The 57,671-nt window shown below is 55.8% G+C and carries 48 protein-coding genes and 1 riboswitch; of the genes, 40 read left to right on the top strand and 8 right to left on the bottom strand.

Going from position 1 to position 57,671, the window contains the following annotated elements:
- The first annotated feature begins 387 nt into the window (after positions 1–387).
- The 14 genes from E0E20_RS10125 to E0E20_RS10190 all read left to right on the top strand — a co-directional run bounded on the left by E0E20_RS10125 (position 388) and on the right by E0E20_RS10190 (position 19,663).
- Positions 388–1,770 (top strand): MATE family efflux transporter, encoded by a 1,383-nt coding sequence (locus E0E20_RS10125; RefSeq protein ID WP_130838091.1) that lies wholly within the window; start codon positions 388–390, stop codon positions 1,768–1,770.
- A 35-nt stretch (positions 1,771–1,805) separates the two neighbouring features.
- A complete protein-coding gene (locus E0E20_RS10130) occupies positions 1,806–3,431 on the top strand; it encodes an ABC transporter substrate-binding protein (protein ID WP_130838092.1) in 1,626 nt (541 codons plus the stop codon).
- Between the two features lie 88 nt (positions 3,432–3,519).
- The gene (locus tag E0E20_RS10135) at positions 3,520–5,145 is read left to right on the top strand and encodes an alpha-L-arabinofuranosidase C-terminal domain-containing protein (protein WP_130838093.1); all 1,626 of its coding nucleotides are present in this window, start codon (positions 3,520–3,522) and stop codon (positions 5,143–5,145) included.
- Positions 5,132–6,250: a LacI family DNA-binding transcriptional regulator gene (locus E0E20_RS10140; RefSeq protein WP_130838094.1), complete on the top strand. Its 1,119-nt coding sequence runs from the start codon at positions 5,132–5,134 to the stop codon at positions 6,248–6,250. Before E0E20_RS10135 ends, E0E20_RS10140 begins: the two co-directional genes overlap by 14 nt.
- Before the next feature lie 193 nt (positions 6,251–6,443).
- A complete protein-coding gene (locus tag E0E20_RS10145; RefSeq protein WP_130838178.1) occupies positions 6,444–7,310 on the top strand; it encodes an ABC transporter permease in 867 nt (288 codons plus the stop codon).
- A 10-nt stretch (positions 7,311–7,320) separates the two neighbouring features.
- The gene (locus E0E20_RS10150) at positions 7,321–8,217 is read left to right on the top strand and encodes a carbohydrate ABC transporter permease (protein ID WP_130838095.1); all 897 of its coding nucleotides are present in this window, start codon (positions 7,321–7,323) and stop codon (positions 8,215–8,217) included.
- A gap of 46 nt (positions 8,218–8,263) precedes the next feature.
- Positions 8,264–9,766 (top strand): carboxylesterase/lipase family protein, encoded by a 1,503-nt coding sequence (locus tag E0E20_RS10155; protein WP_130838096.1) that lies wholly within the window; start codon positions 8,264–8,266, stop codon positions 9,764–9,766.
- A gap of 110 nt (positions 9,767–9,876) precedes the next feature.
- A complete protein-coding gene (locus tag E0E20_RS10160) occupies positions 9,877–11,301 on the top strand; it encodes a hypothetical protein (protein ID WP_130838097.1) in 1,425 nt (474 codons plus the stop codon).
- Between the two features lie 45 nt (positions 11,302–11,346).
- Complete coding sequence (gene murD, locus E0E20_RS10165; protein WP_130838098.1) at positions 11,347–12,588, top strand: UDP-N-acetylmuramoyl-L-alanine--D-glutamate ligase; 1,242 nt, start codon at positions 11,347–11,349, stop codon at positions 12,586–12,588.
- A 19-nt stretch (positions 12,589–12,607) separates the two neighbouring features.
- Positions 12,608–14,563: a WecB/TagA/CpsF family glycosyltransferase gene (locus E0E20_RS14515; protein ID WP_130838099.1), complete on the top strand. Its 1,956-nt coding sequence runs from the start codon at positions 12,608–12,610 to the stop codon at positions 14,561–14,563.
- Entirely contained in the window at positions 14,560–15,876 is a 1,317-nt protein-coding gene (locus E0E20_RS10175; protein ID WP_130838100.1) for a glycosyltransferase family 4 protein, read from the top strand. Before E0E20_RS14515 ends, E0E20_RS10175 begins: the two co-directional genes overlap by 4 nt.
- Positions 15,877–15,940: 64 nt before the next feature.
- A complete protein-coding gene (locus E0E20_RS10180) occupies positions 15,941–16,960 on the top strand; it encodes a radical SAM protein (RefSeq protein ID WP_130838101.1) in 1,020 nt (339 codons plus the stop codon).
- Between the two features lie 337 nt (positions 16,961–17,297).
- Entirely contained in the window at positions 17,298–18,404 is a 1,107-nt protein-coding gene (trpS, locus tag E0E20_RS10185; protein ID WP_130838102.1) for a tryptophan--tRNA ligase, read from the top strand.
- A 32-nt stretch (positions 18,405–18,436) separates the two neighbouring features.
- Positions 18,437–19,663 carry a UTP--glucose-1-phosphate uridylyltransferase gene (locus E0E20_RS10190; protein WP_130838103.1) on the top strand — a complete coding sequence of 409 codons (1,227 nt, stop codon included), beginning with the start codon at positions 18,437–18,439 and terminating at the stop codon, positions 19,661–19,663.
- Between the two features lie 53 nt (positions 19,664–19,716).
- Here E0E20_RS10190 and E0E20_RS10195 read toward each other — a convergent pair whose 3' ends face one another.
- Complete coding sequence (locus E0E20_RS10195) at positions 19,717–20,655, bottom strand: AraC family transcriptional regulator (protein ID WP_130838104.1); 939 nt, start codon at positions 20,653–20,655, stop codon at positions 19,717–19,719.
- Between the two features lie 154 nt (positions 20,656–20,809).
- Here E0E20_RS10195 and E0E20_RS10200 point away from each other — a divergent pair, with 154 nt between their 5' ends.
- From E0E20_RS10200 to E0E20_RS10230, 7 genes are all read left to right on the top strand, one after another.
- Positions 20,810–22,366 carry a UDP-glucose--hexose-1-phosphate uridylyltransferase gene (locus E0E20_RS10200; protein WP_130838105.1) on the top strand — a complete coding sequence of 519 codons (1,557 nt, stop codon included), beginning with the start codon at positions 20,810–20,812 and terminating at the stop codon, positions 22,364–22,366.
- Between the two features lie 24 nt (positions 22,367–22,390).
- The gene (gene galE / locus E0E20_RS10205) at positions 22,391–23,413 is read left to right on the top strand and encodes a UDP-glucose 4-epimerase GalE (RefSeq protein WP_130838106.1); all 1,023 of its coding nucleotides are present in this window, start codon (positions 22,391–22,393) and stop codon (positions 23,411–23,413) included.
- Positions 23,410–23,673 carry a hypothetical protein gene (locus tag E0E20_RS10210; protein ID WP_130838107.1) on the top strand — a complete coding sequence of 88 codons (264 nt, stop codon included), beginning with the start codon at positions 23,410–23,412 and terminating at the stop codon, positions 23,671–23,673. Before galE ends, E0E20_RS10210 begins: the two co-directional genes overlap by 4 nt.
- 240 nt (positions 23,674–23,913) lie before the next feature.
- A riboswitch (THF riboswitch) is annotated at positions 23,914–24,008 on the top strand.
- 54 nt (positions 24,009–24,062) lie between these two features.
- A complete protein-coding gene (locus tag E0E20_RS10215) occupies positions 24,063–24,590 on the top strand; it encodes a folate family ECF transporter S component (protein WP_130838108.1) in 528 nt (175 codons plus the stop codon).
- A 65-nt stretch (positions 24,591–24,655) separates the two neighbouring features.
- Positions 24,656–25,966: a D-alanyl-D-alanine carboxypeptidase family protein gene (locus E0E20_RS10220; RefSeq protein ID WP_165444068.1), complete on the top strand. Its 1,311-nt coding sequence runs from the start codon at positions 24,656–24,658 to the stop codon at positions 25,964–25,966.
- A gap of 85 nt (positions 25,967–26,051) precedes the next feature.
- Complete coding sequence (locus tag E0E20_RS10225) at positions 26,052–27,932, top strand: ABC transporter ATP-binding protein (RefSeq protein ID WP_130838110.1); 1,881 nt, start codon at positions 26,052–26,054, stop codon at positions 27,930–27,932.
- A 31-nt stretch (positions 27,933–27,963) separates the two neighbouring features.
- The gene (locus tag E0E20_RS10230; protein ID WP_442911482.1) at positions 27,964–29,727 is read left to right on the top strand and encodes an ABC transporter ATP-binding protein; all 1,764 of its coding nucleotides are present in this window, start codon (positions 27,964–27,966) and stop codon (positions 29,725–29,727) included.
- Here the strand turns inward: E0E20_RS10230 and E0E20_RS10235 are convergent.
- The 4 genes from E0E20_RS10235 to E0E20_RS10250 form a co-directional block, all read right to left on the bottom strand.
- Positions 29,697–30,626, bottom strand: a complete 930-nt coding sequence (locus E0E20_RS10235; RefSeq protein WP_130838112.1) for a metal ABC transporter permease — start codon at positions 30,624–30,626, stop codon at positions 29,697–29,699. The genes E0E20_RS10230 and E0E20_RS10235 overlap by 31 nt on opposite strands.
- Before the next feature lie 113 nt (positions 30,627–30,739).
- Positions 30,740–31,636 (bottom strand): metal ABC transporter permease, encoded by an 897-nt coding sequence (locus E0E20_RS10240; protein WP_130838113.1) that lies wholly within the window; start codon positions 31,634–31,636, stop codon positions 30,740–30,742.
- A gap of 15 nt (positions 31,637–31,651) precedes the next feature.
- Positions 31,652–32,467: a metal ABC transporter ATP-binding protein gene (locus E0E20_RS10245; protein WP_130838114.1), complete on the bottom strand. Its 816-nt coding sequence runs from the start codon at positions 32,465–32,467 to the stop codon at positions 31,652–31,654.
- Entirely contained in the window at positions 32,457–33,473 is a 1,017-nt protein-coding gene (locus E0E20_RS10250) for a metal ABC transporter solute-binding protein, Zn/Mn family (RefSeq protein WP_242622755.1), read from the bottom strand. Before E0E20_RS10250 ends, E0E20_RS10245 begins: the two co-directional genes overlap by 11 nt.
- A gap of 248 nt (positions 33,474–33,721) precedes the next feature.
- Here E0E20_RS10250 and E0E20_RS10255 point away from each other — a divergent pair, with 248 nt between their 5' ends.
- Positions 33,722–35,032, top strand: a complete 1,311-nt coding sequence (locus tag E0E20_RS10255) for an HlyC/CorC family transporter (RefSeq protein ID WP_278045071.1) — start codon at positions 33,722–33,724, stop codon at positions 35,030–35,032.
- A gap of 9 nt (positions 35,033–35,041) precedes the next feature.
- Here the strand turns inward: E0E20_RS10255 and E0E20_RS10260 are convergent, their stop codons facing one another.
- Positions 35,042–35,584, bottom strand: a complete 543-nt coding sequence (locus E0E20_RS10260) for a gamma carbonic anhydrase family protein (RefSeq protein ID WP_130838115.1) — start codon at positions 35,582–35,584, stop codon at positions 35,042–35,044.
- A 151-nt stretch (positions 35,585–35,735) separates the two neighbouring features.
- On the opposite strand from E0E20_RS10260, the gene E0E20_RS10265 reads away from it, so the two are divergent.
- From E0E20_RS10265 to E0E20_RS10310, 10 genes are all read left to right on the top strand, one after another.
- Positions 35,736–36,143, top strand: coding sequence for a hypothetical protein (locus E0E20_RS10265; protein WP_130838116.1), 408 nt, complete (start codon positions 35,736–35,738; stop codon positions 36,141–36,143).
- The gene (locus E0E20_RS10270; protein ID WP_130838117.1) at positions 36,140–37,351 is read left to right on the top strand and encodes an acyltransferase family protein; all 1,212 of its coding nucleotides are present in this window, start codon (positions 36,140–36,142) and stop codon (positions 37,349–37,351) included. Before E0E20_RS10265 ends, E0E20_RS10270 begins: the two co-directional genes overlap by 4 nt.
- Before the next feature lie 90 nt (positions 37,352–37,441).
- Positions 37,442–38,089 (top strand): rubrerythrin, encoded by a 648-nt coding sequence (gene rbr, locus E0E20_RS10275; RefSeq protein WP_130838118.1) that lies wholly within the window; start codon positions 37,442–37,444, stop codon positions 38,087–38,089.
- Between the two features lie 86 nt (positions 38,090–38,175).
- The gene (locus tag E0E20_RS10280; RefSeq protein ID WP_278045072.1) at positions 38,176–38,484 is read left to right on the top strand and encodes a barstar family protein; all 309 of its coding nucleotides are present in this window, start codon (positions 38,176–38,178) and stop codon (positions 38,482–38,484) included.
- Positions 38,456–38,887: a PH domain-containing protein gene (locus tag E0E20_RS10285; protein ID WP_130838119.1), complete on the top strand. Its 432-nt coding sequence runs from the start codon at positions 38,456–38,458 to the stop codon at positions 38,885–38,887. Before E0E20_RS10280 ends, E0E20_RS10285 begins: the two co-directional genes overlap by 29 nt.
- A 116-nt stretch (positions 38,888–39,003) precedes the next feature.
- Positions 39,004–39,501, top strand: coding sequence for a QueT transporter family protein (locus E0E20_RS10290; RefSeq protein ID WP_130838120.1), 498 nt, complete (start codon positions 39,004–39,006; stop codon positions 39,499–39,501).
- A gap of 172 nt (positions 39,502–39,673) precedes the next feature.
- Entirely contained in the window at positions 39,674–40,228 is a 555-nt protein-coding gene (locus E0E20_RS10295; protein WP_165444069.1) for a MarR family winged helix-turn-helix transcriptional regulator, read from the top strand.
- Positions 40,225–41,973 carry an ABC transporter ATP-binding protein gene (locus E0E20_RS10300; RefSeq protein WP_130838122.1) on the top strand — a complete coding sequence of 583 codons (1,749 nt, stop codon included), beginning with the start codon at positions 40,225–40,227 and terminating at the stop codon, positions 41,971–41,973. The genes E0E20_RS10295 and E0E20_RS10300 overlap by 4 nt, the downstream gene beginning before the upstream one ends.
- 34 nt (positions 41,974–42,007) lie before the next feature.
- A complete protein-coding gene (locus E0E20_RS10305) occupies positions 42,008–43,954 on the top strand; it encodes an ABC transporter ATP-binding protein (protein ID WP_130838123.1) in 1,947 nt (648 codons plus the stop codon).
- Between the two features lie 250 nt (positions 43,955–44,204).
- Positions 44,205–44,468 carry a hypothetical protein gene (locus E0E20_RS10310; protein WP_130838124.1) on the top strand — a complete coding sequence of 88 codons (264 nt, stop codon included), beginning with the start codon at positions 44,205–44,207 and terminating at the stop codon, positions 44,466–44,468.
- A 161-nt stretch (positions 44,469–44,629) separates the two neighbouring features.
- Here the strand turns inward: E0E20_RS10310 and E0E20_RS10315 are convergent, their stop codons facing one another.
- Together E0E20_RS10315 and E0E20_RS10320 are read right to left on the bottom strand one after the other, a co-directional pair.
- Complete coding sequence (locus E0E20_RS10315) at positions 44,630–46,438, bottom strand: sensor histidine kinase (RefSeq protein ID WP_165444070.1); 1,809 nt, start codon at positions 46,436–46,438, stop codon at positions 44,630–44,632.
- The gene (locus tag E0E20_RS10320) at positions 46,413–47,219 is read right to left on the bottom strand and encodes a response regulator transcription factor (RefSeq protein ID WP_130838126.1); all 807 of its coding nucleotides are present in this window, start codon (positions 47,217–47,219) and stop codon (positions 46,413–46,415) included. The genes E0E20_RS10315 and E0E20_RS10320 overlap by 26 nt, the downstream gene beginning before the upstream one ends.
- Positions 47,220–47,514: 295 nt before the next feature.
- Between E0E20_RS10320 and E0E20_RS10325 the strand changes: the two genes are divergently transcribed.
- The 8 genes from E0E20_RS10325 to E0E20_RS10360 all read left to right on the top strand — a co-directional run bounded on the left by E0E20_RS10325 (position 47,515) and on the right by E0E20_RS10360 (position 57,670).
- Entirely contained in the window at positions 47,515–48,441 is a 927-nt protein-coding gene (locus E0E20_RS10325) for an ABC transporter permease (RefSeq protein ID WP_130838127.1), read from the top strand.
- Positions 48,442–48,459: 18 nt separating this feature from the next.
- Positions 48,460–49,356: a carbohydrate ABC transporter permease gene (locus tag E0E20_RS10330; RefSeq protein ID WP_130838128.1), complete on the top strand. Its 897-nt coding sequence runs from the start codon at positions 48,460–48,462 to the stop codon at positions 49,354–49,356.
- A 43-nt stretch (positions 49,357–49,399) separates the two neighbouring features.
- Positions 49,400–50,998 carry a DUF3502 domain-containing protein gene (locus tag E0E20_RS10335; RefSeq protein WP_130838129.1) on the top strand — a complete coding sequence of 533 codons (1,599 nt, stop codon included), beginning with the start codon at positions 49,400–49,402 and terminating at the stop codon, positions 50,996–50,998.
- A gap of 25 nt (positions 50,999–51,023) precedes the next feature.
- Positions 51,024–52,970, top strand: a complete 1,947-nt coding sequence (locus E0E20_RS10340; RefSeq protein ID WP_130838130.1) for a family 20 glycosylhydrolase — start codon at positions 51,024–51,026, stop codon at positions 52,968–52,970.
- A gap of 18 nt (positions 52,971–52,988) precedes the next feature.
- Positions 52,989–54,230: an apiosidase-like domain-containing protein gene (locus E0E20_RS10345; protein WP_130838131.1), complete on the top strand. Its 1,242-nt coding sequence runs from the start codon at positions 52,989–52,991 to the stop codon at positions 54,228–54,230.
- The gene (locus E0E20_RS10350) at positions 54,227–55,285 is read left to right on the top strand and encodes an NAD-dependent epimerase/dehydratase family protein (RefSeq protein WP_130838132.1); all 1,059 of its coding nucleotides are present in this window, start codon (positions 54,227–54,229) and stop codon (positions 55,283–55,285) included. The genes E0E20_RS10345 and E0E20_RS10350 overlap by 4 nt, the downstream gene beginning before the upstream one ends.
- Before the next feature lie 22 nt (positions 55,286–55,307).
- Positions 55,308–56,633: an aspartate aminotransferase family protein gene (locus E0E20_RS10355; RefSeq protein ID WP_130838133.1), complete on the top strand. Its 1,326-nt coding sequence runs from the start codon at positions 55,308–55,310 to the stop codon at positions 56,631–56,633.
- 107 nt (positions 56,634–56,740) lie between these two features.
- On the top strand, positions 56,741–57,670 hold the full coding sequence (locus tag E0E20_RS10360; RefSeq protein ID WP_130838134.1) for a zinc-dependent alcohol dehydrogenase: 930 nt from the start codon (positions 56,741–56,743) through the stop codon (positions 57,668–57,670).
- Position 57,671: the final 1 nt, after the last annotated feature.

Raw genomic sequence — 57,671 nt, forward strand, 5'->3', positions numbered from 1 at the left:
CACAAGAGAAAACAAAAGATTTTGTCAAGCTTTCACAAAATAAAAAAAGCCAGCAATTACGCTGGTTTGAGAGATATGGCCTCTGAATAAAGTCCTAAACTATTATAGTGCTAAATCCGAAAGACGGAGTTTCGGTAACGGGCATTCCTTTGTTTTTATCTATTTTTTGAAATGCGACAGCAATAATATCAGCAATATTAGCAAAGGCAAAAAGATAAACATAAATAGTAACAATGACTATTAAAATAAATTATGCAATTATGACAAAATTAAATAATAATAAAGAGATATAGTATAATTATTTGACAGCAAAAGAGAGGAGAAGTATTATATAATTACAAAATGTTAAAGCTGTTAAAAGCTAATATTTAGCAAAAAGGATCTTGTATGACGCGTTTTGGATTCGCAAAGAGATATATAGGAGACGCAGAGTTTTATAGCCGGGCAGGGCGTGTTGCGTTTCCCGTTGCACTGCAGAGCATGATCACGATAGGCGTCAATATGCTGGATACGGTTATGCTGGGCAGACTCGGAGAAACTGCCTTGTCAAGTTCGGCACTAGCCAACCAGTTTATTGGAATTTATCACATATGCTGCATGGGCATCGGGATGGGCGCATCCGTTATGATGTCGCGCTATTGGGGAATGAAGGAACTGTGCTCTTTGAGGCAGACTGTGACGGTCATGCTGCGGATTTGCGCGGCGGTAGGGATGGTATTTACGCTTGTGACGCTTCTTGCGCCGACGCAGATTATGCGTGTCTATACTCCGGAAGCGGATGTCATACAGGACGGAGTGGGATATTTTCGTTTATCGGCGCTTTCTTATCTTTTAACGGGCTTTTCTCTGACGCTGAGCATTGCTCTGCGCAGCGTCGGATTAGCCGGAATTCCGCTCCTTAGTGCCTGCTCCTCTTTTTCGGTGAATCTTCTGTGCAACTGGATCTTCATATTCGGAAATCTGGGTGCGCCGAGACTTGAGACGGCGGGGGCGGCATTGGGGACTCTCATTGCGAGGGCGGTAGAGCTTGTGATTCTCGGAGGATATTTTTTTTTCTTTGATGCGAGAATCCGCTACCGGGTTAACGATCTCTTTTTTTCCTGTAGAACGATTCTTCCGGAATATCTGAGGATCAGTGTGCCGGTGATTGTTTCCGATTCACTGATGGCGTTCGGCAACAGCGCGGTTGCCATGATTATGGGAAGAATCGGTGCGGGCTTTGTTGCGGCGAATTCGATCACCTTTGTCACACAGCAGCTGACTATGGTGCTTACGCAGGGAGTCAGTCAGGCCGGCTGCATTATTACGGGCAATACCCTGGGAGAAGGAAGGAGAGAACAGGCTTTCGCAGAGGGGTACTGGTTCACTTTTTTGGGAACGGCGCTGGGTGTGATTGCCTGTCTCGTAATACTGTGCATCAGCAGACCGGTTACAGGATTTTACAGGGTGATGCCGGAGACAAGAGCGATTGCGCTGGATCTGATGCATGCAGTAGCCTTTCTGCTGATTTTTCAGTCGGCCAATTCCATTCTTACTAAGGGAGTGCTTCGCGGAGGAGGGGATACAAAGTTTCTGATGTTTGCCGATGTTTTCTTCCTGTGGGCGGCTTCTGTGCCGCTGGGGATTTTGGCGGGACTTTATTGGAAGCTTCCGGCTTTCTGGATCTATTTCTTTATGAAAATCGACCAGATCATCAAGTGTGCGGTGTGTATGTACAGGCTTCGAAGCGGGAGATGGATTAAGGATATTTATGCGGCGGAGACTGTATAAAAATGTTTTTATCATAAGGACAGGAGGATGATGAAATGAAACGTAGGACGATGGCAGCGGTTCTGGCAGCGTTGATGCTGATGACAGGATGCGGCGCTTCAGGAGGACAGACGGCGGATTCCGGCGGGGCGGCGGGCGCGGATACCAAAGAGGCATCCGATACAGCAAAAGCTGCGAAAAACAGCGGAGATGCCCCGGCGCAGGCGATCGCAGAGCGCAGAGCCAGGGCGGAAGAAACTGGGCAGTACAGCAAGGTCGCCATGGTGTGGTGCTCTTTTCAGGGGGCTCCGGCAGGCGTTTCGCGCGTGGAGCAGGCGCTAAATGAGAAGCTCAGAGAAAAGCTCGCCCTTGAGGTAGAAATGACGGTTATGGATATATCCTACCGCCAGAACTGCCGGCTGATGCTTTCTTCCGGTGAGAAGTGCGACATTTTCTGGGCGAATATGCTTGGCTACACATCCTGCGTGAATGATGACTACTGCATGGATCTGGAGGAAAATGATCTCCTGTCTCAATACGGACAGGGCATTCTTTCTCAGCTGAGACCGGAATATATCAATGCCTGCAGGGTCGGGGGCAAGCTGTATGGCCTCCCGCCTGTCAAGGACTTTGCGATCGGCCCCTGTGCCTACTGTATCGGTAAAGAATATCTGGATCAGATCGGATATGACTATGAGTCCATGTATACGGAAGACGATCATGAAACAATTCATACCGATGCGGCAACGATAGATGATATTTTTGCCAGACTGCATGCAGGCATTCCGGATATTCCGGTGTTTGCCCCTGGTCCGAATCTTGTGGGACAGGGAATGATGGTCGATGAGCTTGGCGGAGATGATTTTGGAGTCCTCTTAAATCCGGACAGTCTGAAAGTGGAGGATCTGTTCGCCTCAGATGAATTCAAAACTAGAATAAGCCAGATCTATGATTGGAATCAAAAGGGATATATCTCAAAGGATGCATTGTCGGATACGCAGGTTTCGATGAATGTGCGAGTAAAGAGCGGTGCGGCGATGTGTATGATGGCACAGGCCAAGCCCGGTTATATCAATCAGATTTCTGCGGAGTGCGGCAGACCGATGATTGTATTTCAGTGCGAGGATAATGTACTCAAATCCTCCGGCTGTGCCAGCGTGATCTGGAATATCAATCAGAACTGTGAGGATCCTGTGGCGGCCATGCAGCTGATGGATGCGCTTTATACCGATCCTGAGCTGTCCAATCTGCTGATCTGGGGGCAGGAGGACGTCGATTATGTTTTAACTGAGGATGGGCATATTGATTTTGCAGAGGGTGTTGATGTTCAGAATGCGGAATATTTTCATCAGATGAACTGGCAGTTCCCAAACCAGTATATTGCGCATGTCTGGGTTGGCGACGACCTTGACATTGGCAGAAAAACCGAGGAATTCAACGACAAAGCCGTGCGTTCCAAAGCGATGGGATTTATGTTTGACAACAGTGCGTATGCAACGGAACTGACAGCACTTACCAATGTGTATGAGGAGTATCGCGATCAGCTGATGTACGGATTCCTTGACCCTGAGGATGGCATCCCGGAGATGGAGCAACGGCTGAAGGCGGCAGGACTTGATACCTATATTGCGGCCAAGCAGGCGGCGCTGGATCAGTGGGTGGAGCAGAACGGAGTCAATTGAACTGATGGACGGGCGGCACGCGCCGCAGAAACTGATAAAGCGATGAGGGCGGTTCCGCCCCATGACGGCTTGCTGCAGGGAGAAACAGATGAGTATCAAAGCGAAGATCAGTGTACACCCGGCTTATGTAACAGGTCAGGTTTCGGATTGGCTCTATGGAAGCTTCGTGGAACCGATTGGAACTATCGTAAACGGAATGATGTATAACCCTGGGCATCCGACGGCGGATGAACACGGGTTCAGGAGAGATGTGATAGACAGTCTGCGTGAAGCCGGGGTGCCTGCGGTCCGGACGCCCGGAGGCAATTTCGTCTCGGGCTGGGACTGGAAAAGCTCCATCGGTCCCAGGGCAGAGAGAAAACAGGTTTTGGATCTGGCATGGAAGCAGTATTATAGCAACCGGATGGGGCTTGACGAGTATCTGCTGTGGGCTGAGCTGATTGGAGCAAAACCGATGCTTACCATCAATCTCGGCACAGGCACTATAAGAGATGCGATTGATGAGATAGAGTATACCAACCATCCCGGGAATACCTATTGGTCGGATCTGCGGAGAAAAAATGGACATAACAGGCCCTACGGAGTTAAAACCTGGTATCTGGGCAATGAAATGGACGGCCCCTGGCAGATTGGATCCTGGGAAAAGGACCCGAAGGGGTACGGTGTTCTGGCTAATGAGGTTTCCAAGGCGCTTAAGTGGGTGGATCCCACGATAGAAACGGCAGCCTGCGTTTCATCCTCGCCGTTCCTGCCGCATTATCCGGAGTGGGATGAAAAGGTGCTGGAACAATGCTATGAGTCGATTGATCTGATCTCAATGCATCATTATCATTCTGCAGAGCCGGGCGATACGAAGGGGCTTCTGGGCGGAGCCGTCTATTTTGAGGATTATATCAATACCGAAATTGCGCTGTGCGATCTGATCAGAACGAAGCTCCGTTCGACCAAGACAATGATGCTCTCCTTTGATGAGTATGGTTCTATGGTGCGTCCTTTCGAACCGATACATTATGGAAGCTATCCGCATAGCCTGTACGCGGCGCATTATCACGTGGATCCGGAGACAAGGTATGTGGAGCATGATCCTGACAATATGGATGCGACGCTTCGCAGCAGGCCGATGGCGGATGATATGACGGAAGCGCTGGCCATGGCCTCGGTACAGCTGGCATTGCTGCGCCATGCCGACAGAGTGAAAATCGGCTGCATGACAGGAGGCTTGGCAGCGCTATGTGCAAATGACAGGAATCATGTCTGGCATTCTGCCTCATATTATGTGTTTTCTGATATGCTTACTTATGGGCATGGTGAATCCATGCAGGTGAAAACAGACTGCGAATGCTTTGATATTCCGGCTGCGGCAATTGACGACAATCAGCAGTATGCGGGGCATAAAGATCTTCCGTATATTGACAGTGCAGTCACAATGGATGAGGAAAAGGGAGAATTGGTGCTGTTTCTCATTAACCGCAGCGAAAAAGAGCTTTGTGACCTGACGGTTGATTTGCGGGGATTTGACAGTCTGCAACTCGTGGAGCAAAGGGAAATGACAGGGGAGAAGGGTGTGAAAAACACATTTGAATCTCCGAATCGGATTCGGCCTGTTATTACGGCAGACGGCAGGCTGGAGAGCGGATACCTGAAGACTGTGCTCAGGCCCTATTCCTGGAATATGATCCGGCTGGCTGTCCAGGAGAAAGATGGGCGACATTGACAGGCAAGGCAGAGCAGGCCGGGAGACAAGGACGGCAGAGATGGGTAGAAATACGGTTCGTATCAGCGATATAGCCAAAGCAATTGGCGTTTCTGCGGCAACGGTTTCCGCGACTTTGAACGGCAATGGCGATGCGCTTCGGATAGCCAGGGATACACAGGAGAAGATTCTTGCGTATGCCAGGGCGGTGCATTATCATTCGAGCGCGGAGACAAGGCGGAGCCGTATGGAAAAAGCGGCTGAGAACCCTCTGGTGTTCTGTGTGTTCTGGCGCTCTGATATTATGAATGAACGCGTAGGGACCTTTCTTCTGGGGCTGCATCAGGCAGCCCTGGAGAGGGGGAGAAAGATCCAGCTGGTAATTGAACCCTATGAACCCGGGACATTTGCCCGGTGTCTGGACAAAATTTCCGCGTCGCTTTATTCGGGAGTGGTAATCAGCGGACTGAGCGAGGAGGAGCAGGATGAGCTGGAAAAAAGAGACTACGATGTTCCGATTGTTTTGATCGGGAGAGATTCTGCCAGATTCCATTATGTTCGGATTGATGATTTTCGTGCGGGAGAAAATCTTTCAAGAATGGTGCGGGCGGGGGAAGTGCGCCGTGCATCGGAGATCGGCTTTGTGAAGGGAAGTCGCGCGGAACGCATCGTGGAGGCGGGATTTACGTTTGGATGCCGGGAAGCGGGAATTCCGATCGATGAGTCATCGATGGTCAGAGTAGAGCGTGCCGACCGGGACAGTGGCTATGCCGTGGCAATGCGGCTGATTAGGCAGCTTAAGGTGCCGGAGGTCTGGCTTGTGATGGACTGCAGACTTGCCCCCGGAATTATGGCAGCCTGCAAGGAAAGCGGCGTAAGGATCCCGGAGGAACTCCGTCTGATTTTTTTTGAAGATTCGGACTTCCTGCGGTCTCATGAGCCGACGCTGTCCTGCATAGCAGTTCCGTCGATGGAAATGGCGGCAAAAACAATGGATATTTTACAGTATGCCTGCGAGAATCCGGGAATGACGCTGCAGATCAAGGAGGAACTTCTTCCCATCTATCACTTCAGAGAGAGCAGTGGGGGAGGGCATCGCGACAGTACTACGGAAAAGGGCCGTTGATGGGGCGCTCTGCGGCAGTCTGCAGGGGCAGCTGGGGGTGGAGGCCGAAAAACAGCCCGGAGGGAAAATAATGTCTGGGAGTGGAGATAAAATGTGCATGGGTGCGCAGGGGCAGGGACTGTTACAAAAAGAAAAGGAGCATAAAAAGAAAATCCGGCGCAGGAATCTGAAAAGAAGTCTGCCGATCTACCTGATGGCGCTGCCGGGACTGACGTATCTTATCATCAACAACTATATGCCGATGCCGGGTATTATACTGGCATTTAAGAATTACAGTGCAAAGCTTGGAATTTACGGGTCACCATGGGCTGGATTCAGGAACTTCAAGTATCTGTTCGCTACGCGGGATGCGTTTGTCATAACAAGAAATACGATCTGCTATAACCTGGCGTTTATTGTGGTGAATACGGTTTTATCTATTTTTGTCGCCATCATCCTCTCCGAACTGACGACCAGAGTCAAAACTTTCTATCAGTCGGTGATTTTGCTGCCGTATCTTCTGTCGGCGGTTATTGTCAGCTATCTGGTTTATGCGTTTTTGTCCCCGGAAAACGGCTATGTCAATAATTCTGTTCTTGCCGCGTTAGGGAAGGGGCCGGTGTCCTGGTATCAGGAAAAAAACTGTTGGCCGCTTATCCTCATCTTTGTCAACAGCTGGAAGGGCGTGGGCTATACCTGTATCATTTATCTGGCGACGATTATCAGTTTTGACAGAACTTTATATGAAGCGGCGGCTATTGACGGCGCAACCAGGCGGCAGCAGATAATGAAAATTACGATTCCGTTGCTTAAATCAACGATTATCATGATGGTTCTGCTGGCGGTCGGGCGGATTTTTTATTCGGATTTCGGTCTGTTTTATCAGGTTCCGCAAAACTCGGGCGCATTGTTTTCAGTGACCAATACCATTGACACCTATGTGTACCGCGGTCTTCTTGAACTGGGAGATATGACAATGTCGGCGGCTGCAGGTGTTTATCAGTCGATTGTCGGATTTGCTCTGGTGCTGGGCGCCAACCTGCTGGTCAGAAAAATTGATTCGGACAGTGCATTGTTCTGAGGAGGGAGTCATGCATACAAGGAGCAACAGGCGTTTTCAGATTTTCGGGAATGCGGTCATGCTGGTGCTGTCTTTTAACGTGCTCGTGCCGATGCTTTTGATGGTGTCGTCATCCTTTACGGACAATGATGTCCTGGTGCGGAAGGGCTACTCATTTATCCCGGGGAAATTCAGCACGTATGCGTATCAGTATATTTTTACCAGCGGGAACTCTATTCTCAATGCATATGGAGTTTCAATTCTGCTGACCATTGCCGGCACTGTGCTGGGACTTTCGATTACGACTCTTTTTGCCTACGCCCTGTCCAGAAAGTTTGTGCCGGGAAGAGGGATCCTGACGTTTATCGTTTTCTTTACGATGCTTTTTAATGGAGGTCTGGTGCCGACCTATATCAATTACACAAATGTGTTCGGCATCAAGAATACCTTTATGGCGCTTCTCCTGCCTGGACTTTTGATGAACGGATTTCACGTGCTGCTCATGAAATCATATTTTGTGGCAGGCATACCGGATGAAATTATGGATGCGGCGTATATTGACGGAGCCTCTGAGACACGTGCATTCTTTGGAATCGCACTACCCCTGGCCAAGCCGATTATCGCGACGATCGGGCTGTTTATCGGAATTGGATACTGGAACGACTGGATGAACGGATATATTTATTTGACAAAGCGGACAGATCTGTATTCGATACAGAATCTGCTGAATCGGATGATGCAGAATATTCAATTTCTGGCGCAGAATTCCACTTCGATCGTCAATGCAGGTCAGGGGCTGGCCAACATTCCATCCGTTTCGATTCGGATGGCGATGGCAGTGGTGGGTGTTCTGCCGATCCTTGTGGTCTATCCGTTTGTACAGAGCAATTTTGTAAAGGGCATCACTCTTGGCGGGGTCAAGGGCTGATAAGCGGAACGGGGTGAATAACAAACCAAAGAAAAGGGGGATTATCATGCGGAAGGAAGTTAGTACAGAGTACGGAGTTGTGCGCGGAATTGATGCGGCCGATCCTAGGATTACTGCATTTAAAGGAGTGCCCTTTGCGGCGCCGCCGATCGGAGAAAATCGGTGGAGAGCTCCGCAGCCGGCGCAGAGCTGGGAGGGAGAAAAGCTGTGTTGTCAGTTCGCGCCGATCTCTATGCAGGCGCCCAGGGGCGTCGGCGACAATGTGTATACCAGAGAGTGGAATGTGCAGCCGGATATTGAGATGGGAGAAGACTGCCTGTATCTGAATGTCTGGACCGGTGCGAAATCAGAGAAGGACAGGCTTCCGGTGCTGGTGTGGTTCTTTGGAGGAGGTCTGCAGGAGGGCTATACGGCTGAAATGGAATTTGACGGAGAGCGGATTGCGCGCCGTGGAATTGTTGTGGTGACGGTCAACTACCGGGTCAACGTATTTGGCTTTTTGTCACATCCCGAGCTGACAGAGCAGCAGCCGGATGCACCGGCGAATTTCGGAAGTCTTGACCAGAAGGCGGGGATTCTCTGGACAATCCGCAATATTGCGGCGTTCGGAGGTGATCCGGACAATATTACGATCGCCGGCCAGTCGGCAGGCGGAGGCAGTGTGATGAGCCAGATTGCATGCCTTGAAAATGAAGGACGTTTTCGCAGGGCTGTAGTCATGAGCGGCATGATTGGAGATCCCTATAAGTCTGGGAATTTTATGGCGCCGAAGCCGCTGTCAGAGGCGGAAAAGAACGGCAGTGCTTTCTTTGACTTTCTCGGAATCAGAACATTGGCAGAGGCGCGGGAGCTGGATGCGTTTTATATTCGGGATAAATATATGGAATATACGAACGGCGACAGGAACCGCATGATGTTTAATGCGCTGGACGGATGTTTTGCCACAGGGAATCCGATGGAAATTATCCAGCGCGGTGGGGGCGTTAAACTGGATGCTATGATGGCGGGCAATACGGAGGATGAGTTTATGAGTTCTTTTCCGGTATCCTCCATGGAGGATACCGGAAAGCGGGCAGAGGAGCTTTTCGGCGATAAGGCGCAGGAGTTTCTTGCATTGGCGGCGGAGCAGGGAGCGGTTGGCAGGGCGCATGGAATAGAGGTCGCAGTCAAGCAGACCTTTCTGAGGAGCGCGCAGAATGGTTCTGGTGCGGCACAGTATTATTACCGTTTTGCACCGGATATTCCGGGCTGGGATAATGCGGGAAGCTTTCACTCCTGCGATCTCTGGTTTTTCTTTGAAACACTTGCAAAGTGCTGGAGGCCGTTTGTAGGACGGCACTATGATCTGGCCAGACAGATGTGCAATTATTACTGTAATTTTATTAAAAACGGAGATCCTAACGGTATGGATGCGGACGGAACATTTATGCCGGAATGGAAGGCCTATACGGCACAGGAGCGCAATGAAATGGAATTTGCGCCGGGAGGGGCGGTTCAGAGAAAAGAAAACATCGGTTCTCTGGAGCATTTCCTGATTGAGAATGTGTAAGGGGCGGCGCCACGTCCCGCGCGGCTGGACTTTTCTCTCCTCCGGTGTTACTCTTCTAAAGAGATGCATATTAAGAGATATCGACAGGCTGACCGTTCGGGAGTGAAAAATTGCCTACGGAATCGCGTACCTTCAAAGAGCTTCGGGCCCGCTTCGGCTCGTTTATTTACAGGGGTTTTCATATTGACCGGACGGAAACGGGGCTCCGGTTCCGCTATGATTTTGAGATTCCCGCGCTGGCAGAGTTTCATCCAGCGTGGGATTTTCCTCTACCCCGAAACAGGACAATTGATCTTTCCTCTCCGGTGCTCCGCGCGCTTGCCTTTTCCCTTGGCATGGCGGAAACCATCAGCTATTGGAAATGCGCCTGCCCGAAGCGCCTGACGGTCGCCTGCGGCGCGCTCTCAAAGGAGCAGCAGCTCTGGTGGAGAAAGCTCTTTTATTATGGACTCGGAGAATTCATGTACCGCAACGGCATTGTCTGCTCCGAGGAGGAGCTGGTCAGCGTGGAGGCACCGCTTCCGGAGAACGGGCAGGGACAGCCGCTTCACGATCCGGCAGCCTATGAGGGCTATCTTGTTCCGGTGGGCGGCGGCAAGGATTCCGTGGTCTCACTGGAGCTCCTTTCGGGCGAGGACATCACGACGTACTGCATCGACGGGACGGCGGGAACCGCTTCCATACGGGCCGTTACGGCGCTGTGCAGGAGCCGCGGGAGCTATGAGGCCAGACGCATGCTGGACCGGCGGCTCATTGCGCTGAACGGCGAGGGCTTTCTCAACGGGCACACGCCCTTTTCGGCGGTGGTTGCATTTTCGGCGGTGACAGCGGCCTTTCTCACCGGGCGGCAGTATATTGCGCTCTCAAATGAGACCTCTGCCAACGAGACGACGGTGCGGGATTCCTTTGTGAATCATCAGTATTCCAAGAGCTATGAATTTGAGCGGGATTTTACCCGCTATTTTGCGGGACTCACCGATTCGGATATCCACTATTTCAGCCTGCTCCGGCCGCTCACGGAGATTCAGATTGCGGCGCTGTTCGCGGGCTTTACGGATTACCACATGGCGTTCCGGAGCTGCAACGCGGGCAGCAAGCAGGGAATCTGGTGCGGAAACTGCGCAAAATGCCTGTTTGTCTACATCATTCTGACGCCGTTCCTGCCCGAGGACGAGCTCATCCGCATATTCGGAGAAAAGCTGCTCGACAAGGTCTCTCTTGAAAAGGAATTCCGGGAGCTTGCGGGCATCGACGGGAATAAGCCGTTTGAGTGCGTCGGAACCCGGAGCGAGGTGGCGGCGGCGCTGCGCTGTTTTGTGGAGCGCGGCGGGCGAAGTTTCCTCACGGACCGCTACAGGGAAGAGCTTCTTTCCGCGGAGCCGCCGCTGGAGGAGCTGCTGAGAGAATGGGCGGAGGAGAACAGCGTTCCCGGGGCGCTTCAACAGAGACTTGCGGCAGCGCTCGGCGAGGCGCGCGCCCGCTTCGGGCGTTCGGTGGAGCGTGCAGCAACGGACGGCGGGCCGGCCGTGCCGTAATTTTATCGGTAATTATACGAAAAGTGACGGGAAGATGAACGCAGGGTGAATATCATAGAAAAGCTGAATGGAAAACGAATCCTGATCTGGGGCTATGGCCGAGAGGGGAAATCCACGGAACGCTTCCTCGCGTCGCACTGCCCCGCGGCGCAGGTCTCCGTCTATGAGGGCAGCCGGGACGGGATCGATGAGGCTGCGTTTGATTTCATCATCAAGAGCCCCGGGATTGTTATGCCGGAGGATGTCCCGAAGTATACCTCCCAGACGGAGCTGTTTCTTGAAGCGTTCCGGGATCAGACCATCGGCATCACCGGAACCAAGGGCAAGAGCACGACCTCCCGGATGCTGTATGAGGCGATTCGGGGCTGCGGAAAGGACGTGCTGCTTGTCGGAAACATCGGTCTGCCCTGTCTGGACGAGGCGGACCGGATCGGGTCGGACACCTGTATTGTTTTTGAGCTGTCCTGTCATCAGCTCGCGCATTCGCACGTTTCGCCCCGGATTGCGGTGTTTTTGAATCTCTTTGAGGAGCATCTTGATTATTACGGCAGTCTGGAGCGCTATTTTGAGGCGAAGAGCCATATCGCGCGCTATCAGAAAGAGGGCGATGTCTTTCTCCGCGGCTGGAACGTTCCGGACATCCCGACGGCCGCCCGCGTCGTGCCTCTTACGCAGGCACCGGAGCGGGACTGGCAGCTTACGGTGAACGGAGAGCAGAACCGCTACAACGCCGAGGCCGCGTTTCTTATCGCATCGGAGCTGCTCGGTCTTGACGCCGGGACGGTGAAGCGTCGGATCGAGCTCTGCGAGGGGCTGCCGCATCGTCTGCAGCTGATCGGGACGGTGAGCGGCGTCCGCTTCTATGACGACTCCATCTCCACGATCCCCGAGGCGACGATTGCTGCAGTCCGGAGCATCCCGGAGACCCGGACGGTGCTGATCGGCGGAATGGACCGGGGAATCGGTTACCGCCTGCTTTCGGAGTTCATTCTCCGGACACCGGAGGTGAACTTTATCTGCGCCTATGAATCGGGTCGGCGCATCATGAAGGAGACGGCGCGGTATGCGGCGGAAAAAGCGTCCGCGGGGCCGGAAGAATGCGGTGGGAAGCCGGCGAATCTTTTATCTGCAAAGGACCTTGCGGAGCAGGTCGCGCTGGCAAAGCGGATCACACCGGCGGGGAGCGCCTGCATTCTGTCCCCGGCGGCGGCCTCTTACGGCTATTTCAGGAATTTTGAGGAGCGCGGCGACGCGTTCCGGGAACTGGTGCTGCGGCATGACGGGTGAGGCATAAGATACGACAGGCATGAAATACGAGAAGCTACCGAGCTGCCGGATTCTCGGCACGGATATCAGCGTCACGAATATGGATCAGACAGTCTCGTGGCTGGAACGTAATCTTGAGGCGCTCCGGGGAGACTATATCTGCGTGTCCAATGTCCATACGACCGTGATGGCGTACCGCCATCCGGCGTACCGGGCGGTGCAGAACGGCGGCGCGGCGGCGCTTCCCGACGGAAAGCCGCTCTCGTATGTCAGCCGGCGGCGCGGATATCCCGAGGCGGCGCGCGTGGCGGGGCCGGATCTGATGCCTGAAATATTCCGCCTGTCTGCGGAAAAGGGCTACCGCAATTATTTTTACGGCGCGTCACAGCATACGCTCGACATACTCCGGCAGAAGCTGACGGAGCGCTATCCGGGCCTCGTGATCGCCGGGATGTACTCTCCGCCGTATTACCGGAGCATCGGAGACATTCCCGCGGAGGAGACGGCGGCGGACGTGGCGCGCATCAATGCCGCGAAGCCTGATTTTATCTGGATCGGTCTCGGGGCGCCCAAACAGGAGCAGTGGATGGCGGCCCGAAAGGGAGAGCTGTCCGGCGTTATGCTGGGGGTCGGCGCGGGCTTCGACTTCCATGCGGGGACGGTAAAGCGAGCGCCGCGGTGGATGCAGGAGCTGTATCTCGAGTGGCTGTACCGGATCATGCAGGACCCGAAGCGCCTCGCGAGCCGCTATATTTCCACGAATTTTTCCTTTGTGGTGAACACCGTCCGCGAGGGAAAGAAAGAGAAAGCGCGCATCCGGCGGGAGGAGCTTCGCCTCGCGATGATCGGGCACAAGCGGATCCCGTCGCGCGAGGGCGGCGTCGAGATCGTCGTTGAGGAGCTCGCCACGAGGCTTGCGGCGGGCGGGGATCGTGTGACGGCGTACGACCGCCACAGCCGGCAGTCCAAGGACAAGCCGAAGCCTCCGAAATTTTATAAGAGCATCCGTATTGTGCAGGTCCCGACGTTCCGGGACCGCAGGCTGAACGCCATCGTCTACTCGGTGCTCGCCTCGATCCGTCTCGTATTCGGCGGCTTTGACGTGGTGCACTACCATGCGGAGGGCCCCTGCATCATGCTCTGGCTCCCGAAGCTCTTCGGCATCCCGACGGTGGCGACGATTCACGGCCTTGACTGGCAGCGCGCCAAGTGGGGGAATTTTGCCTCCCGGATGCTGAAAAAGGGGGAGCAGAGGGCCGCAAGGGATGCGGATGCGCTGATTGTGCTGTCCCGGAACATGCAGGAATATTTCCGGAGCGTTTACGGGCGGGAGACCGTCTATATTCCGAACGGAATCGAACGGCCGGAGAGCCGTCCGGCAGAGCGGATCGCGCAGGAATACGGTCTGGAGAAAGACGGCTACATCCTTTTTCTCGCCCGTCTTGTTCCTGAAAAGGGCATCCACTATCTGATCAGCGCCTTTCGCCGGCTGGACACGGACAAGAAGCTCGTGATCGCGGGCGGGCAGGGAAGCGCGGAGGAATATGCCGAGGAGATCCGGCGCATGGCGGAGGGAGACGGACGCATCCTCTTCACCGGCTTTGTGCAGGGGCAGCTCCTCGAGGAGCTGTATTCCAACTGCTATTTCTTTGTCCTGCCGAGCGACGTCGAGGGAATGGCGCTGAGTCTTCTTGAGGCGATGAGCTACGGGAACTGCTGCGTCGTGAGCGATATTCCGGAGAATACCGAGGTCACGCAGGAGCACGCCCTGACGTTCCGGAGGGGCGATGCGGAGGATCTGCGCGCCGTGATGAAAGAGCTTCTGGAGAGGCCGGACCGGGTGCGTGAATACGCGGACGCCGCGCAGGATTATATCTGCGAGCGCTACAATTGGGAGGATGTTGCGGCGAGGACGCGGTCGATTTACATGGAGGTTCTGCGGCCGGAACGCCGCGCCGAGCTCGAGGCGGCAGACAGACGGGAGAGCGGGCGGTGAAAGTACTGATCATCAATAAATTTCTGTACCCGAACGGCGGCTCAGAGACCTATATCTTCCGTCTGGGGGAGGAACTGCAGCGGCAGGGGCATGAGGTGCAGTATTTCGGGATGGAGCATGCGGGTCGCATCGTCGGCAACCGGGTCGGGAGCTACACGGAGCCGATGGACTTTCATGCGGGAACCGTCCGGAAGCTCCTCTATCCGTTCCGCATCATCTACTCGCGGGAGGCGCGGCGAAAGCTCCGGCCGGTGCTGGAGGATTTTCAGCCGGATGCCGTGCATCTCAATAATATCAATTTCCAATTGACTCCCTCGGTCATCGACGAGCTCCGCTCATTCGAGGAGGCGCACCGGGAGCTCTATGCGGAGCAAAGCCGGCGTCTTGCGGTGGTCTATACGGCGCACGATTCCCAGTGGGTCTGCCCCGGGCATCTCCTGCGCATCCCGTCGACCGGCGCGCTGTGCATGGACTGCATCGACGGGGATTTCCGCGGTTGCACCGTGAATCGCTGCATTCATAATTCCAGACTCCGCAGTGTTCTCGGCACGCGGGAGGCCGAATTCTATAAGAGACGCGGGACCTACGCGCAGGTGGACCGCGTGATCTGTCCGAGCGGGTTTATGAACCGGGTGCTCTCTCACGATCCGGTGCTGAAAGAGCGGGCGGTCACGCTCCGGAATTTCCTTGATCTTCCGGGTCAGAACGGCGCTCCGGCGGAGAATATCGCGGGCAAAGAACAGAGAGAGACGGCCGTGCCGGAGCCGGGCGGCTACGTGTTTTATTTCGGGCGCTATTCCGAGGAAAAGGGGATCGCGACGATGATGAAAGCGGTGCGGGCTCTTCCGGAGATCCCGTTCGTGTTTGCGGGAAGCGGGCCGCTCGAGGCGGAGGTCGAAGGGGCGAACGTGACAAAGCTCGGCTTTCTTTCCGGGCAGAGGCTTGCGGACGCTATCCGCGGCGCGCGCTTCGTGGTATTCCCCTCGGAGTGCTACGAGAACTGCCCGTTCTCCGTGATGGAGGCGCAGGGCCTCGGAACGCCGGTGCTCGCCTCGGACCTCGGCGGGATTCCTGAGCTGATCAACACGAATGCGAGGGACGGCCGGGATACCGGGAGACTCTTCCGGGCAATGGACGAGGAGGATCTTGCGGAGAAGATCCGCGAGCTCTGGGAGGACCCGGAGGCGGTCGCGGCGATGGCCTCGCACTGCGCCGGGTGGACAGCAGAGCGCTTTGATACGCCGGAGCGCTATGTGCACCGGGTCACGGCGCTTTACAGTGAGGCGTCCCGGCCGGCGGATCACGGAGCATGAGGAAATATGATCGAAGACGGGCCGGAGCTGCGGCCTGATTATGCTTAGAAGCAGGGGTAACGCTATGGGCAGGAGAACACTTTACGGAACGGTCATCGTGACCTACCGCTGCAATGCGCGCTGCAATATGTGCAACGTCTATCAGTATCCGACGAATCCGAAAGAGGAAATTCCTCTGGAGGTCATACGAAAGCTTCCGGAGATGGCCTTTACGAACATCACCGGCGGCGAGCCGTTTCTGCGGCAGGACATTGAGGAGATTGTCGAAATTCTCTCTCAGCGGACGAACCGCATCGTGATTTCGACAAACGGCTATTACACGGACAAAATCATTGCTCTCTGTGAAAAGTATCCGAAAGTCGGCATCCGCATCAGCATCGAGGGGCTGCAGGAGACGAACGACGCCATCCGTCGCATTCCGGACGGCTTTGCACGGGGCTACGGCACGTTAAAGAAGCTGGTCGAGATGGGCCATCCGGACGTGGGCTTTGGAATGACGGTGCAGGATCTCAACGCGGACGATCTGGTTCCGCTCTATAAGATCTCCGATGAGATGGGGATGGAATTTGCGACGGCGACGCTTCACAATTCGTTCTATTTCCATAAGGACGACAACCGGATCGACGACCGCTACCATGTCGCGGAGAACTTTGCGAAGCTGAACAACGAGCTTCTTGCGAGCAAATCGCCAAAGAAATGGTTCCGCGCCTATTTCAATCACGGCCTGATCAATTATATCTACGGAAACAAGCGGCTTCTCCCCTGCGATATGAGCCGGAACGCGTTCTTCATCGATCCGTTCTGCGATGTCGTTCCCTGCAACGGCACCTGTCATAAGGAGATTATGGGGAATCTCAGGGATATGAGCTGGGACGAGCTGTGGCATTCCGAGCAGGCAAAGCGCGTCCGCGCAGAGATCCGTCACTGCGGCCGCAACTGCTGGATGATCGGCAGCGCCTCCCCGGCGATGCACCGCTACATCTGGGTGCCTGCGTGGTGGGTCATCCGCCACAAATTCCTGAAGGGCGGGCGCTACGACCTCAGCGAGAACCGTTTTATCACCGGGCCGGACAAGCAGGAATGAGCCGCGGAATGTATGGAGGATAGTGTGAAAAATCACGCTGATGCAATGATTTGCTCCGTGAGCGAAAAATGCCGTTACGTAGCGGGACGGCATGAGACGCGAAGCGGCTCGCATCTCTGCGCGCCGGCGCAGAGATGTTGCACACGGCTATTTGTGCCGAAGCCCAAATAGCCCCTGATCGCAGCCGTAAAACCGCCTGCGCGGACCTTTCAGCAAACGAAAAATGCTGTCAGGTAAAGGGACGGCATGAGCCGCAAAGCGGCTCGGCACCCTGCGCGCCGGCGCTGGGTGATTGCGGCGCGTGCCTCGCACAAAGTGCTTCGGCATGAGGATTACCATGGCAGAAAAAATTATTCTTACCGGAGACCGTCCGACGGGCCGTCTCCATATCGGGCACTATGTTGGTTCGCTCCGCCGGAGAGTCGAGCTGCAGAATTCGGGCGGCTTTGATGAAATCTATATCATGATCGCCGACGCGCAGGCTCTCACGGACAATTTCGATGATCCCGACAAGGTGCGCGAGAACATCATGGAGGTGGCGCTGGACTATCTTTCCGCCGGCATCGACCCCGAAAAGACGCATATTCTGATTCAGTCCCAGATCCCGGAGCTGACGGAGCTGACGTTCTACTACTCGGATCTTGTGACGGTTTCGCGTCTTCAGAGAAATCCCACGGTCAAGACGGAGCTCGGCATGCGGGGCTTCGGCGAGAGCATTCCGGTCGGCTTTTTCACCTATCCCATCAGTCAGGCGGCGGATATCACGGCGTTCAAGGCGACCACGGTTCCGGCCGGAGAGGATCAGCAGCCGATGATCGAGCAGACGCGCGAGATCGTCCGGAAGTTCAACTCGGTCTATCACACGGAAACGCTCGTCGAGCCGGAGATCCTGCTCCCGCAGAACGAGGCCTGTATGCGCCTGCCCGGAACGGACGGAAGGGAGAAGATGAGCAAGTCCCTCGGGAACGGCATCTATCTCTCCGATCCCGCGGAGGAGGTGAAGAAAAAGGTCATGAGCATGTTCACCGACCCCGATCATCTGCGCGTGGAGGACCCGGGGAAGATCGAGGGCAATACGGTGTTTACCTATCTTGACGCCTTTGCGAGGGCGGAGCATTTCGCGGAGTATGCGCCGGATTACACCGATCTGGAAGAGATGAAAGCACATTACCGGAAAGGCGGGCTCGGCGACGTAAAGGTCAAAAAATTCCTGAACAATGTGCTGCAGGAGACGCTGGAGCCGATCCGCAGCCGCAGGGCGCGCTTTGAAAAAGATATTCCCTATGTGTATGAGGTTCTGAAAAAGGGGACGGAGGCCGCGGAAAAGAAAGCGGCAGGGACGCTGGAAGAGGTAAAGCGGGCCATGCGCATCAATTATTTCGAGGACACGGAATGGCTGGAAACGCAGATAAGGAAGTTTTCCGGACAGGACGGCCGCGCGTGAGCGCTCTGAAAAAAACAGTAAGGAGTATGGATATGACATATCAGGAGGCAGAAAAAAAACTGGCAGAATACGGGCAGACGCATGTCCTGCGCTACTATGACGAGCTTGACGGCAGAGAACGGAAGGAGCTTCTGGAGCAGATCGGCGGCACGGACTTTTCGGTGCTCCGCTATATCGGGAATCCGGGCGAGGCGCTGAACCGGGGAAAAATCTCTCCCCTCGGCGCGATGGAGCTTCCGGAGATCGAGGCGCACCGGGAGGAATATACGGAGCGCGGGCTCGCGGCGATCCGCGGGGGAAAGCTTGGTGCGGTGCTTCTTGCCGGTGGCATGGGCACGCGGCTCGGCTCCGATGATCCGAAGTGCATGTATGATATCGGCCTTACGAAGACCGTCTATATCATGGAGAGGCTGATTGTCAATCTGCAGGAGGTCGTGCGGCAGGCCGGCGTTTCGATTCCGCTGTTCATCATGACCTCGGAGAAGAACGATGCGAAGACGCGCGCGTTCATGAAAGAGCATGATTATTTCGGCTATGACAGCGGGCAGGTCTGGTTCTTCCGGCAGGAGATGGCGCCGGCGGCGGACCGGAACGGAAAGGTTTTCATGGAGGGAAAGGGGCGCATCGCGACCTCTCCCAACGGAAACGGCGGCTGGTACGTCTCGATGGCGCGGACCGGGATCCTCGATGTGGTGCATGAACGCGGGATCGAGTGGCTCAACATCTTTGCGGTCGACAACGTTCTGCAGAGGATTGCGGATCCCTGCTTCCTCGGCGCGACGATGGCGAGCGGCGCGGCGTCGGGAGCCAAGGTGGTGCGCAAGGTGACGCCGGATGAAAAGGTGGGAGCAATCTGTCTTGAGGACGGGAAGCCATCGATCGTTGAATATTACGATATGACGCCGGAGCTGATGGATGCGAAAAACGAGAAAGGGGAGCCCGCCTATAATTTTGGCGTGATCCTGAATTATCTTTTCCGCGAAAAGGATCTGGCGCGCATCATGGACGAGAAGCTGCCGATGCACGTGGTGAACAAGAAGATCCCTCATATCGATGAAAACGGCGTTCCGGTCAGCCCGGAGGAACCGAACGGCTTCAAATTCGAGCAGCTTGTACTCGATATGATTCATGAGCTGGACAGCTGCCTGCCCTATGAGGTCGTCCGGGAGCATGAATTCGCGCCGATCAAGAACCGGAAGGGTGTCGACTCGGTCGAGTCGGCCAGGGACCTCTGCCGTCGGAACGGGATCGAGCTGTAAGCAGGCAATCAGATCAGGAAGCAGACGCAGGCGCCCCGGCGGATGACGGACGGTCAGCGGCTTTTCTCCCGGCTCCGGTATTCTCCCGGCGAGAGGTTCATCATTTTCCGGAACGCCTTGGAAAAATAGAGAGGACTCTGAAAGCCGACGGAGTTGGAGATCGCGCTCACGGAGAGCCCGGTTTCCGTGAGGAGGAGACAGGCCCGGCGGATGCGGAACGCGTCGAGATAACGCTTCGGCGACTGCCCGAGAGCCGCTATGAACTGTCGGTAGAGGGTGCTGCGGCTGACGCCGGCATAGGCGGCGACCGATTCAATCGAAATATTGTAGGCAAAATGCGAGTCAATGTAGGAGCAGGCGGTTCTTACATTGGCTCGTTCCGCGTTTTCCTCGGGGGAGGAAGACGCGGGGCGCATGAGAAGAGACAGCGCGAGGCAGAGGCGTCCGGTCATTTCGACGGAGCTGCAAAAAGAGTTGCCGAATGCTTCGCTGATCTCCCGGAGGCAGCGCGAGAGCTCGCCGCCGTACGGGACGCGCCGCAGAACGGGGCGCTCCGGTGTAAATTCCGTGGCATCGAGCATGGAGGCGGCATCCGCTCCGGCAAAGCCGACCCACTGGTATTCCCATGGATCTTCCCCGTCGGCGCGGTACAGGATTTCCGTGTCCGGGCGGACGAGAAAGAGGTCGCCCGCGGACAATGCAAAGCGAAGCTCCGCACTTTTCCCCGCCGGGCCCGCCGTCTGCGCTCCGCCGGCTTTCTTTTCCGCAGGCGTTCCGGAGTCCGCTCCGTCCCGACGGTTTGCCTCCGCGCGGCGGATCCGGTATTCGCCCTTTCCGGACAGGACATAGTGGATCAGATAATGGTCGCGCACGCCGGGGCCCCACTGATAGCCGGGCGTGCATTTCTGCTGTCCCACATTATAGACGGAAAGAGAGACGAGAGAGCGGCGGGATACCTTATGCGACTGCTTGTAGCCGGCGCTGTGCGTCATGGCGGACCTCACTTTCGCGGATGTGATTTTCTGCAACAAAATTACCGGTGCATGATACTAAATTCCATTGTAGCACGGACGGAAATGCGTGATGATAATGAAAGCGATCATATGCTGTGCATTTCCGAAAGGAATTTCTGAGACGGAGGATGGAATGAACCAAAAAGACAAGAGTTCTGCGGAGGAGGGCATCCGGGCGCTGGTGGCCTACGGTCTGGGAAAAGGGCTGATCACGGAGGAGGACGCCGGCTATGCGGCTAATCTCCTGCTGGATGCGCTCTGCTGTGAGCCGCAGGGGGAGTTCAGCGCTGCGGATATCGTGCCGGCGGCGGAGAATGCCCCGGCGCTGGAGGATATTCTCGATACGCTGCTGTGCGATGCGGCGGCGCGCGGCCTCATCGACGGCGGGCCGGCGAGCCGGGACCTTTTTGATACCCGTCTCATGTCCTGCCTGTGTCCCCGGCCGGGGGAGGTGGTGCGGCGCTTTTTTGAGCATTACCGGGAGAGTCCTGAGGCGGCCACCGACTACTTCTATAAGCTCAGCCGCGATTCGGATTATATCCGGGAATACCGCATCCGGAAAGACCGGAAATGGACGTCGCAGACAAAATACGGGACCATTGATATCACGATCAATCTGTCAAAGCCGGAAAAGGATCCCAAAGCGATTGCAGCCGCGCTCACGAAGAAGCAGAACGCGTATCCGAAGTGCCTGCTCTGCCCCGAGAACGAGGGCTATGCCGGGCGGCTGGATCATCCGGCGAGGCAGACGCTCCGCCTGATTCCGCTGGAGCTTGGCGGCGAGCGCTGGTACATGCAGTATTCGCCCTACGTCTATTACAACGAGCACTGCATTGTCCTGTCGAAGAGGCATGCGCCGATGCGGATCGACCGCTCCACGTTCCGCAGGCTCATGGATTTTGTCGCGCTGTTCCCGCACTATACCATAGGCTCCAACGCGGATCTTCCGATTGTGGGAGGCTCGATTCTCACGCATGAGCACTTTCAGGGAGGACGCTATGAATTTGCCATGGCGAGGGCGGGGATCCGGGAGGAGCTTTGCTTCCGCGGCTTTGAGGATGTGACGGCGGGCATTGTGAACTGGCCGATGTCCGTGATCCGCCTCCGGGGCTCTGCGGATCGGGTGACGGAGCTTGCGGACCGGATCCTTACCGCATGGCGGGGGTACAGTGACGAGGCGCTGGGGATCCTCGCGTACAGCGGGGACAAGCCGCACAACACGATCACGCCCATTGCGCGGCGCAGGGGAGAGCTCTTCGAGCTGGATCTGGTGCTCCGCAACAACCGGACGACGCCGGAGTTCCCTCTGGGAGTTTTTCATCCGCACGAGGAGCTCCATCATATCAAAAAGGAAAACATCGGCCTCATCGAGGTGATGGGACTGGCGGTGCTCCCGGCGCGTCTTCTTAGCGAGATGGAGCGGCTCAAGGAGGCGGTCCTTGCAGGCGAGGAAATTTCGGAGATCCCGGAGATCGCGGCCCACGCTGCGTGGTGCCGTGAAATGCTGGACAAGCACCCGGAGCTCTCTGTGAAAAAGCATTCGGAGGTTTCTTTGGACAAGCGTCTGCTGGACCGCGTCGTCGAGGAGGAGATCGGGCTGGTCTTCCAGAACGTGCTGGAGCACTGCGGCGTGTACAAGGACAGCGAGGAGGGGCGCGCGGGCTTCCGGCGCTTCACAAATCGTGTATAATGAGCAAAGGAAAGGAGCAGAGAGATGAAGATTCTTGTTGCCGGCGGCGCCGGATTCATAGGAAGTCATACGGTGGTGGAGCTGATCGGGGCGGGGCATGAGCCCGTGATCATGGACAATCTGTATAATGCGAGCCGGGAGGTCCTTTCGCGCATCCGGACGATCACGGGGCGCGAGGTGCCCTTTTATCAGACGGATATCCGCGACCGGGAGGGAATGGAGGCCGTGTTTCAGGCGGAAAAGCCGGAGGCTGTGATTCACTTTGCGGGTCTCAAGGCAGTCGGGGAGTCCGTCCGCAGGCCGTGGGAATATTACGACAACAACATCACGGGCACGCTGACGCTGGTCGACGTGATGCGGAAAAACGGCTGCAAAAATATTATTTTCTCGAGCTCGGCGACGGTGTACGGCGATCCCGCGTTCGTTCCGATCACGGAGGACTGCCCGAAAGGACAGTGCACGAATCCCTACGGCTGGACGAAGTCGATGCTGGAGCAGGTGCTCGGCGACATACAGGCTGCCGACCCGGAGTGGAATGTGATTCTTCTGCGCTATTTCAATCCGATCGGCGCGCACGCCTCGGGACTAATGGGCGAGAGCCCGAACGGCATCCCGAACAATCTGATGCCCTATGTGACGCAGGTCGCCGTGGGAAAGAGGGACAGGCTCCATGTGTTCGGCGACAACTATGATACGCCGGACGGAACCGGCGTCCGCGATTACATCCATGTGGTCGATCTGGCGAAAGGGCACGTCTGCGCCCTGAAGAAGCTTGCCCCGGGCTCCGGGCTCAGCATTTACAATCTCGGAACCGGCCACGGATACAGTGTGCTGGACATCGTGAAAAACTTTGAAGAGGCGACGGGAGTCAGCGTTCCGTATGTGATCGACCCCCGGAGAGAGGGCGATATCGCGACCTGCTACTGCTCGGCGGAGAAAGCGGAGCGCGAGCTCGGATGGAAAGCGCAGTTCGGGATCCGGGAGATGTGCGAGGATTCGTGGCGCTGGCAGAAGAACAACCCGGACGGCTATGAGAGTGCGACATGAGAATCTGGTTCAAGGAATGGAAAAACAACCGTCTTCTCCGCGATACGGTCGTCGAGGATCATTCGGAGGAAACGAGGACGCATAAGGTGCTGAAAGCCGTGGACAGTGCGTGCAGAGAGCTGGATCTCTCGCGTCCGATCTGGCTTGATTCGACGCAGCAGGATTTTCTCCGTCATGCGCGCGCAAGGTTCACGCAGGATGCCTTTATCGATGCGGTGGATTTTGATTTTCTGGAGATTCATGTGATCGAGGAGGACTGAGCGGCTCTTTGGCGGCTCTTCTCCGTGTCCGGTTTCCGCCCGGTTCCTTGCGGGGGCCGGGCTTCTTTTTTGCAAAGCTTTTTTGCAAAGCGGAGAGAGGGATTTTAACGGGTTTACGGCAGCGCTCTCAGGTCCTATAATAGAGCGTAACCGCGGCTTTCCGGCCGCGGAGGGAACTGGCTTTCCGGCGCGGCTTTTCTGCCCCGGGGAGCCGCGTCAATATCATATTCACAGAAGATGTGTAGAGTAGGTATCGCGCGTAAAGTGCCATGAGTACGGGATGTTGACCATGGACGAAGGCCGGATGGCCGCGATGCGGTGCCGCTTCCGCTACTACATCCGAAGACTGTCCTCTTCGGTGCAGCAGCAACGCGTCGAGGAGGAAAAGCATGAAAAGATACTCTCCCTACGCGCTTGCTTACGCAGGCGTGCTCATTGCAATGAACGTGGTTCTTTCGCGTCTTGTCTCCATCCCCATCGGCCACTCGCTCCGCATTTCCGTCAGCTCGGTACCGGTCATGCTGGGGGGACTGTGGCTGGGGCCGGTTTTCGGCGGGGCAATCGGTTTTGTCGGCGATATGCTCGGCTGTGCGTTTTCGGGCTATGCGCCGAATCCTCTGATCACCTGCTCGGCGGTTCTGACGGGCGTGATACCGGGACTTCTCGGGAGCTTCATCCGAAAGGGAGCCTCCGTGCAGGGAAAGCTCCTGCGCCTGCTGCCGGTCGTGGCGGGCATGATGATGATTACCTCGCAGGGCTTTACGACGCTCGGGATTTCCGTGATGTACAGGCTGCCGTTCGGAGCGACATGGCTCACGCGGATCCCGCAGACCTTGCTTCTCATTCCGCTCAACGCTTTTCTGACCGCTGTTTTCTATGACAGGGTGCGTCTTCCGAATCTTCGGGAGAATCAATGAGAATATCAATAAAGAGTATTTAATCTAATTTAAGAACATCAATGAAGGATACGACGTAAGGATTCATGGCATACGACAGATATTCAGGCCGATCTTCCGGCCGCCCGCGCCGCGACGGCGGGGACAGGGACAATTACGGCGGATACCGGGACGACCCGGACCGTGACAGGACGTTCCGGAAGCGGACAGGCTTTCCGGAAAACCGGGAATACGAGCGGGAGTACGGCTCCGGTCTTCGGAGCGCGGAGGACGGCAGGCGGCGGACAAGGAGGCGGAGCCGGGCACGGGAAGAGGCCTGCCGCAGACGAAAGCGGCAGCTCCGCATCTATCGGACCATGATGGGGGCGGCTGTCGCGACTATCCTCTTTGCCGTGAGCGCCGCGGTGTGGCTCCATATTTCGGGGAGCATCGAGAACGTACAAGCGGCGGAGGAAGCGGCGGCGGTTCAGGAAGCGGCAGAGGAAGCGGCCAGAATGGCCGAGGCGCAGGCAGTGGAGGAGGCGGCGCAGCAGTCGGCCGAGGCGGAGAGCGTGGAAAATGAGTCCGGCTTCTTCGCCGGGTACTCGCCGGAGAAAAGCTCACTTACGGCGGTCATTCCGGAGGATACTGACGTGACCAGCGAATACGCGGTTATGATCGACCTCGATACCGGAGAAATCGTTGCGGAACGAAACAGCGGGACGGTCATTTATCCGGCCTCCATGACCAAAATCCTCACGGTTCTTACGGCGGCAGATACCATTACGCCGGAACAGCTTGACGACAGCTTTGTCATCACGCAGGAGATCACGGACTATGTGTTCTCGCACGACTGCAGCGCGGTGAACTGGGATATCGGCGAGCGGGTGACGGTGAGGGATCTGCTGTACGGGACGATTCTTGAATCCGGCGGTGATGCGGCGCTGGGACTTGCGGTATACTGCGCGGGCTCGGAGGAGGCTTTCGTCGAGCAGATGAATGAAAAAGCGCGCTCGCTGGGGATCGGCGGGACAGCGCATTTTACGACCTGCATCGGCGTATTTAATGAGGAGAATCGCTGCACGGTCGTAGATATGGCGATGATCCTCAAGGCGGCGGTGGAAAATCCGCTGCTGCGCGAGGTTCTGTCCGCGCGTACCTATACGACGAGCGCGACGGCGGAGCATGCGGACGGCATCACGATTTCCAACTGGTTCCTCCGGCGCATCGAGGACAAGGAGACGGGCGGAACCGTGGAATGCGCGAAGACCGGCTTCGTCAATCAGTCGGGGAACTGCGCGGCCAGCTTTGCCGTGTCGGACTCCGGGAAAAACTATATCTGCGTGACAGCGAACACGTGGAGCGCATGGCGCTGTATCTATGACCATGTCGCCATGTATTCGGCTTATATGCGTTGAAAACAGGCCGCGGCGGGTTAAGCTGCGGCCGTTCTGCTGCTTTGGCGCGTGCCTCGCACAATACACTTCGGCATGAGGATTCGGAATGAGACGACTTCTGAAATATTTGAAGGGATATGAGAAAGAGACGGTTCTTGCGCCGTCGTTCAAGATGCTGGAGGCATTCTTTGATCTTCTGGTGCCGCTGGTCATCGCGCGGATGATCGACGTCGGGCTCCCGGGACGCAGAGGCTATCTTATAGGAGAATTTTTTCTGCTGCTGCTCCTTGCCGCGGTGGGACTTGCCTGCAGCGTCACCGCGCAATTTTTCGCGGCAAAGGTCAGCGTAGGCTTTGCGGCGCGCCTCCGGCAGGATCTCTTCGACCATGTGCAGAGCCTGTCCGGCGCGGCGCTGGACAAGCTGGGGAGCGGCACGTTAATTACGCGGATGACGAGCGATGTGAATCAGGTGCAGAACGGGCTCAATATGACGCTCCGCCTCCTGCTCCGAAGTCCGTTCATCGTATTCGGCTCGATGATCATGGCGTTTACCATTCACGGCCGGAGCGGGCTCATTTTTGCGGCCGCCATCGCCGCGCTCAGCGTGGTGGTGTACGGCATCATGTTTGTCAGTATTCCGCTGTTTTCGCGGGCGCAGGCGGCGCTCGACCGCGTGCTCGGCGCGGCGCGCGAAAACCTGACCGGCGTGCGGGTGATCCGCGCGTTCTGCCGGGAGGAGGATGAGATTCGGGCTTTTGACGCGAAGAACGAGGCGCTGACCCGGATGAATCTGCTTGTGGGGCGCCTATCGGCGCTGATGAATCCTGTCACCTATGTGATGGTCAACGCGGCCGCCGTGGTGCTGATCCGGACCGGGGCCGTCGAGGTGAACAGCGGCGGCATGGGGCAGGGAGAGCTGGTTGCGCTCTATAACTACATGGCGCAGATGATCGTGGAGCTCATCAAGCTCGCCTCTCTCATCATCACCATCAACCGGGCCATCGCCTGCGCCGGACGGGTCTCGTCGGTGCTGGCGGCGGAGCCGGGAATGGAATTTCCGGCCTCGGAATTTTCATCCGGAGAATTTTCACCCGGAGAATTTTCGACCGGAGAATTTTCATCCGCGGAATTTCCTAGCACGGAAATTCGGTCCGCAGAGGTTCTTCCCGCGGGAGAGGCGGCTGAGGCGGCGGAGGGGGCGGCATCTCCGGCAGCCCGCACGTCCGGAGTGGAAGAACCGGCGGTCCGTTTCCGGAACGTCACGTTTTCCTATCAGGGGGCCGGCGCCCCGGCGCTCACGGATATCAGCTTTGAGGCAGGGCGCGGGGAGACCGTAGGCATCATCGGCGGAACCGGGAGCGGCAAGTCCACGCTGGTGCAGCTCATTCCCCGCTTCTATGATGTGACGGAGGGAGCGGTCGAGCTGGGCGGAAAAGATGTCCGCCGCTGCGGAAAGAAAGAGCTCCGCTCGCGCATCGGTCTTGTCCCGCAGAAAGCCGTTCTCTTTAAGGGAAGCATCCGTGAAAACCTGCGCTGGGCGGATCCGGACGCCCCGGACAGCGCGCTCCGGTCGGCGCTTAAGACGGCGCAGGCGCTGGATTTTGTGGAGAGCCGGGAGGGAGGGCTGGACAGTCTCATCGAGCAGAGCGGACGGAATCTTTCCGGAGGGCAGAGGCAGAGACTTACGATTGCCCGGGCCCTCGTCGGGCAGCCGGACATCCTGATTTTGGACGACAGCGCGAGCGCTCTGGACTATGCCACTGATGCGCGTCTCCGGCAGGCTCTGAAAGAGCTCCCCGGAGAGATGACGGTGTTTCTTGTCTCGCAGAGAACGGCCTCGCTCCGCGGCGCGGATCAGATTCTTGTTCTGGACGACGGGCGGCTCACGGGACGAGGAACGCATGAGGAGCTGATGCAGAGCTGCCCGGTCTATCAGGAGATTCATTATTCACAGTTTCCGGAGGAGCGTCCGGAGTCCGGAATATAACGGGGAGCGGAAGAACATGGCGGACAAAGCGATGAAAGAGGAAAAGAAAGCGGCGCTCCTGAACCGGGAGAGTGCGGAAACCTTTCGGAAAGTGCTGCGCTTCATAGGACATTATCGGATTCTGCTTGTGCTCAGTATTCTGCTGGCGGCGGTGTCCGTGCTGCTCCAGCTCTATGTGCCGATTCTGTTCGGCGAGGCGATCGACGGCATCGCCGCGGCGCACAGGGTAGACTTTGCCGCTGTGGGGCGCGCGCTTTCCCGCATACTGGTTCTGGTGGTCCTGTGCGGGCTTGCAAACTGGATCATGAATCAGATCAACAACAGCCTGACCTACCGGGTTGTCCGGGATATCCGCGCCAGAGCGATCCGGCAGCTCCAGCGTCTTCCTCTGTCGTATCTCGACCGGCACAGCACGGGGGATGTCGTGAGCCGCGTGATCGCGGATGTGGATCAGCTCTCCGACGGGCTGCTCCTTGGCTTTACGCAGCTTTTCACCGGGGGAATCACGATTCTCGGCACCATTGTGTTCATGCTCGGGAAAAGCCCCCTGATCACGCTGCTGGTGCTCGTGATGACGCCGGTGAGCTTTCAGGTCGCCGGCTTTATCGCGAAGCGCTCCTTTACCATGTTCCGCAGGCAAAGCGAGACGCGGGGTGAGCAGACGGCGCTGATCGAGGAGGTGATCGGCAATGAGAAGCTCGTGCAGGCCTTTGGCTGTGAGGAGAGGTTCTCGGCCCGCTTTGCGAGGCTGAACGAGGAGCTGTCGGAGTGCAGCCTGCGGGCGATTTTTTACAGCAGCCTCACGAATCCTTGCACCCGTGCGGTCAATAACGTGATCTATGCGATGGTGGCCATTGCCGGCTGCTTTCTCATTCTGGCGGGTCACCTTACGGTCGGCGGGCTGTCGGTGCTGCTCAGCTATGCCAATCAGTACATGAAGCCGTTCAATGATATCAGCGCCGTCGTCACGGAGCTCCAGAATGCGATGGCCTGCGCGGCGCGGGTGTTTGAGCTGATTGAGGCGGAGCCCGAGACGGCCTCTCCCCGGACGGCGCTGCCCCCGGTGTCGGGCGAGGTGGAGCTGTCGGAGGCGGCGTTTTCGTATGATAAGACAAGGCCCTTTATCGAGGACCTCACGCTGCGCGCCGCGCCGGGAACCCGGGTCGCCATTGTCGGTCCCACGGGCTGCGGGAAGACGACGCTCATCAATCTGCTGATGCGCTTCTATGACACGGACAGCGGAGAGATTCGCGTCGACGGTCATGAGATCCGGAGCGTCTCCCGGGCGTCGCTCCGCCGGAGCTTCGGCATGGTGCTGCAGGACAGCTGGCTGCGGAGCGGCACGGTGAGGGAAAACATTGCGTTCGGGAAGCCGGAGGCCACGGAGGAGGAGATTATCGCCGCGGCAAAAGAGGCGCACAGCTGGAGCTTCATCCGGCGCATGCCGGAGGGACTGAACACGGTGATCGGCGAGGACAGCCTGAGTCAGGGGCAGAAGCAGCTCCTGTGCATCACCCGCGTTATGCTCTGTCTGCCGCCGATGCTGATTCTCGACGAGGCGACCTCGAGCATTGACACTCGGACGGAGCTTTTTATCCAGTCGGCCTTTAACAAGCTGATGGAGGGGCGGACGTGCTTTGTCGTGGCGCACCGTCTGTCGACGATACGGAACGCGGACCTGATTCTGGTTATGCGGGACGGGAAAATCATCGAGAGAGGGACACATGAGAGCCTGATGGCGGACGGCGGCTTCTACCGGGAGCTCTATAACTCCCAGTTCGTCCGGACGGGCTGATTGCCCTCCGGGTCAGGAGACGGGATCAGAAGACGGAGCGGGGAGCGCTGGAAGCGCAGGCGGAGGGTATGCAGGACCGTGCGGAGGAGCCCCTGCCGGCGAAAGAGCATGAGGACGAGGAGAAGAGCCAGTCCCGAGACGCTGCACATGCCCGAAACCGATACGTTCCACAGCATGCCGCCGGCGTAGCCTGCCCCCGCGTTGATGCTGCTGAAAACGGCAGTGAGGAGGAGTGCCGCAGAAAGACGCTTTGTGACCATGCAGGCACAGGCGGCCGGGGCGGCGAACATGGATATGACAAGGATGGAGCCCACACTGTCAAAGGCGAGCACGCAGGTGAGCGCGGTGAGGAGCATCAGCACGCCGTGAAGCGGGCCGGTCCGTATGCCCGTGAGCTTTGCAAATTCCGGGTCAAAGGTGCTGATCTTCAGAGGGCGGTAGGCGGACAGGATAAAGCCGAGGTTGACGGCGAGCATGAGAAGCATGCGCAGCATGGCCCGCGGGATGCCGAATACCCGGATAAACGGGGCAAAGAGCGGATTGCCCATGAGAACCATATCCACATCGAGATGCGCGTTCCGGAAGTATTTTGTGATGATAATGACGGCGAGTGAGAAAAACAGGGGGAATACGACGCCCAGCGCATCGCCCGGGGCGACGAGCCCGCTCTTTTCGAGCAGCTCGACAAGGGCGACGGTGAGAATGCCGAACAGCGCCGCGCCGAGCACAAGGGCAGGACTATCCAGCGTCCCCGCGAGCATGAAAGCGAGGACGATCCCGAGAAGAATCGAATGTGACAGCGCGTCCGCGATCATCGAGGCGCGGCGCAGGACGAGAAAAGGGCCGAGCACGCCGCAGGCCAGCGCGGTGGCAATCAATGTCCAGAGAACTGAGAGCAAAGTAATCACCCTGCCGAAGCACTTTGTGCGAGGCGCGCGCCGCAGGCGTTTTCGGCGTCTGCGGCTGCGATCAAAGGCAATTTGGGCTTCGGCACAAATTGCTGTACAAAAAATCAGCGCATCGGCGTGATTTTTTGCACGATCTCCTTTTTGTTCAGATAACGCCGCAGCAGACCGCAGCGTCCGAGCAGCATGGACAGGACGGTGACCGTCCCCATGCAGAGAATGATCATTGGTCCGGTGGAAATTCCGCTGACGGCAGTGCTGATGAGAGTTCCGGCAAAGGAGCTGAGGCCGCTGACGAAGCCTGCGATCCGGAGCACGCTCTTCAGCTTTCTGGAGTGCTGCCCGGCGCAGATGCAGGGGATGATCAGCAGTGAGGAAATGAGGACGGCCCCCACACTTTTCAGTCCCAGCGCGATGAAAGTAATCATCAGGATCAGCAGCACGGCATCGACCGCAGCCGTCCGGATCCCGATGGAGGCGGCAAAGCCGCGGTCAAAGATGCTGGCGGAAACCTCCTTGAAAAAGAGCCGCAAAAGTATGCCGGCGAGCGCCGAGGCCGCGGTGATGGTAAGGACGTCCTCTTTCATCAAAAAGGCGGCGGAGCCGAACAAATAGCTGCGAAGTCCCGCCTGTGTCGCCATGGCATAGGCGGGATGCCCCTGAATGTAGCTTTTCAGAACCATACCGAGCCCGAAGAAGCCGGTCAGAACGATGGCAAGTGCTGCATCCGGCTCCACCGGGGTAAAGCGGGCGATCAGCTGAATGACCGCATAGGCCGCGGCGCCGGCAAGCACCGCGCCGGCCATCAGAATAAGGGGGCTTCGCGTATGAAACAGCATGAAGAGCGCCACGATGCCGGCATAGCTTGCATGTCCTATGGCATCGCCGACAAGCCCCTGTCCCCGGAACACGCTGAAGCATCCGATTAGAGAGGCTGTGACGGCGAGTATGGTCGTTCCGAGGGCGACGACCCAGAAATCATAAGACAGAAGAAGATTCAACATAATAATCGCCTTTCCTTAAGGCCCTTTTTCTTCATAGGTCAGGGCGATATTTTCCTCCGTAAAGCAGCGGGCGGTCGGCCCCTGCGCGATGATGCGCCGGTTGATGAGGAGAACATGGTCAAAATAGCCGGGTACGGTGTGGAGATCGTGGTGAACGCAGAGTATGGTTCTGCCCTCCGCCTGCAGCTCCCGGATTCGGCTCATGATGATGCGTTCGCTCCGATGATCCACACCGGCAAGCGGCTCGTCCATGATGAGGAGCTCCGCATCCTGACAGAGCGCACGGGCGATGAAAATGCGCTGCTTTTGTCCGCCGGAAAGCTGCGCGATCTGCCGGTCCCGCAGATCGGCGATCTCCATTTCCTCAAGCGCCTGCTCCGCCCGTTCTCTGTCGGCCGCGCCGGGTCTGCGGAACCAGCCGAGCCGGGCATAGCGCCCCATCAGAACCACCTCTCCGGCGGTGATCGGGAAATTCCAGCGCACGGCCGCGGTTTGAGGGACATAGGCAATCCGGCGGCGGACTCTCTCCAGAGGCTCCCCGAACAGCGTGACCTGTCCCTCAAAGGGGCGGATAAAGCGCAGAATCGCCTTGATCAGCGTTGACTTGCCCGCGCCGTTGGGGCCAATGACGGCGGTCAGAGTTCGCGGTGCGACATCGGCGGTGACACCGCGGAAAACCAGTGTATCGCCGTAGGCGACGCCGAGCTTTTCCACATGGATTACCGGCCCGGCGGAATGTCGGATATCTTTTTCGCGGATGGAGAGCTTCGCGCTGCGGGATATATTGTGTTTTGCGTGGCGGCTTGCATTATGCTCTGTATTATGGTTCATAGCTGAGATTTTCGGCGATGAGATCGACATTGTGCCGGTACATGGTGATATAGCTGTCGCCGTCCTGTCCGGCGGGGGCGAGAGAGTCGCTGAAAAGCTCCCGCCCCTCGCCGCGGACGACCGTGACGGAGAAGCCTCTGGATGCGCAGGATTCGCGGAGCTTTTCCATCCGCGCGGGATCGGTGGTCGATTCGGCGAAGATTGCGCGGATCCGATGCTCCACGATGTATTCCGCGGTTTCCGCCATCTCCCGGTTGGACAGCTCGGCATCCGTGCTCACGCCCTGCGGCGCGCGGACCTCCATGCCGTAGCGGCGGGAGAAATAGTTGAACGCGTCATGCGGTGTGACAAGGATGCGGCTCTCCTCCGGGATGCCCGCCAGACGACTGCGGATGTAGCTGTCCAGTTCGTCCAGCTCGGCGTGATAGTCTGCGCAGTTTGTCCGGATCGCGGCGCTGTGCTCAGGGAGCTTTTCTGCAAGAGCGTCCGCGGCGGCAGAGACGGCTTTCTTATAGAGATCAATGTCGAACCAGAAATGGGGGTCGATGATCCGGATGCCGTCTTCCTCCATGCTTCCGACCTCGCTCTCCGCGAAGCCCGCGGAGACGGCGACGCCGCCCTCGGCCTCAAGAAGCTCGATCATTTTTCCCTCAAAATGGAGGCCGTGATAGAGAATGAGCTCCGCGTCCCCGAGTTTCCGGATATCCTCGGGTTTGGGTTCGTAGGTATGCGGGTCTTCCCCGGCGGGGATGATCAGCGTGACGTCGGTGCAGTCCGGAGCGAGCACGGACACTATGTCCTGCAGAAAAGAGGTCGTCACCGTGACGCGGAGCGGAGCGCTTTCACCGGGCATTTCTGTCGGAGCGGATGACGCAGCGTCCTGTTCCCCGCTGCCGGACATCGCCTCCGGGGAGAGCGTGTTTTCTGCGGATGCGGTGAGAGAAGAGACTGCGCCGCAGCCGGTAAGCAGCGCGCAGCAGGTCAGCAGAGCAAGCGGTTTTTTCAAAAAATAACCCTCGATTTCTGAATTTTATCAGTGGTTGAATATCTGTATGTTGTCTGGTTGGCGCAGCTTTTGGGTCATACGCAGGTATGTAAGACTGCAAGTTAGTTATAGCTAACTAAAATTATAGACAAAATTGTTCTCCTGTCAATGGGGATGACGGATTCTGTTGCGGAAACGAAAAAAATAGCGGATAATTTTAGAAAACAGAGCCGGAAACAGCCAGCTGAATCAAGGAGAGTGATCTGATTTTGGGCCCAGATAGTATAATTCTGATTGTCGTTCTGATTATTCTGATTTATCTTTCATCGTATTTTTCCTCTGCGGAGACAGCGCTTATGAGCATCAGCCGTCTGCGTCTGCGCAGCATGGCTGACGACGGAAATGCAAGAGCAAGGCTTGCGCTGGATCTGATCGAAAACCACCAGACTAAAATGCTGTCGGCGATTCTGATCGCCAATAACGTCGTAAATCTCTCGGCATCCGCGATCACGTCCGTGATGGCGGCCGGACTGGGAGGGAATCTTGCGGTGACGCTCGGAACCGGTGTGATTACGCTGCTGATTCTTGTCTTCGGCGAGGTCTCGCCCAAGACGGCCGCTGCGATCCGTCCGGAGCGCTATGTCATGCGCTGCGTTCGCGTGATCCGCTTTCTGATGGCGGCGCTGACGCCGGTGATCTGGTTCGTCAATTCTCTCTCCCGCGCGGTTCTGTTCCTTATGCGCGTCGACCCGAAAACGCGGAGCACCGCCACGACGGAGGAGGAGCTCCGGACGATGGTGGAGGTGTCCCATGAGGACGGGATCATAGAGAACGACGAGAAAGAGATGATCAATAACGTGTTCGATCTGACGGATTCGCAGGCGCGGGACATTATGGTTCCCCGCGTGGACGTGGTCTGCGCCGATGTGTCGATGGACTATGAGGCGCTGCTGCAGCTCTTTTCCGAGGGTAAGTTCACGCGACTGCCGGTTTATGAGGAGACGCCGGATCATATCATAGGGATTCTCAATATGAAGGATCTTCTGCTTCGGGACAGGAGCCGGAAGTTCAATATCCGGGATTTTGTCCGGGACGCCTTTTTCACGCATGAGTTCAAGAATACCTATGAGCTGTTTCTTGGAATGCGCAAGGCATCGGTCACGATGTCCATTGTGCTCGATGAATACGGCAGCATGGTCGGCATCATCACCATGGAGGATATACTGGAGGAGATTGTCGGAGAGATCCGCGACGAATATGATCAGGACGAGCTGAATGAGATCCGGAAAGTGGGGCCCCGGGATTATCTCGTCGAGGCGAGTTGCCGGCTGGACGATCTCAACGATGCCGTGGGCTGCAATCTCACCAGCGACGATTATGATTCCATCGGCGGTTATCTGATCGGACTCCTCGATCATATCCCGGAGAAAGGGGAGGCGGCAGAGGACAGCGCGGGCAATCATATCCGTGCCATCGAGGTCGACGGAAACCGCATTGTGCGGATCCGCCTGACGCTGGCGGACCCGGAGAAGAAAGAGGCGGCTGCGGAGGAAACGGCGGATGCCCGTCGGGATGCCTGAGAAAGCGGATCAGCGTGGAGACGGTTCTTTGGCTGCGGATGCCTCTTCCGCAGCGCGGTACCGCTTCGGGGGCGCTTCCCGGTATCGTCTCGCCTCCTCGATGTAGGAGACACTGTTTGCGGCGGTCTGCGCGCATTCGGCGGGCGTCACCTGACGGACGACCTTTGCCGGAGCGCCGAGAACGAGGGAGCCGTCCGGGATGACGGTATTCTGGGTGATGAGGGAACCCGCGCCGATGATGCAGTTTTTTCCGATGACGGAGCCGTTCATCAGGATGGCGCCCATGCCGACGAGAGAGCCGTCGCCGACGACTGCGCCGTGCACGATGGCGCTGTGCCCGATCGTGACGTTTTGTCCGATTACGACGGGGAGGCCGCTGTCCATGTGGATCACGGCGTTGTCCTGTATGTTGCTTCCCTCGCCGATGGTCACGGCAGCGCGGTCGGCGCGTATGGTGACGTGGTTCCATACGCTGCAGTCCTTTCCGATGGTCACATCTCCCAGAATCGCGGCATCCTCTGCAATGTAAGCGTCCTTATCAATATAGGGCATGGCATTGTCCTTTCAAAAACTGCGGAAACAGCGGCGGGCCTGCGGGCAGCGGGCGTGGGCGCGTCATGGTTTACACAAAAGATTATAGCGCATTGTGCCGCCCCTGCGGGCGGTGTATGGCAAAAACGGCCGAACGGAGAAAGATAAGCATATGGCGGACAGACCACAGGGAAGAAAACGGAATATCACCGGTGCGGCCGATACCGAGCTCATCAGCTCTCTTCTGGAGAGCTTTCTCGGGGGCGGCTACTCCGCCATCAACGGTCTTACCGGGGACAATACGGGGTATTACAGCGCCGGCCGTGAGGTGATGGAGGACGACGCGCTCACGGAGTATCTCTCGGGCGCGTGGGTCGCGATTGAGGGACAGCCGGTAGCCTATTACCGCATGGACACGACGCAGGACGGGGACTCTGCGGTCCGCACCGGCTATGTGTCGGCGCTCTTCAACGGCGACCGCGTGAATCTTATGACGCTGGGGGACGGCGCGCTCCGGATCTGCTATCGCTTTACGGATATTTATCATAAGGCATACTGGTCCGCGCCGATTATGAAGTGAACAGGGACAAAAAGACGGCGCGCTCTCATGCCGCCTTGTCTTCCGGCGGCGCGGCGGCGGGGGAAGCGGCGCGGCGGATCAGAACAATCGACGCTGCGCGGGGACTGGGCATGTTGCTCATTGTGCTGGGGCATGTTCTGCGCGGCGGGTTTCTCCGGCAGCTCCTGTTTGCTTTCTCCGTGCCGCTCTTTTTTCTTCTGGCAGGCATGACATACCGCAGAGAGAGACGCTGGACGGTGTTTGTGCGGAAACGGCTGCGTTCCCTCATGCTTCCGTATTTCGCCGCGGCACTGTTCAGTATCGCCGTATTCTCGTTTCTTGGCGCGGCGGCGGGAGCAAGGCTTGGTGTTCCGGAGGTGCGCACAGGGGTGCTCCGGAGCCTTTTGGGTATGCTCTGGGGAAATTCCCGAAGCGGCATGATGAAGTGGAACGAGCCGCTCTGGTTTCTCCCCTGCCTGTTTGCTGCGTCTCTCCTCTGTGACCTGTGGGAGCGGGGAATCGTGGGACTGACCGGAGCGATGGCCCTGCCGCGCAGCCGGTTTCCTGTCTCTGCGGGTGTGCTGTGCCCTTTTCTGCGTCTTGTATTCTGCCTGCTTTCGTTCGCCGCGGCGGAGTGGTACGCCCGTGCCGGTGCGGCGGCGCTGCCGTGGTCTGCGGAGGCGGCAGTCGGGATGTCCGGTTTTTTTGAGATGGGGATTCTGCTCCGGTCGCTGCGGGCGGAACGCTTTCATGATTTCGATGGACAGGCTGGAGGAGGAGCGCGGGGGAGAGGGCGCGCCGCAGCGCCGGCACTGCGGACGGTTTTGCCGGTATTTGTGCTCCCGGCAGGGACGGCGGCGCTGATTGTCATCTGCCGCAGAAACGGCTTTGCACAGGTGCGCGATCTGAATTACGGAAACAGCGCGCTTCTCTTTTATCTCGCTGCGCTCGCGGGGTGTGCCGCGGCGCTGTCTGCGGCATGGCTGCTGCGCGGCGTCCGATGGCTGGGAGCCGTGGGACGGGACAGCCTTTTCATTCTGCTGTTTCATAAGCTCCCGGTCGTGCTGCTCCAACTTCTTCCGGGAACCGCGGCGCTCTGGCGGCGCGGGAGCGGGGCAGCCGCACTTCTTGCAGGAGCAGCGGCCGCGGCTGCGGCCATTGCGCTCTGTATGGCTTTTCATGTGCTTCTTCGCCGCAGTCGTATCGCAAAGTCTCGCTTTCGGTTATAATATAAATGTTTGCAGGATTGCGGGAATCGCACAGCGATGGAGCGATCCGTGTCACACATCGGCAATTACATCACAGGAGAGGAGAAAGCTATGAAATTTGTATGCAGTGTGTGCGGCTATGTGTACGAGGGAGACAAGGCGCCGGAGGTCTGCCCGCAGTGCGGAAAGACGGGAGTCTTTACCGAACTGAAGGAGAGCGCGGCGAACCCCTATGCCGGAACGAAGACGGAGAAGAATCTTCTGGAGGCGTTCGCCGGGGAATCTCAGGCGAGAAATAAATATACGTATTTTGCTTCGGTGGCGAAAAAGGCCGGTTACGAGCAGATCGCAGCACTTTTCCTCAAGACGGCTGACAATGAAAAGGAGCATGCAAAGCTCTGGTTCAAGCATCTCGGGCTTCTCGGGAATACGGAGGAGAATCTTCTTCACGCGGCAGAGGGTGAGAACTACGAGTGGACGGATATGTATGACCGCATGGCCAAGGATGCTGAGGAAGAGGGCTTTCATGATCTGGCCGTGCAGTTCCGCGGCGTGGCGGAGGTTGAGAAGCACCATGAGGAGCGCTACCGCAAGCTCCTTGCCAATGTAAAGAACATGGAAGTATTTAAGAAGAGCGGCGTGACGATCTGGGAGTGTCGGAACTGTGGTCACATCGTCGTAGGAACCAGTGCTCCGGAGGTCTGCCCGGTCTGCAAGCATCCGCAGAGCTATTTTGAGGTGCACGCCGAGAACTTCTGACGCGCGGAATCATCGTGTCGCAGAGGCTTTTTGCTGCCTGCGGGAGGAGCACAGGGACTGCACCGTCAGCATCCTCTGCATCGCCAGTGTCTTCTGCGCCGCAGGCGGAGGACGGCGAGTACACAGGCAGGGATGAGGTCGCAGCGATTCATGATATGCTTGCAGAGAAGCTTGCGCCGCCGTCCTACTACGGCCGCAATCTGGACGCGCTGTATGACATTCTGACCGATATGACGGAAGTGACGGAGATACGGATCGACAGGCCGTGGCGTGCGCGGCCGGTCGACCGCTATGTGGACCGGGTTCTCCGGACAATTTCCGACGCGGCGGAGGAAAACGGGGATATCCGGCTCGTGGAGGCTGCTTATGAGACATCAGGGCGCAATATGGCATGATCGAAAGAGAAACTTTCTGGGACTTCCGTGGACATTTACGGTCTATGAGCTGGACAGGGACCGCCTTTTCATCGACACGGGGTTTCTCAATTCCCGCGAGGATGAGGTGCGCCTCTACCGCATCACGGACGTGAGCCTCACGCGGTCGTTGTGGCAGCGTATCATCGGCACGGGAACCATCCACTGCGATTCCTCGGATCACACGCTGAAAAATTTTGATATTCTGAATATCAAAAACTCCATGGAAATCAAAGAGAAGCTCTCCGGTATGGTGGAGCAGGCGCGCCGGGAGAATCGCGTCTATACCAGAGAGGATATGCGGGACTACTCGCGTGAGGATGCGGGAGAGGATGACGTTCCGGGCGATTTCGACGGAGACGGCATTCCCGACGATCGGGAGTAGATTTACACGGCTATTTGTGCCGAAGCCCAAATAGCCCATGATCGCAGCCGCAAAACCGCCTGCGCGCTTTTGTGGCGCGTGCCTCGCTAAAAAATGCTTCGGCATGGGGAATTTTTATGAAGCAGCATCGCAGTATTCTTTATCTTGTTCAGGCGGCCATGATAGCCGCTGTCTACGTTGTTCTTACCGCCGCGGCGGCGGGCTTCGATCTCGCCAGCGGCGCCGTGCAGGTACGCTTCTCCGAAGCGCTGACCATTCTCCCCTTTTTCACCCCGGCGGCGGTTCCCGGTCTTGCGGTCGGCTGCTTTGCCGCTAATCTGGTGACCGGCAGCAGTATTTTCGATATTATTTTCGGGACGCTGGCGACGCTGATCGGCGCGGTCGGAACGCGCATCCTCCGAAAGCACCGCTTTCTGTGCACTCTTCCGCCGGTGGTGAGCAATGCGCTCATCATCCCGTTTGTGCTCACCTATGCCTACCATATCCCCGGGGGCGTGCCGTTTCAGATGCTGACGGTCGGTGCGGGAGAGATCATCTGCTGTGTGATTTTCGGGAGCCTCCTCCTTGCGGCGCTTCTCCCGATCCGCAGCCAGATTTTCGGGGAAACGGGGTGAGCCGGAGGCGATGGCAGAGCTCTGCTGTCCGTCCGTTTTTCATGATTGCAGAGGAAAAGGAGATCCGCGCGCCGGGTCTTTTTTTAATATCTTCTTGACATTAAGGTAGCCTGCTACGTATTATAGTTGTTGTGACATGTACTGTGCTACATATGGGGGGGGGAACGGCAGGATGGAGACAACGGCAGGTCATGGCGGCAATGAACCGCAGGAGAGGGAGCGGCACCGTTTTGAGGATGCATCTCTCGGCTACAAATTCAAGCTCATTCAGGAGCAGTTCCGGAGCATGGTCAATGAGCGGATGCGGGCGGCTGAGCTCACCTTTTCACAGATGGGCGTCCTGTATTATCTGGACTCCTCTCCGGGGGGGAGGATCACGCAGAAAATGCTCTGCGAGGCGGTGCACGTCAAGCATCCGACCATGAACGGGATTCTCAGCCGCATGGAGGAAAAGGGGCTGGTTCAGCAGACCGTGGATCCGGATAACCGCCGCTGCCGAAATATCATGCTCACGGAAAAGGGGCGCCGTCTCATGCAGATGCAGAACGCAGAGCGGCAGGCGTGCAACGAGGCGCTGACCCGGGGCTTCACCGACGAGGAAACCGGCGAGTGTCACCGGCTGATGAATAAAATCTACCGGAATCTTTGCGGCTACAGGGAAGCTCGGCAGCAGGAGAATCCCCGAAAGACAGAGAAGAACGAAAGGCAGGAAGAACAGACATTATGATCAGAACTCTGACAAAGCAAATCGGGGAATTCAGACTCCCGTCACTGCTGACGCCGGTGTGGATGGTCGGCGAGGTGAGCTGCGAAATGATTATTCCGGTGCAGATGGGCCTCATTGTTGACAACGGCATCTACGGCGGGGACATGGGGTATATCGTCCGCACAGGCCTCACGATGGTCGTCGTGGCGCTCTTCGGTCTCCTCTTCGGAATACTGGGAGGCTTTCACGGGGCGAAAGCCTCGGCGGGCTTTGCGCGGAATCTCCGCAAGGCGATGCACGATAATATTCAGACCTATTCCTTTGAGAATATCGACCGGTTTTCGCCCCCCAGCCTTGTCACCAGACTGACGACGGATGTCACGAATATTCAGAATGCCTACCAGATGATACTGCGTATGGCGGTGCGGGCGCCGATGACGATGGTGATCGCGATGGTCATGTCCTTTATCATCAGCCCGCGGCTCGCGAGCATTTATCTCATTGCAGTTCTCTTCCTCGCCGTGGTGATGGGCTTCATGATGCGCCGCACGACGAAGTATTTCAAAAAGGTGTTCGAGCGCTATGATGCACTGAACGAGAGCGTGCAGGAAAATGTCTCGGCGATCCGCGTCGTCAAGGCCTATGTCCGGGAGGACTATGAGATCGGAAAATTAAAAAAGGCCGCGCTGAACATCTATCTGATGTTCGTGAAAGCGGAGCTCAATCTGGCCGGAATCGGGCCGATCATGATGGGAACGGTCTATGCCAGCATTCTTATCATAAGCTGGCTCGGCGCGCGCTCCATTGTGGCGGGGTCCCTCACCACCGGCGAGCTGATGAGTCTTCTGACCTACTGCATGAATATTCTCATGTCGCTCATGATGGTCTCCATGGTCTTTGTCATGATCACGATGTCCGAGGCGAGCGCCCGACGCATTGCGGAGGTCATAGAGGAGAAGAGCTCTCTTGTGAATCCGGCGGAGCCCCTCATGGAGGTTTCCTCCGGGGACATCCGCTTTGAGCATGTCGATTTTGCCTATCGCGCGGGCTCGGCGGAGCCGGTGCTGAAAGATGTCAATCTGGAGATCCATGCCGGGGAGGCCGTGGGCATCATCGGCGCCACGGGCTCGGCAAAGTCCAGTCTTGTCAGTCTGATCAGCCGTCTGTACGATGTCACGGCTGGCCGGGTTCTGGTCGGCGGACACGATGTCCGGGAGTATGACATGGCGGCGCTTCGGGAGGGCGTCTCCGTGGTTCTTCAGAAAAACGTTCTGTTTTCCGGAACCATCTATGACAATCTCCGCTGGGGAGACAAAAATGCTTCCGAGGAGGAGTGCCGCAGAGCGTGTGAGCTGGCCTGCGCGGATCAATTCATTCAGAAATTTCCTGACGGTTATGATACCTACATCGAGCAGGGCGGCTCCAATGTATCCGGCGGACAGAAGCAGCGCCTGTGCATTGCCCGGGCTCTGATCCGGAAGCCGAAGGTGCTGATTCTCGACGATTCCATGAGCGCGGTGGATACGGCGACCGATGCGAAGATCCGCAGGGCGCTCCGCGAAGAGATCCCGGGAACCACAAAGCTTATCATTGCGCAGCGCATTTCGAGCGTGCAGGAGCTGGACCGCATCATCGTCATGGAGGACGGGAAGATCAACGGCTTCGGTACTCACGGAGAGCTGCTTGCCGGCAATGCGATCTATCGTGAAATTTACGAGTCGCAGACCGGCGCAGGTCCGGATGCGGATTTTGACGAGAAGAGATAAAGGTCTTGCCGGTAAGCGGCGGAGGATAGAGGATATGGCAGAGGAAAAGGCAAAGGCAGTCAATGGTCCGGGACGCGGCGCACGGCGCGGCATGCCCCGGCCGAAGATAAAGAATCCGGGGCGGCTTCTCCGCAGGACGCTCGGGTATGTGTTCCGGTATTATCCGGTTTATATGATTGTGGTGGCGGTCTGCATCGTCGTCTCCGTGCTCGCCAACGTACAGGGTACCATGTTCACGAGAACGCTGATCGACAGCTATATCACGCCGCTTCGGGAGGCGGCGGAGGCAGGCCGTGCGGTAAACTATTCGCCGCTCCTCCATGCGATGGCGAGAGTGGCGGTGTTCTATCTGATCGGCATCGGGGCGGCGCTGACGCAGTCCGTCGTGATGACCTACGTGAATCAGGGCACGCTGAACCGACTGCGGAACGAGCTGTTTGAACACATGGAATCACTTCCCATCCGCTATTTTGACACTCACGCGCACGGGGACATCATGTCGATCTATACCAACGATATTGATACGCTGCGTCAGATGATCAGCCAGTCGCTGCCCCAGCTCCTGAACAGCGGCATCACGATCGTCAGCATTGTCTCTATGATGCTGGTGCTGTCGATTCCGCTGACGGTGCTTTCGATTGTGATGGTGGCCCTGATGCTGGCGGCCTCCATGTCCGCAACAAAGATCTCCGGCAGAAACTTTGTGGAGCAGCAGAAGAGCCTCGGCTCTCTGAACGGCTTTATCGAAGAGACCATGACCGGGCAGAAGATTGTCAAGGTGTTCAACCACGAGGAAGAGTCGATCCGGGAATTTGACAGAAGAAATGAGGAGCTGTACCGGAGTTCCTATCAGGCGAACGCCTACTCGAATATTTTGGGGCCGATCAATACGCAGCTCGGCAACACCAGCTATGTGCTGTGTGCTCTTGTGGGGGGAATGCTGGCTCTGAACCGCTATGCGGGCTTCACGGTCGGCGCGCTGGCGAGCTTCCTTACGTTCAACAAGAGCTTCTCCATGCCGATCAATCAGGTGTCCATGCAGATCAACTCGATTTTCATGGCGCTTGCGGGTGCAGAGCGCGTTTTCCGCCTGCTGGACGAGACGCCGGAGACGGACGACGGCTATGTGACACTGGTGAATGTCCGCGGGGCCGGGAACACCGAGGAGACGAATGAGCACACGGGCTTCTGGTCATGGAAGCACTATCACAAGGCGACGGATACCACGAGCTATGTGCCTCTTGCAGGAGACGTCACATTCAATGATGTCGACTTCGGCTATACGGACGGAGAGCCGGTGCTGCACGACATTCAGCTCCACGCGGAGCCGGGGCAGAAGATCGCTCTCGTCGGCTCAACCGGAGCGGGCAAGACGACGATCACGAATCTGATCAATCGTTTTTATGATATTCAGGACGGCAAGATCCGCTACGACAACATCAACATCAACAAGATATCCAAGAAAGACCTGCGCCGCTCGCTCGGCATGGTGCTGCAGGATACCCATCTCTTCACCGGGACGGTCGCCGACAATATCCGCTACGGCAAGCTGGATGCGACGGACGAGGAGGTCGTCGCCGCGGCGAAGCTCGCGAATGCGGACAGTTTCATCCGTCGTCTTCCGCAGGGCTATGAGACGGAGCTGCACGGCGACGGCTCAAACCTCTCGCAGGGACAGCGCCAGCTTCTCGCCATTGCGAGGGCGGCGATCGCCGATCCGCCGGTGCTGATTCTGGATGAGGCGACATCCTCGATCGACACCCGCACCGAAAAGATTGTGCAGAACGGCATGGACCGGCTGATGCACGGGCGGACCAGCTTTGTCATCGCGCACCGGCTCTCCACGATCCGCAACAGTGATGTGATTGTGGTTCTTGAGAACGGCCGCATTGTGGAGAAAGGGAGCCATGACGAACTGATGGAGAAGAAAGGCAGGTATTATCAGCTCTATACCGGGAAGAGGCCGGAGCTGGCGGGGTAAGACGAGGGGAGGGGAAAAACCGTGTTTTCCCCTGTATGCGGATAGGAGTGTCTGGAACGGCGAGCGCATTTTCGTGGAGGATTATGTCCGCCGTGCAACCAGCTGTCAGAATGCTTCGGCGACGGAGGAAAGAAACAATCCCGAGGCAAAGGAGGCTTTTTATCATGTCACTGATGCACATTCATTATTATTCGAGTGAGCTTTCAAAATCACGGATTTTTATATCACGGCGCCGGATGACGCAAATGCGATGATGAAGCAGAGAAATCCCCATTACAGCCGGCCGATGCGCCTGCCTGTCCTGCTGCACGGCTACTCGGGCGATGCGGCAGACTGGATCACGGGCAGCCCGATTCGGGAGCTGGACGGAAAATATAATCTGGCAGTCGTCATGCCGTCCGGGGACAACAGCTTCTATGTGGACGCGGCGCATACAGGAGGAAAATATGCGAGCTTTGTCGACAGAGAGCTGGTAGCTTATGTCAGAGGACTTCTCCATCTTCCGGAAGAGTGATCGGACTTTCGAATGCGCTGATTGTCGAGGGGCCGAGACAGCACGACTGGACATTCTGGAACAGTTGCCTTGTGCCCGCCCTTGAGTGGATGGGATAGGAAAGGCAAATCACAGACAGGGCACTGGCTGCCCTGTCTGCGATGAAGACAGCGAGGCACAGCTTATGCTGTATCCTCCTCCATTCGGACGGCGGGAAGACGAAGAGTGACAGTGGTTCCCTCATGGAGTGTGGAACGGTATTGCAGACAATATCCGGAACCGAAAAGAAGACGCAGTCTCTCGTTTATATTTCGTATACCGTAGTGCGTATTGGCAGCGGTTCCGTGAAAATCCAGAAGCTCTGCTATTTTTTCTTCTGTCATCCCGATCCCGTTGTCGGTCAGATCCAGGATGATTTCGTTTTCACAAAATTGGGATTTCAGCTCGATCAGTCCGCAGTCTCTTTCTGATTCCAGAATGCCGTGCAGAATGGAATTTTCAACAAGAGGCTGCAGGATGATCTTGGGGATGGCGTAGCTCTCCATCCAATCCTGATATTCAAACCGAAAGCTTGTCTTTTTTTCAAATCTCATGTTTTGAATTTTTATATAGGTAGACGCATGGTGTATTTCCTGGGCTATCGATACGATATCGTTGCCGTTTGCCAGACTGCTTCGGTAATAGTCGACCAGCATATTCACAATGTCAGAGATTTCGGGCACACCCCGCCGGATGGCAGTACAGTTGATGAGATTTAGTGTATTGTAGAGAAAGTGGGGATTGATTTGCGCCTGCAAGGCCTCGTATTCCGCGTTTTTTACGGCAATACCCATGTCGTATTGTTTGGCGATCATTATTTTCAGCTGCTCTGTCATGGACAGAAAGCTGGTCATGAGAGCGCTGATTTCATCATTCCCCTGCGGAGTCAGATCAATATCAAAATTTCCCGACATGACCTTCCGGGTCTCGCGGTGGAGCAGAAAAATACGCCGGAGAAGTGAAGAGACCAGCATGTCGGCGATCAGCCAGCAGGCAATGCCCAGAAAAAGGGAGCAGACGAGGAGCTCGCTGTAAAGAATGTGATGCTCTTTGAAAATTTCATTGACCGGAACATAAACGGAGAGAATGTAGGGACTCTGGGAGATGGGAGTGCGGCGAAAGTAATAGAGCGATCCGCCGTACTGACCGAGTAACCACAGGGAGGCGTTGTCCGCGTTTTTCGGAGAATGGAGCGTCGGGGCCGCCTGCCCCGGGCGGCAGGGAAAGCCTTCGGCAGAGCCGACGGCCAGAATGACGGTGTCATTTTCAGAGATGCAGGCAAAGCTGTTGTCGGTAAACAAAAAGCTTTCCAGAATCTCCGCCACTTTTTGACTGCTGAGGTCAACGCTCAGCAGTCCCGCAGGGATCGTCAAGCCGGACATGGAGTACAGTATACTCACGTAGGAAAAATAATCCGTCTCATATCCGGACAGGGACGGAGACAGAAAGCGCCGGCTTTCATTCTGCTGAATCATTTCAGAGAACCATGGACTGCCGGAGATGACGGAAAAAGGGAGCACCGTATTTTCATTTTCGACGTAGAGCTTCTTCTGATCGGTATAAAGGCGTATCCTGTCGGCTTCGGATACCTGCTCCAGATAGCTGAAAATGGACTGCACATCGGCATACAGCGTTTTCTGGCTGATGACATTTTCGGCGCTGGGATCGGAGAACTGGTAAATCCCCTGCGAGCGCAGAACATTTTCCGCAGTCACCTGCAGACTTGAGAAAAAGCGCTGTATTTCCTCGCTCCCGCTGGAAAAGTTCTGATCCATAGCCTGAAGGGACTGCTGCTGGATCAGCTGTGTTGTCTTTTGGAAAGACAGAGCGGTAAAGGCAAGGATCGGGGCGATCAGGAGGATAAAGGTATAAATCCGTATTTTTCTTTTTAAGGAGCCCCCGGTGAAGCGGGCCTGCGGCTGACTGCTATTCCGGATACTCTTCCGTGTCATTTTCATACCTCCGGTATTCACTGGGGGTCATGCCCGTATTTTCCTTGAAGACTCGTGAAAAATAGTTGTAATCCCGGTAGCCGGACTTTTTGCAGATATCGGACAGGGAAAGCCGGCTGTTTTTTAATAGCTTTCTGCTGCTTTCAATCCGTATCTGCGTCAAATAGTGGTTGATCGTCATGCCGGTGTTTTTCTTGAAAATAGAAGACAGATATCCGGAGGAAATGCGGAGTCTTGCGGCGATGAGCTCGATGGACAGATTTTCATCGCTGTAAGACTTCTGTATGATGCTCTGCGTTTTTGAGGTGAGCAGCTTGGCGGAGGGCGGAAGCTCGGGAGGGGGCAATTCGCCTGATTCCTCCCGGTTCATGGAGCGTTCCAGAGCCTGCTTTATTTTTCCCTCTTCGCGGCGGATTTCTGCCAGAGCATTTTGTACGGCCTCTTCAATTTGTCTGATGCGAATGGGCTTCTCGACGAAGTTCACAGCCCGAAGACGCATGGCGGCCCGAAAATAATCCTTTTCCGGATAAGCTGACAGAAAAATAAACTGACAGTCAAAATTGACTTTCCGGTATTGCCCGGCAAATTCAAGTCCGTTCATTTTGGGCATTCTGATATCGGACAGTATGATGTCCGGGTGTACTTCTTTCGCAAGATCAAGGGCGCTCAGCCCATCTCCCGTAGAATACACTTTTTCAATTCCCATTTCTTTCCATGACACAAATTCCGTGAGAATAGAGCGGGCTGCGGCTTCGTCTTCCACAATCAGAAGCGTGATCATAGTCTGTTCTCCTCATTCTGCCTAATAGAGCGGGCGGTGCCGGATTCGAAACGACTGCATTTCATGATGTCCGGATGTGTGCAATCTGACAACAGAACCCTGTGTGAAACAAAAAAATTATACAACATATACCCGTGCAAAACCGATCCGGAGAAAATAATAGTGAAAATATGCGCATATTGTCATGGATTTTTGCTATTTTATCAGAATATTGCGATTGTTGAGAAAGAGGACGGGCGTTACATTGGTGGCAGGGAGAAAGCAGAAAGAACGATCAGCAGGGAGGAGAAAAGCCATGAAAGCTGCAGAGAAAAGGGGGAGAGGAGCCGTAAGACGTGACAGGGTGCTGCTGATGATGATCCTGCCCGCTATCCTGTATTACATTATCTTTTCTTATTTACCGATGGCGGGGACGGTATTGGCTTTCAAAAATTACAATTATGTCGACGGGATTTTTGGAAGCCCGTGGAACGGACTGAAGAATTTCCGGTTTTTGTTCAGCGGAGGGAAGATTTTTCGGGTGGCATGGAATACCCTGGCTTTCAACACCGTGTTTATTGTGGTAAATCAGTCCCTCCAGATTCTGACGGCGGTTTTTCTCACGGAGATAGGTTCCAGATATTTTAAGAAAATATCGCAGTCTGTGATTTTTCTGCCGTATTTTATTTCATGGGTTATTGTAGGCGGCTTTATCTATAATCTGTTCAATTATGAATATGGATCGCTTAACACGCTGCTCAGGACGCTGGGGGCCGATCCGGTGGATATGTACAGCGATGTCGGAGCATGGAAATATGTGCTGGTGCTGGTTAATGCGTGGAAATGGGTGGGCTATGGATCGGTAATCTATCTGGCGGCGATTACGGGGATAGACCGCGAGATTTACGAGGCCGCATCAATCGAGGGGGCCGGAAAATTCCGCCAGATTTTTTCCCTTACGATTCCGCTCATTGTTCCGCAGATCGTAACGCTTGTGCTTCTCGATGTAGGACGCATTTTTAAGGGCGATTTTGAAATGTTTTATCAGGTGACGGGGAATAATCCGCTTCTCTATGAGACGACGGATGTGATCGATACCTTTGTTGTGCGGTCTCTGCTGCAGCTTCAGGATGTCGGGATGTCTTCGGCGGCCGGCCTGATGCAGTCCCTGATTAATTTTGCAATTCTTATGATCGTTAATGCGGCGGTTAAGCGCGCAGAGTCTGATTATGCACTGTTTTAAGCGAAAAGAGGGAAAAATATGCATCGCTATAAACTGACGAAAGAAAAAGTAATATTCAACCTGATTGCCGGTCTGTATCTTTCTCTTTTTGCGGTTTTGTGTCTTTTTCCGTTTCTGATCATTATTTCGGGAGCTTTTTCTTCGGAAACCTCCATACTGGAATATGGCTATTCGCTGATCCCGAGAGAGTTTTCGACAGCGGCTTTCCGGGCCATCCTGACTTACCCGGCGGAGATTCTCAATGCGTACGGAGTGACGATTTTTATTACGGCGGTGGGGACGGGAGCGGGCATTGCTCTGTCGACAATGGCGGCTTATGTCCTGCAGAGAAAGTGCTTCCGCTATCGGAATGTGCTCTCCTTTCTGTTTTATTTCACAACAATCTTTGACGGAGGCATCGTTCCGAAGTACATACTCATGATCCGCTATCTGGGGCTGAAAAATAATGTTCTGGCATTGATTCTGCCGCTGCTGATCAATGTGTTTTACATCATTATTGTCAGAAGCTTTATTTCTTCTGCGATACCGGAGTCTTTGGTCGAATCGGCGCAGATCGACGGTGCGGGAGAGTTTCAGATTTTTTCGAGGATCGTCATGCCGCTTTCCAAACCGATTCTGGCAACGATCGGTCTGTTTATGGCTTTGGGCTACTGGAACGACTGGTTCAACGCCATGCTGTATATCGACGACCGCAGGCTGATTCCTCTTCAATACTATCTGTATAAGATGCTGTCGCAGATTACAATGCTGAGAGAACTGGTTTCCAAAGTTCCTCAGCTGACAGCGGTCACGCCGCCGGAGGAATCATTCAAAATGGCGATGACGCTGATTACCATAGGTCCGATTTTGCTTTTATATCCTTTTATTCAGAAATATTTTGTGAGCGGTATCATGATCGGCGCTGTTAAGGGATGAGCGTACCGACGGCATATGTTTTCATACAATAAAAGGAGGGAATATGAAAAGGAAAAAAATGTGGGCAGGTCTTTTGCTGACAACCGCACTGACGGTTTTGACCGCTTGCGGGAACAGCGCCGTAAAAACGGACGGAGCAGGAGACGCATCGGAGGCGCAAAGCACCGAGAATGCGGCGGAGGAAGCTGCTGACGAGAATCAGGCAGCAGAGGAGGAAGCCGCACTGGAACCGGTGGAGCTGACCTTTTACTTCATCGGAGAACCGGCCAGAGACAATGAGATGGTCTGGGAGCGCATCAACGAGCTTCTGAAAGAGAAGATCAACGCGACGATCGAGCCGAAATATCTGTCATGGGGAGACTGGGATCAGAGGTATCCTCTGCTTTTTTCCTCAGGAGAAGATTTTGACATGATTTATACGGCGGATTGGGCGCTGTATTCGGAAACGGCTTCCAAAGGCGGCTTTTATCCTCTGACCATGGATCTGATCAGGAAAAACTGTCCGATGTGTGTCGAACATCTTCCGGAGGTGGCATGGAGCAGCTCGGCAATGAACGGAAACATGTATCTTATTCCGCAGAATAATTATTTTGCGAATCATTACGGGTTCATGATCCGCGGCGATCTCAGAGAAAAGTATGGAATGGATGAAATTAAGAACGTGGATCAGCTGGAAGAGTATATGGATCATGTCAAAAAGAATGAGGCGGGCATGATTCCTCTCGATATTTCCAGCGACAATGCAGAGATGTACATGCGGGCCATTGTGGTATATCCGGACGAGCACTGGTATCTGGCGGGGGAGCACACGGGAGTACTGACCTATGACTTCACGGACCCTGAAAAAATTTCTCTCACGCCGTTTTATGATCTGCCGGGGTACGAGGAGCATCTGGAGCGTATGGCCAGGTGGAATCAGAAAGGCTTTTTGTCGAAGAGCGATCTGACCTCGGCCAATGCCGAACGCTTTGAAAATGGAAAAAGCGCGGTGAAACTGGGAAATATTTCTGATGCGGATGCTGCATGGCAGGCGGCCAGGGTCAGCCATCCGGATTGGAAAATTGAATATGTCAATCTTCTGGAGGGGAAAAAGCTTGGCTCGGTAGGGTATTCGCAGGGGGTTGCTTTCAATGCCCGTACAAAGAACATTGACCGCGCGATGATGGCGGCGGATCTCCTGAATTATGATCCGGATATCAATTTCCTGGTCAATGCCGGGATTCCGGGAGTTCACAATGAAATTCTGGAGACGGTGGAATATGAGGGACAGCAGCTGCAGAAGACGAGAGCGATTGATCCTGAGGGTTATGGCGGCTACTCCTACTGGTGTTTTTCCAATACGCCCTCAATTCCGGAGGAATCCTTTGACGGCTATGATGAGCTGATGTACAGCTATTTCTACCAACAGGCGGTGCATCATCCGCTGGATGGAATGACATTTCAGACAGAGAACGTAGCGACGGAGATCGCGAATACATCGAATGTTTTGTCTGAATACCTGCCTATTCTGTATCTGGGCTTTACAGAGGATCCGAAAGCGACCCTGAATGAGTTTAAGGAAAAGCTCCATGAGGCGGGAATAGAGGCGGTCAACGAGGAGATGGAAAAACAGGCGGAAGCCAGGTTTGAAGCGGCGCAGTAAACATGACAGAGAGGGATGGAAGAAGATGGCGGCAAGAGACTGTTTGGAGCGCGGACAGAGCATTGTTCTGGGGGAAGGACATTATGTATCGGTATATACAAAGATCCGAAGCGGCCTGCCGATTATTGAAGAGCTGCTGTCCGATTTCGGCTTTGCCTCCGGAGATCAGAGAGACTGCTATGAATCCATCCGTTTTGTGAAAACAATTTCCTGTCCGGAGGAGTGTCTTCCGGCAGATGCTCCGCATCTGCCGGAGCGCATCCCGGAGGAGGGCTGTGTCACGCTTGCCCGGGGAAATACGATTACGATCTATTACGCGGATGACAGAGGAGCGATTTACGGAGCCATGGAGCTGATTCGCCTTGCCGATCTGGGACGGATCTCGGAGCTCATACGGTTTGACGCTCCGATCTGTCCGGAGCGGGGGGTTAAGGTTTTTGTTCCGGCGAGGAAGGATCTCGATTTTTTCAGAAAATTTGTCGATATTCTTGTCTACTTCAAATTTAATCTTCTGATGATCGAGATCGGAGGCGCGATGGAATACCGGCGCCACCCGGAGATCAATGAGGGCTGGCGAAAATACTGCGAAGAGATGAGAGAGTATTCCGGAAAGACGAAGGTCATTCAGGATGAGACATTTCCGTGGTACAAAAATGCGATTCATATGGAAAACGGAGGCGGCGATTGTCTGACGCAGGAGGAGCTGAGGGAACTGGCGGACTTCTGCAAAGAGAGAAAAATCGAAATGATCCCGGAGATCCCGGCACTGGGACACTGTGACTATCTGCTGATGGGAAATGAGGATATCGCCGAGCGCAGGGATGACCCGTATCCGGACACCTATTGCCCGTCCAACCCCAAATCGTATCAGCTCCTGTTTGACGTCATTGATGAGGTCGCAGAGGTGTTCCGCCCGAAAATGATCAATATCGGGCATGATGAATATTATACAATCGGCATCTGCGAGCAGTGCCGGAAGAAAAAGGCAGAGGATATTTTTGCAGATGACGTCAATAAAACGGCAGCCTATCTTAAGCAAAAGGGAATAGAGACGATGATCTGGGGAGATAAGCTGCTGAAAAATGCGTGTGTGCCGGGCGCAGGGCCGTTTGGCGGCGCGGAGATCAAAATGTATTTTCCGGCTTTCCATGTGCAGGACGGGCAGTTTGTCGGAATTATGCCGGCGACATTCGGAGCGATAAAGAAAATTGATCACAGCGTCAGGATTCTTCACTGGTGCTGGCCCCTCGGAGAGGAGCTGGAGGATGAGCTGCTGGCGGAGGGACTGAATATCCGCTATGGAAATTTTGACAGCTATCTGTTCTGCAACTGGAAACAGCACATCGGCAAGACGGTGCATGGAGCCCTGATTTCCAACTGGAGCTCGCTGAATGAGGTGATTCTGCAGCGAAACGGCATTTTTTTCAATATAGCGTATGCGTGCAGGATGTTCTGGAACGGCCGCTATGAGGAGGCCGATTTCGACAGGGAGCAGGAGGAGGCATTTGAGAATCTCTATCAGCTGAAAAATCCTGACAGCGGCAGCTTGAAGCGGACAGAGAAAGGCCCGGGAATCCGCTATGTCGAGGCGGTATTCGGAACGGATTATGCTCCGGAATTTGTCTGGTTTGTGGATGGGGTTTTCCCGGAAAAGGAAAAGTATGAGATTGCCGCGCTTCAGCTTTCCTATACCGATGGAAGCCGCGCTGAGCTTCCGATCGTCTACGGGGAAAACATCGGCAATATCAATGTTTCATGGGGAAGACGCCGGGAACCGGGCGGCGCGTCGTATACGGTGGACGACAGGCTGATCGAGCTGTCCTATGGAACATTGCCCGTTCGGATGGGAGAAAAAACCTATTACCGGTATCTTTTTCAGAATCCGTTTCCGGAGAAATCACTTTGCAGCGCAGCCGTCGCAGCGCATCAGGGATATGCCGTGTATGTGCAGGAGCTCAGCTTTCTTGCCTGAGAGAATGGGAGAGACCGAATGGAGGGAAAATATGTTTTTCCGATAAGGGTGCGAAAGGGCGGACGATGCTTTGAGGATCAGACGGGAACTCCTTTCTTTTGGAACGCGGATACCTGCTGGCGCATTTTCTGGATGCTCTCCTACGAGGAGGCCTGCGATTATCTGGAAATCAGGGCGCGTCAGGGATTCACGGTGGTGCAGGTGCATTTGCTGCCGCATCGTATCTATCAGACCAATGTCTATGGAGAACTTCCTTTTTCTGCGCCGGGGAAAATCGATCAGCTGAATGAAGCGTATTTTCAGCATGTGGATCGTGTGCTCCGGTACGGAAGAGAGCTGGGACTGTGCTTTGCCGTGGCCCCGATGTGGCTGAGTACATGGGAGGACGACTGGCATACGTTATATCGTATGCCGGAGGTCGGCCGGTATATTTCCTCCGTGGCGCAGCGGTATCGGAACACGGACAATATCATCGCATTTATTCACGGGGGAGATGACGATGCGGAGGGACTTCGGAGCGAGATCATCCGATGCGCGGAAAGAGTGCGGGAGCTTGCTCCCGATATTCTTCAGACCTTTCATGCCGGAATCGGGCCGGGATATCCTCTGTACGGAGATCAGGACTGGTATGATTTTTCGCTGAATTACACGTATGACCGCGGGGATTGTGTCCGGCAGATGCTGGGGGCGGCGAAATGCTGCCCGGAAAAGCCGGCCGTGCTTGGAGAAACGCATTATGAGGGAAACCGCGATATAACGGCAAAGACGATAAGAGGCTTTGCCTATGCGTCGGTCATTCTCGGAGGAGCAGGGCAGACGTACGGGCATAAGGATGTGTGGATGGCGACGATGTTCTGGAGGGAGTCGCTGTTCTCTGCGGGGGCTCATCATATCGGCGTGCTGAGGGAAATCATGGAAAGCATTCCGTGGGAGCAGCTTCAGCCGGACGCGGAGGGGAAGCTGCTGGAGACCCGGCGGTCCAAAATGCCCTATGCCGCTTCGGACCTCATCCCTGCGGCGGCCACGCGAGATGAGAGACTTCTGATTGCGTATGTGGGAGATACGCGCTGGTTTTCTGTTCAGGGGAAAGGCCGGTATCACGGGAAATGGATTGATCCGGTCAGCGGAAAACATTTTCCGACAGAGGGAAGCTGTGGAGATATTCTTTCTGTGCCGGGACAGAATGCCGGAGGCGACACGGATTGGCTTCTGCTCCTTTCGTTTGCCGGGGATGCTCTGCAGAAAGAGAGGAAAGAATGAAGAACGGGAAGAATGCAGGACGCGTTCTGTTTTTAGGGGGACCGGGCAATATATCGGAATCGGCAATTCGCACATTGCTTGAGAGCGGACATTCCATCGGGGTGGTGAAGCGAACGGCGACAGGGCTGTTTGGCCTTGATCGGGAAATAGAAGTATTTTACGGGGACTGCAGAAACGGAGACCGGCTGCAGGAGATATTGAGCGCTTTTGGCCCGGATATGATTGTGGACAGTACCTGCTTTGAACTGTCAGAAGCGAAAACGGTTGCGGAGGCGCTGAAGCATTCTCCCTGCAGGAGACTCGTCTTTATCAGCACGGCCGATGTCTATGGGTATCCGCTGTCTCATCTCCCCATGCGGGAGGGCGATCCGTGGAATCAGCCGAATAATACCTATGCAAGAAATAAAAAGGAGATAGAAATTTTTTACCGGGAGGAGCTGCATGACAAAGGGATTGCAGGTCTTACCATTGTCCGGCCGGGATATTCCATGGGGAAAACCTTTGCGCTTGGAGCGCTCGGACGGGATGGAGGAGCGCATATTGTTTCCCGCATAAGGAGAGGCCTGCCGGTATATTCACCGGGTGACGGCACCACGCTGATCGATGCCGGAGCTGCCTTTGACACGGGGCGGATGCTGGCGAGGCTGTGCGAGGAGGAGAGCGCCTGCGGGCAGGCCTATAACTGCGCCAATCCGGAAGCGGTCACCTACGATGAGTATCTGCACGCGTTCGGGGATGCCTTGGGACTTCCGATCAAAATCGTTCATATTCCAACCGATTTCTTAAATTCGCTGGATCACGATGCGGTCAGAAACAGTACGCTGAATGATCTGTCCAGATTTAACCTGTATTTTTCCGTTGAAAAATTCAGGATAGAATTTCCGGATTTTGTATGGAAATATTCTCTGAAAGACGCGGCCGGAGATTTTGTGGAATACCAGGATCGCTGCGGGGGATTTGAAGAAGCGGGACGGCCCTGCTTTGAGGATGCGCTCATAGAGCTGTGGGAACAGGGCATGGATGAGCTTCGAGAAAGAGCGGTGGAAAGGCTGTGACAGGAAAAACGGGAGGATAGCTATGGGCAATCGTTATACTTTGACAAAGGAGCAGCGGCAGGAGTACAGCAGACATCTTATGCCCTGTCTCAGGCAGCCCGGCGGCGTGGAGCTGAAAGGCGGGCACGGAATTTATTTTGAGGATACCGAGGGAAAGAGATACATGGACTTCACATCGGAACAATTCGTGTGTCTTCTGGGCTTTGGGAATGAGGAGATTGCCGAGGCCATCTATGAGCAGGCGTTGAATATGCCTGTCGTCGCGCCGCTTCATCAGACCGATCTCCGCTATACGCTGTATCACAAAATGGCGTCCGTTGCCCCGGAACATCTGAACCGGCTTTCCTTTACGATCGGCGGCGGGCCGGCGATTGAGACGGCCATGAAAATCGCGCTGAAGAATGTTCCGGAAAGCGATCTCTTCATCACCCTGTACGGGGGCTATCACGGGACGACCTTTGGCACCGCGGCGGGCAGCTTTATATCCGGACGCGGCGGCACGGAAGTCTTAAATCCTGAATTTTTTCGATTTGCGGTGCATGCCCAGCGGCATTTTATCAGAGCAGAACGCCCGTATTGTTATCGCTGCCCGTGGCATCAGCAGTACGGATCGTGCAGCTTTGCCTGTGCGGAGGCCGTCAGAGAGACGATTCTCCATGGAGCGGCCGGAGTGGTAGCGGCAGTGATCGTGGAGCCGATCCAGTCGGGCGGAGGACAGATCCCGCTGCCCCCGGAATACTTAAAGAAGCTGAGAGAAATCTGTACGGAGACAGGGACACTTCTCATTTTTGACGAAATTCAGACGTATTGCCGCACAGGACATTTTTTTGCCGCGGATTACTATTCCGTGGAGCCGGATATTCTTGTGTTTGCAAAAGGGGCCGGAGGCGGGATGCCCATAGGAGGAGTCCTGATTCATGACCGGCTGACAGGATTCACGAATCTGATGGAGGATATGCAGACTTTCCAGAACAATCACATGAGCTATGCGGCGGCTCTGAAAACGATAGAAATTATTGAGAGGGATCACCTGCATGAAAATACATGCAGAGTCGGCGGGTTTATCATGAATCGCCTGAGGAAAATGCAGGAAAATCTTTCCTGCATCGGAGACATACGGGGAGCGGGGCTCGCCATCGGGGTTGAGCTGGTCAAGGACCGGGCCACGCGGGAGCCTCTGGATAATGAGACGATGCACGATCTGTTTCTCTTCTGCAAGGAAAACGGGCTTTTCTTTCAGACAGCGCATAACGTGGTCAAGCTTAAACCTCCGATTATTATTCGGAAAGAGCAGGCGGGAGAGGCGATGGATATTCTGGAAAAGGGTCTGCGGAGGATTGAAGTTTGAGAGTTCTGCCGATGCAGAACTTTCAAACCGCACCATCGGTGCTGAAGCACCGGGTGCCGCATTCGGCAAAACCGCATTCGCGGATTTTGCCTCAGCGAGGTATAAGTATGAAAGCGATTGTAAAGACGGAGCACGGGACGGTGGAATACCTCGAGATTCCGGAACCGTCATGCGGAGTGCGGGATGTGAAAATCCAAGTGATGGCGTGCGCGATCTGCACGACGGATCTGCACATTGCAGACGGAAACTATCCGTGGGAGGCGGGCGTCCCGCTGGGGCATGAATATACAGGGGTAATTGTAGAGACGGGTGCGGAGGTGAGAGATTTTGTGGTCGGCGATCATGTGGCCGCATGCATGGATGGAGGCTTTGCCCGCTATGTGGTAAAACGGGAGGACGATTGGGTGTTTCATCTCCCGGATTCGGTCAGCTATGAGGAGGGAACGCTGCTTGAGCCGCTGGCCGCGGCAGCAAACAGTGTTATCAGCCGCGCGCAGGTTCGGCCGATGGACAGGATTCTCATTACAGGGCCGGGGCTGCTCGGGCAGTTTGCCCTGCAGGCGGCAAAGCTCGCGGGCGCAAGGGTCATGGTGTCGGGGATGGATGCAGAGCGCCTCCGGATTGCCGCAGAGCATGGAGCCGATGTGACGGTGGATCTCGGAATGCAGGATCTGCATGAGGAGGTAAAGCGCTTTACGGAGGGAGAATGGCTTGATACCGTCATTGAGTGCTCGGGAAGCCAGCAGGCGCTGTCTTCGGGCCTTGCGCTGCTTCGCTATGACGGACAGCTGATTCAGGTGGGGATTCCCGCAGGAGCTCTGACAGTTGATATAGGAGCGCTGGTCTATAATAACCGGAAGATAATAGGCAGCATCGCGTACGATCGCGCGATGTGGAAGCGTGTGCTCGCCATGGCGGATCGGGGGGAAATTGACTTGAAGGGCTATGTTTCTTCTGTTCTCCCGCTGGATCATTGGGAAGAAGGATTTCAGCGGTCGAGGGAAAAGAACGGCTTCCGGGTGCTTTTAATCCCGTAAC

This window comes from Lachnoclostridium sp. Marseille-P6806 (assembly GCF_900625025.1).
Lineage (GTDB): Bacteria > Bacillota > Clostridia > Lachnospirales > Lachnospiraceae > CAG-791.

Coding starts and splice junctions, on each gene's coding strand:
- E0E20_RS10125 (WP_130838091.1), top strand. CDS start 388: ATGACGCGTTTTGGATTCGCAAAGAGATATATAGGAGACGCAGAGTTT.
- E0E20_RS10130 (WP_130838092.1), top strand. CDS start 1,806: ATGAAACGTAGGACGATGGCAGCGGTTCTGGCAGCGTTGATGCTGATG.
- E0E20_RS10135 (WP_130838093.1), top strand. CDS start 3,520: ATGAGTATCAAAGCGAAGATCAGTGTACACCCGGCTTATGTAACAGGT.
- E0E20_RS10140 (WP_130838094.1), top strand. CDS start 5,132: ATGGGCGACATTGACAGGCAAGGCAGAGCAGGCCGGGAGACAAGGACG.
- E0E20_RS10145 (WP_130838178.1), top strand. CDS start 6,444: ATGGCGCTGCCGGGACTGACGTATCTTATCATCAACAACTATATGCCG.
- E0E20_RS10150 (WP_130838095.1), top strand. CDS start 7,321: ATGCATACAAGGAGCAACAGGCGTTTTCAGATTTTCGGGAATGCGGTC.
- E0E20_RS10155 (WP_130838096.1), top strand. CDS start 8,264: ATGCGGAAGGAAGTTAGTACAGAGTACGGAGTTGTGCGCGGAATTGAT.
- E0E20_RS14515 (WP_130838099.1), top strand. CDS start 12,608: ATGAAATACGAGAAGCTACCGAGCTGCCGGATTCTCGGCACGGATATC.
- E0E20_RS10180 (WP_130838101.1), top strand. CDS start 15,941: ATGGGCAGGAGAACACTTTACGGAACGGTCATCGTGACCTACCGCTGC.
- trpS (WP_130838102.1), top strand. CDS start 17,298: ATGGCAGAAAAAATTATTCTTACCGGAGACCGTCCGACGGGCCGTCTC.
- E0E20_RS10190 (WP_130838103.1), top strand. CDS start 18,437: ATGACATATCAGGAGGCAGAAAAAAAACTGGCAGAATACGGGCAGACG.
- E0E20_RS10195 (WP_130838104.1), bottom strand. CDS start 20,655: ATGACGCACAGCGCCGGCTACAAGCAGTCGCATAAGGTATCCCGCCGC.
- E0E20_RS10200 (WP_130838105.1), top strand. CDS start 20,810: ATGAACCAAAAAGACAAGAGTTCTGCGGAGGAGGGCATCCGGGCGCTG.
- galE (WP_130838106.1), top strand. CDS start 22,391: ATGAAGATTCTTGTTGCCGGCGGCGCCGGATTCATAGGAAGTCATACG.
- E0E20_RS10210 (WP_130838107.1), top strand. CDS start 23,410: ATGAGAATCTGGTTCAAGGAATGGAAAAACAACCGTCTTCTCCGCGAT.
- E0E20_RS10215 (WP_130838108.1), top strand. CDS start 24,063: ATGAAAAGATACTCTCCCTACGCGCTTGCTTACGCAGGCGTGCTCATT.
- E0E20_RS10220 (WP_165444068.1), top strand. CDS start 24,656: ATGGCATACGACAGATATTCAGGCCGATCTTCCGGCCGCCCGCGCCGC.
- E0E20_RS10225 (WP_130838110.1), top strand. CDS start 26,052: ATGAGACGACTTCTGAAATATTTGAAGGGATATGAGAAAGAGACGGTT.
- E0E20_RS10230 (WP_442911482.1), top strand. CDS start 27,964: ATGAAAGAGGAAAAGAAAGCGGCGCTCCTGAACCGGGAGAGTGCGGAA.
- E0E20_RS10240 (WP_130838113.1), bottom strand. CDS start 31,636: ATGTTGAATCTTCTTCTGTCTTATGATTTCTGGGTCGTCGCCCTCGGA.
- E0E20_RS10245 (WP_130838114.1), bottom strand. CDS start 32,467: ATGAACCATAATACAGAGCATAATGCAAGCCGCCACGCAAAACACAAT.
- E0E20_RS10260 (WP_130838115.1), bottom strand. CDS start 35,584: ATGCCCTATATTGATAAGGACGCTTACATTGCAGAGGATGCCGCGATT.
- E0E20_RS10265 (WP_130838116.1), top strand. CDS start 35,736: ATGGCGGACAGACCACAGGGAAGAAAACGGAATATCACCGGTGCGGCC.
- rbr (WP_130838118.1), top strand. CDS start 37,442: ATGAAATTTGTATGCAGTGTGTGCGGCTATGTGTACGAGGGAGACAAG.
- E0E20_RS10285 (WP_130838119.1), top strand. CDS start 38,456: ATGAGACATCAGGGCGCAATATGGCATGATCGAAAGAGAAACTTTCTG.
- E0E20_RS10290 (WP_130838120.1), top strand. CDS start 39,004: ATGAAGCAGCATCGCAGTATTCTTTATCTTGTTCAGGCGGCCATGATA.
- E0E20_RS10295 (WP_165444069.1), top strand. CDS start 39,674: ATGGAGACAACGGCAGGTCATGGCGGCAATGAACCGCAGGAGAGGGAG.
- E0E20_RS10300 (WP_130838122.1), top strand. CDS start 40,225: ATGATCAGAACTCTGACAAAGCAAATCGGGGAATTCAGACTCCCGTCA.
- E0E20_RS10305 (WP_130838123.1), top strand. CDS start 42,008: ATGGCAGAGGAAAAGGCAAAGGCAGTCAATGGTCCGGGACGCGGCGCA.
- E0E20_RS10310 (WP_130838124.1), top strand. CDS start 44,205: ATGATGAAGCAGAGAAATCCCCATTACAGCCGGCCGATGCGCCTGCCT.
- E0E20_RS10315 (WP_165444070.1), bottom strand. CDS start 46,438: ATGACACGGAAGAGTATCCGGAATAGCAGTCAGCCGCAGGCCCGCTTC.
- E0E20_RS10320 (WP_130838126.1), bottom strand. CDS start 47,219: ATGATCACGCTTCTGATTGTGGAAGACGAAGCCGCAGCCCGCTCTATT.
- E0E20_RS10325 (WP_130838127.1), top strand. CDS start 47,515: ATGAAAGCTGCAGAGAAAAGGGGGAGAGGAGCCGTAAGACGTGACAGG.
- E0E20_RS10330 (WP_130838128.1), top strand. CDS start 48,460: ATGCATCGCTATAAACTGACGAAAGAAAAAGTAATATTCAACCTGATT.
- E0E20_RS10335 (WP_130838129.1), top strand. CDS start 49,400: ATGAAAAGGAAAAAAATGTGGGCAGGTCTTTTGCTGACAACCGCACTG.
- E0E20_RS10340 (WP_130838130.1), top strand. CDS start 51,024: ATGGCGGCAAGAGACTGTTTGGAGCGCGGACAGAGCATTGTTCTGGGG.
- E0E20_RS10345 (WP_130838131.1), top strand. CDS start 52,989: ATGGAGGGAAAATATGTTTTTCCGATAAGGGTGCGAAAGGGCGGACGA.
- E0E20_RS10350 (WP_130838132.1), top strand. CDS start 54,227: ATGAAGAACGGGAAGAATGCAGGACGCGTTCTGTTTTTAGGGGGACCG.
- E0E20_RS10355 (WP_130838133.1), top strand. CDS start 55,308: ATGGGCAATCGTTATACTTTGACAAAGGAGCAGCGGCAGGAGTACAGC.
- E0E20_RS10360 (WP_130838134.1), top strand. CDS start 56,741: ATGAAAGCGATTGTAAAGACGGAGCACGGGACGGTGGAATACCTCGAG.